Source organism: Mycobacterium sp. E3298 (assembly GCF_001666895.1).
Classification (GTDB): Bacteria; Actinomycetota; Actinomycetes; order Mycobacteriales; family Mycobacteriaceae; genus Mycobacterium.
This window is the reverse complement of the sequence record NZ_LZJB01000015.1, coordinates 1-54,924: the sequence shown is the minus strand read 5'-3', so window position 1 is coordinate 54,924 and position 54,924 is coordinate 1. Positions and strand designations below refer to the sequence as shown.

The following is a 54,924-nucleotide window of genomic DNA, read 5'->3' as shown; positions in this document are numbered from 1 at the left end:
GGTTCGGCGTTCTCGGCGCGGTCGGCTTCACGCCCGAGCAGCTGGAGATCGAACTCAACTGGATTGACGAGAACATCGGCGACCACCCCTACGGCGTCGACATCGTCATCCCGAACAAGTACGAGGGCATGGACTCGCACCTCTCGGCCGAAGAGCTCGCCGAGACGCTGCGCAAGATGGTGCCCCAGGAACACCTCGACTTCGGCAAGAAGATCCTCGCCGACCACGGCGTGCCGATCGAGGACAGCGACGGCGACAGCCTGCAGCTGCTCGGGTGGACCGAGGCGACCGCCACGCCCCAGGTCGAGGTGGCGCTGAAGCACCCGAAGGTGAAGATGATCGCCAACGCGCTCGGCACTCCCCCGCCCGACATGATCAAGCACATCCACGAGGCCGGGCTCAAAGTCGCCGCGCTGTGCGGCTCGCCGTCGCAGGCCCGCAAGCACGCGGACGCGGGCGTCGACATCATCATCGCCCAGGGCGGCGAGGCCGGCGGCCACTGCGGTGAGGTGGGCTCAATCGTGTTGTGGCCGCAGGTGGTCAAGGAAGTCGCCCCCGTGCCGGTGCTGGCGGCCGGCGGTATCGGCAGCGGCCAGCAGATCGCCGCGGCGTTGGCGCTGGGGGCCCAAGGCGCATGGACGGGCTCGCAGTGGCTGATGGTCGAGGAATCCTCGAACACGCCGGTTCAGCAGCAGGCGTACGTCAAGGCGGGCAGCCGGGACACCGTTCGCAGCCGGTCGTTCACCGGTAAGCCGGCCCGCATGTTGCGCAACGACTGGACCGAGGCGTGGGAGCAGCCGGACAACCCGAAGCCGCTCGGTATGCCGTTGCAGTACATGGTCTCCGGCATGGCGGTGCGGGCCACCAACCGGTACCCGAACGAGAGCGTGGACGTCGCGTTCAATCCGGTCGGTCAGGTCGTCGGTCAGTTCACCAAGGTGGAGAAGACGGCGACCGTCATCGAGCGCTGGGTGCAGGAATACCTGGAAGCGACCAACCGGCTTGACGAACTCAACGAGGCCGCGTCGGTCTGACGGCGGAACTAGACCTCGTCGTCGTCGAGCGCGTCGCGGCCGCTGAACATCTCCCTCGTCCTGTCGACCGCGTACGTGCCGATCTCGATCGAGTTCTGAACGATCCCGCTGGCGCCGCCGGAGATGTCACCGCGGATGATGTCGCTGGCGTGTTCGACGATGTCGGAGGCCTTTTCGACCGCGTTGGTCGCGATGTCCTTGGCCGCGTCGACCGCATCCTTCGGGTTGAAAGCCATCTCGAGTCTCCTCTGGTCGCAGGACAGTTGCTATGACTCTAGCCGGGGTGCGCCGGGCTAGTAGTTCACCAGGCTGCGCCAGTAGTCCTCGGGGATTTCGGCCCCGGACCGCAAGATTCGGGCCAGGCCGACGGCCATCGCGATCCCCAGCAGGCCGAGCCACAGCCCGGCCAGCCCGATGATTCCCCACAGCACGGCGGTGACCGCGGGCCACGGCGACAGCACTGCGAGGACCGGCGCGAAAAAGAATCCCGTCCCGATGTACCACGCCGAGCCGGCACGATCGGACGCGAGGACGAACCGAAGCCAGCGCGGGACGAGGGTCTCGCCGGGCCGGCCGTCGTTCATGACTCAGCCGCTCATCCGGCCGGAGGGAAGAATCCCGCCCCGGTGAACCAGCCCTCTTGCCAACCCTGCGCCCCCAGGCACAGCATCGGCAGCCCGCGATCCGACTGCGCCGCCGCCTGCGGTCCAGGGCACTTCGCGCCGGCCTGCTGCACCCCGTACAGGGGGTAGGAGATGACCCAATACCCGGTGGTGGCCGCGGGGAACTGGTTCGGCGGGGGGAAGTGGCACGCCTCGGCCTGGCCGCTGGGGCCCCGACCGAAGATGAAGCGCTCGTAGTTGTCGCACGGCGCGCCCAACGAGGCCTGATAGTTCATGCCTGGCACGTCGCCGTCGTACCCGGCTGCGGCGCTCGGCGCCATGCCGATCGCGATGCCCGCTATCGAAGCGGCGCTGAGCAGTTCCCGAATCATGTTCCACCCCGCCTGTCGTCGCCGGTGACCTGCACCAAAGCATATCCATCGAGACGCGGGCCACAAGACCGTATCGGCCAAGCGGCCCGAGAACGAGGAACACGTTTCAATTTGTGCCCGGCGATCTTGTGTCAACGCTTCCCAACCGTGGTGCGGCAATGGTTTATTTGCACAAAGACGACTAGACCACTTCGTCATCGAGGAGCGGGCAATGCCAACCGTCGAGCCAACCGCCAAGCCGGTCCCCAATCTTCCTCCCGGATTCGACTTCACCGACCCGGACATCCACGCCGAGCGGTTGCCGGTGGAGGAACTGGCCGAACTGCGGCGGACCGCGCCGATCTGGTGGAACGAACAACCGATCGGGGCCGGCGGATTCGACGACGGCGGCTTCTGGGTGGTGTCCAAGCACAAGGACGTCAAAGAGGTCTCGCTACGCAGCGACGTCTTCTCCAGCCTGAAAAACACCGCGCTGCCACGCTACAAGGACGGAACGGTCGGCGAACAAGTCGAACGCGGCAAGTTCGTCCTGCTCAACATGGATGCGCCGCAACACACTCGGCTGCGCAAGATCATCTCGCGGGCGTTCACCCCCCGGGCCATCGAGCGCCTGCGCGACGACCTCGCCGAGCGGGCGCGGCGCATCGTCGCGGAAGCGGCGGCGGAGGGGCGCGGTGACTTCGTCGAGCAGGTCTCGTGCGAGTTGCCGTTGCAGGCGATTGCCGGGTTGATGGGTGTGCCGCAGGAAGACCGCAAGAAGCTCTTCCACTGGTCCAACGAGATGGTCGGCGACCAGGATCCGGAGTTCGCCAGCAACGACGCCATCACCGCGTCCGTCGAACTCATCATGTACGGCATGCAGATGGCCGCCGACCGGACGGCGAATCCGGGCGAAGACCTCGTCACCAAGTTGGTCCAGGCGGACATCGACGGCCACAAGCTCTCCGACGACGAGTTCGGCTTCTTCGTCATCCTGCTGGCCGTGGCCGGCAACGAAACAACCCGCAACTCCATCACCCAGGGCATGATGGCCTTCACCGACTTCCCCGATCAGTGGGAGCTGTTCAAGAGGGAGCGCCCCGCCACCGCGGCCGACGAGATCGTCCGGTGGGCCACCCCGGTGACGTCATTCCAGCGCACCGCGCTCGAGGACTACGAACTGTCCGGCGTGCAGATCAAGAAGGGCCAGCGGGTGGTGATGGTCTACCGCTCAGCCAATTTCGACGAGGACGTCTTCGACGACCCGTTCACCTTCAACATCCTGCGCGACCCGAACCCGCACGTGGGTTTCGGCGGGACCGGCGCGCATTACTGCATCGGCGCGAACCTGGCGCGCATGACCATCGACCTGATGTTCAACGCCATCGCCGACGGCATCCCGAACCTGGAATCGATCGGGAAGCCCGAACGGCTCCGATCCGGCTGGCTCAACGGGATCAAGCACTGGCAGGTCGACTACCACACCGACGGCGCGAAATCCCCTGCCGCCCAGTAGCCTCAACTGCATGGCAACCCATCGAGCAGTTCACGTAGCGTCGGCCGGGGCACCGTTGGAACTGGTCGATGTCGAAACCAAGCCACCGGGACGCGGTGAGGCGCGGATAACCGTGACCGCGTGCGGAATCTGCGGCACGGACGCACACTTTGTCGCCGGTGGCTTCCCCGGCATGACGTGGCCGTTGACGCCCGGGCACGAAATCGCCGGGACGATAGCCGAACTCGGTGCGGGTGTGGACGGTTTCGCCGTCGGCGATCGTGTCGCGGTCGGGTGGTTCGGCGGGTGCTGCTACCACTGCGATGAATGCCGGAAAGGCCACTTCATCCATTGCGAGAACGGGAAGGTCCCCAGCTACCAATATCCAGGCGGGTACGCGGAATCGGTGACCGTCCCGGGGAGCGCGCTCGCTCGCATACCGGAAGGGCTTTCCGACGCGGAAGCCGCGCCGATGGGATGCGCCGGTGTGACCACCTATAACGCGCTGCGCCATACGAAGGCGGTGCCGGGCGACCGGGTCGCCATCCTCGGTGTCGGCGGGCTCGGGCACCTCGGGGTGCAGTTCGCCCGGGCGATGGGCTTCGAGACCATCGCCATCGCTCGCGGCACCGGCAAGGAGGGGGACGCCCGGAAGTTGGGCGCCCACCACTATATTGACTCCACCGCCACCGATCCCGCAGAGGCGCTGAAGGCCTTGGGTGGGGCCGCGGTCGTGCTGGCGACCGCGGGCAACTCGCCGGCGATGGCCGCGACCGTCGGCGGGATATCGCCGCAGGGCGAGCTCGTCACCATTGGCGTCACGCCGGAACCGTTGCCGATCAGTCCCGTCCAGCTCATCACACCCGGGATCAGCATCGTCGGGCATCCCTCGGGCACGGCGAAAGATGTTGAAGACACAATGCATTTCGCCGTGCTGTCCGGGGTGCGGGCTTGGGTCGAGGAACTGCCGCTGTCGCAGGCCGCCGAGGGCTACGCGGCGTTGGAGCAGGGACGCGCGCATTACCGCACGGTCCTGACGATGTGATCGCACATCGGCCCATGACCGACGAGTGGCGACTGGACGCGTCCGACGGCGAACTACTGCTTGCCACGGGAGTCCAGGGCCGCGCCGCCCGGATGGGGCACCGGCTCACGATCGCGATGACCCGCTGGCACGCCACCGTGAGCTGGGCCGGTTCCGAGCCGGCCGCGGTCGAGCTCGTGGTCGAAACCGACTCGCTTGAGGTGCTGCGCGGCGAGGGCGGTGTCAAGGGATTGTCCGCGCCCGAGAAGGCCTTGGTGCGGTCCAACGCCCTGAAGTCGTTGGATGCCAGCCGGTTTCCCGAGATCCGTTTCGTCGCACGGGCGGTCGACAAGACCGGCGATGGATACCGGCTCAGCGGCGAACTCACCGTGCGGGGGAAGACGCGGAACCACGTAATCGAGCTGCGGACAGAGGATCTCGGGGACGCGTGGCGCATGTCCACCGAGTCCACGGTCCGGCAGACGGACTACGGCGTCAAGCCGTACTCACTGCTGATGGGTTCGCTCCAGGTCGCCGACGACGTTGCGTTGTCCTTCACCGCGACGCACGCGAAGGACGCCTGAGCGGTTCGACGTCAGGGCTGCGGCAGCGCGGGCGCCTGTGGCGCCGAGTCGCCCGTCGGCTCACCGGCGTCGGCCGGTATGTGCTCGAGAACCCTTGTCAGGTAGGGCTGCCGGGTACCGGGTTCGGACTGCTGCACCTCTGGGGCGGCGGGTTCGGTAATCGGTTCACCGGCGGGCACCTTCGCCTGCGGGGTCAGCGGCGCGACGACCGGGGGCGGCGCCACGGCTTCGGCGATTTGTGGTGTGGGCGGCTGCACCGCGTGCCGTGGGCCAGGCTTGCTGGCCGGGGCCAACTGGATACCCACGGCGAGCGATAACGAGGAGACGAACGTGACCACACCGGCGGCCAGGGTGGTGACGGCGCCGGCGTATGAAAGCTTGCGCGGCGGTGCGGGCGGTGCGGCGGGCGCACTGTCCTGCATCTCCAACTGCTCGTCGGTGAACTCGGTGCTGCGGGCGGCGGTCAGCGCCGCGCCCCGTGCGATGGTCACCTGCGCCATCGTTTGCACGAAAACCGGTACCGGCAGCGTCTTTTCGAGTTGCCAGGAGAAACCGTCGACGTCGCTCTGCGCGCCGACGACGACGACCCCGCCCGGCTGCCAGCCATTGCGGTCGAACATGCCGCTCAGCCAGCGGGTCAGGCCGTCGAAGCCGCCGCCCACCTGCTTGGTGGCCGTCCGTGTCTCCCCGTCGTGAGTGTCGACCATGGCAACGGTCGTCCCCTCACGTTCGAGCAGGCAGACGGCGGTCTGCTGGTAGCCGATGACCGGCGCGATGGCCTGGGCCAGTGTTTCGACCGCGTCGAGCGCACGGACCGGCACGACGTTGTCGAGGCCGGCGTCGGTAAGCGCTTCCAGCAGCAGTGCCGCCTGGGCGGACGCTTCGTCGTTCCAGGTAACCCCGATGACGCGCAGCCGACGATCGCTGGCAGCCGCCTGCGCTTCCACCCGCAATACCTCGTCGGCTACTTGCTCTGCGGTACTGAGGGCGCGGACGCCGCGGCCTGGGACCAGGGCCATCTCCCGGTGGTCCAGGATGGTGCCGTCCGCGCCGTGTCCCTCAGCGAGGACCCACCCAATGGCGGTCGGCGTCACTGATAGCCCAAGTACCGTGTCCAAAACTTATGCCCCAATCGGTCCCGGACCTCCGACACCCTCACCGCACCGCGCGCACCAGTAATTCCCCTGGTGAGGTGGTTCGTGAGAGCCGGAACGGACCGAGAAAATGTGGTCTCCATCGGCTTGCTCCGTGAGAGCCTACGCGGTCGGCGCAAGTCCGGCTGCCCCGGTTCGGCTTCGCCCCCGGGCGACAACCGCCGCCCGCGGACGGGACGCGCCGGTGAGCGAGCGGCCCGCGGCGCCGCGAAACCGTCGCATGTTTCCGCCGTGATAAAGCTCTTGCGCACCGAATCGGCCTTTTCCGCGGCGGTTAGCCGTCGCGGGGCGGGCGCCCGTCACGGCGGGACCGAGAATGGGCCTTTGTGCCATTGAGTAAAACCCGGGCCCAGCCACCGCTGCCAGGCGTTTTGGACCGGTCCCCGGTGGTGCCGGGTGGCGAACCGGCCGGCCGGTAGGGCTGCCGTGCCCTAATCCGGGCCGCGAAATTGCCGGAAGAAAAGCGATACCAAATCGAGACGACACCGCGTCCCGATCGACATTCGGCCTATTCACCCGGTAAATTCCTGCTGAGACCGCCATCACATACGACAAGGGGCAGGTATGACAGAACTGAGCGAGAAGGTCCGGGCCTGGGGGCGCCGGCTATTAGTCGGTGCGGCAGCGGCAGCGGCCCTGCCGGGCCTGGTCGGTCTTGCCGGCGGCGCGCCGACCGCGGGCGCGTTTTCGCGCCCGGGTCTGCCCGTCGAGTATCTACAGGTGCCGTCCGCCTCGATGGGCCGCAACATCAAGGTCCAGTTCCAGAGCGGCGGAAGCGGCTCCCCGGCGGTGTACCTCCTCGACGGGTTACGCGCTCAGGACGACTACAACGGCTGGGACATCAACACGCCCGCGTTCGAGTGGTACTACAAGTCGGGTCTCTCGATCGTCATGCCGGTCGGCGGGCAATCCAGCTTCTACACCGACTGGTACCGCCCCGCGTGCGGAAAGGCCGGCTGCTCGACCTACAAGTGGGAAACGTTCCTGACCAGCGAACTGCCCGGGTACCTGTCGTCCGAGAAGGGTGTCAAGCCGAACGGCAGCGCCGCGGTCGGGATCTCGATGGCTGGTGCTTCCGCGATGAACCTGGCGAATTACCACCCGGCCCAGTTCGTCTATGCCGGGTCGCTGTCTGGCTACCTCAGCCCGTCCACGGGGCAGGGCTGGATAGGTTTGGCGATGGGCGACGCCGGCGGCTACAAGAAGGAAGACATGTGGGGGCCTGACAACGACCCCGCGTGGCAGCGTAACGACCCCTTGGTCAACGTCAACCTGCTTGTCGAACACAACACCCGGCTCTGGGTGTACTGCGGCAACGGGACTCCGAACGAACTGGGCGGTGCCAATTTGCCGGCCACGTTCCTCGAGAGCAACTTCATGATCGGCGTCAACAAGAAGTTCCAAGACGCCTACAACGCGGCCGGCGGCCACAACGCCGTGTTCAACTTCCCGCCCTATGGAACCCACAGCTGGGAGTACTGGGGCGCCCAGCTCAACGCCATGAAGGGCGACCTGCAGAGCAGCCTGGGCGCCACCCCCGGCGGCGGATAACCTCAGCTGTACCGAGCTCACCGCTGCGCCCGACGACGACGCCGTCGGGCGCAGCGGTGCGTTTCCCGCCCGATCAGCTCGGCCTGGCGAACTCGCCGGTGATATCGGTCCAGGCGGTCGCGTCCGCGCGGTGATCGGTCATGTTCCGGCATTCGCCGTAGACGCGCAGCACGCCCACATTGGGCTCGTCGTCGTGGCGGTAAACGATCACCGTGACGGCGTCCTTGGTAAACGTCGTGGCGAAGGCGTGATTGTTGGGCGGCAGGCCCTCGGTCCAGCCGTGGTCGGTCAGCGTTGCGGCGATTCGGGCGAAGTACATGTCGGCCCGCGGCGCGGCGGGCACCGAGAACGTCAGGTAGACCGCGCCTTGGTACGGCGGGTCGTCGCGGTTCTTGCACGACATCAGCGAGTAGCCGGCCGACGCCGTCCGCAAGGCCGCCGCGGCCACGACGTTCCGAGCCGATTGGACAACCTGAGTCCTCGACTGATCGTCACTCACCGGGCTGGCGGGATGGTCGAGGGCGTCGGCGGGCGTGGAATGCAGGCGGTCGATCATCAGGATCGCAGCGCCCAATAACAACGAAAGCGCCAGCGCAACCGCAATCAGCGCACGAATCTGCTTCGAACGCAACGACTTTCCGCGCTTCCCGCCAACGCGCTGCGGGCCGCGCCTGCCCATGATCGACGACATCAGCACTTCAGGCTAACTCCGAAGTGCCCCGCTGCCGCAGAATCATGGTCATGACCTGCCGCCGCATCAGCCTGACCGCGCGCTGCGGCGGCTTCGTCGGCGCGCTGGCCGTGTTCGTCGCATCGCCGGCGGCGGCGGACGACGCGGACGCGCTCACCGAGTTGGTCGACGCCGCCGCGCAGCGGTTGCAGATCGCCGAACCGGTGGCCGCGGTCAAGTGGCAAACCCACGGGCCTATCGAAGACCCCGACCGCATCCAGCAAGAACTCGCGAAATTGGCAACCCAGGCCTCGGCCCGGCAAGTCGACCCCGACTACGTCACCAAGGTCTTCGGCGACCAGATCAACGCCACCGAGGGGATCGAATACCGCCGGTTCGCGGACTGGAAGCTCGATCCCGCGGGCGCACCGACCCAGTCGGCGGACCTGGCGGCATCCCGGTCGGCGATCGACGACCTCAACCAAACCATGCTGAACCAGATAGTGGCCGACTGGGACCTCCTGCATTCGGCCGCCTGCCCCGCGCAGCTCGACCTCGCCAGGGACGGCGTCGTCCGCACGCGCCGGCTCGACGCCATCTACCAACGGGCGCTGGCGTTAGCAACCCGGTCATATTGCCAGCAATAATTTATTTTTTCCTCAACGGTTTCTAACACTTTCTTCCCGTGCCGCAATAAGGCCATTTCCGCAGCTGGAAGGCATATCTCGCACCATTTTCGAATAGGTAACGCTTTGGCCACAGAGGCCGAAATCCATCACATGAAAATTCTCTGCAAGCCTCTCGTCAAGTCCCTGGCGGTCGGCGGGTTCGTTGCAGCGTCGATAGCTTCGTCCACCGGTATCGCCACCTCCGCCCCCACCCCCAACTGGGACGCGGTCGCCCAGTGCGAGTCCGGCGGTAACTGGCACGCCAACACCGGCAACGGTGAGTACGGCGGACTTCAATTCAAGCCGGCCACCTGGGCCGCGTACGGCGGTGTCGGCAACCCGGCGGCCGCCACCAGGGAGCAGCAAATCGCCGTGGCCAACCGGGTTTTCGCCGACCAGGGCGTGGAAGCGTGGCCGAAGTGCGGCGCGCAATCGGGCCTGCCGATCGGTTGGTACTCGCACCCCGCGCAGGGCATCAAGGAGATCATCAACGGGCTGATCCAGGCGGCGGCTCCGCACTGACGATCAACCACCGTCGCGGTCTATGACCGAGCGGGAAGCTGTGTTTGGATCAGCGCATGGAAGGTTCGGCCACTGTTCATATGGCGGCGTCCGCGGACAAGATCTGGGATCTCATCGCGAACGTTCGCAATATCGGACGGTTCTCCCCGGAAGTGTTCGAAGCCGAGTGGCTGGGTGACGCAAGTGGCCCGGCCCTCGGCGCCAAATTCCGCGGCCACGTCAGGCGCAACGAGATCGGACCGGTGTATTGGACGACCTGCGAAGTCACCGCGTGCGAACCCGGCCGCGAATTCGGTTTCGCGGTGCTGCTCGGTGATCGGGCGGTCAACAACTGGCACTACCGGTTGGCGCCCAGCGGCGGCGGCACGGACGTGACCGAGTCGTTCCGGCTCAACCCCGCCCCCTGGCTCGGCCTCTACTGGCTGTTCGGTGGCTTTCTGCGCAAGCGCCGCAACGTCCGCGACATGACCAAGACGCTGAACCGCATCAAAGATGTGGTCGAGACGGGCTGACGCGCAGTGAAATCGGTCTTCATCACCGGCGCGGGCAGCGGCATGGGCCGCGAGGGCGCAAAGCTCTTCCACGCCAAGGGCTGGCGGGTCGGTGCCGTGGACCGCAACGAGGACGGCTTGGCCACGCTGCGCGACGAACTGGGCGGCGACCGGCTGTGGACGCGCCGCGTCGACGTCACGGACAAGGCGGCCCTGGAGGGTGCCCTAGCCGACTTCTGCGCCGGCAACACCGGCGGCGGGCTCGACATGATGTGGAACAACGCCGGCATCGGCGAATCCGGCTGGTTCGAGGACGTGCCCTACGAGGCCGCCATGCGCGTCGTCGACATCAACTACAAGGCCGTGCTGACCGGCGCCTACGCGTCGTTGCCATATTTGAAGGAGACGCCGGGCAGCCTGATGTTTTCGACGTCGTCCTCGTCCGCGACCTACGGGATGCCGCGCCTCGCGGTCTATTCGTCGACCAAGCACGCGGTCAAGGGCCTGACCGAGGCGCTCAGCGTCGAGTGGCAGCGACACGGCGTCCGCGTCGCCGACGTGCTGCCCGGTCTGATCGACACCGCCATCCTGACCACGACGACTAATCACTCCAACGACCGCCGCGCGCCGATGACGGCGGAGGAGCTGCGCGCCACCGCGCCCAAGAAGGGCATGCTCCGATTGATGCCGGCGAGCAGCGTCGCGGAAACCGCGTGGCAGGCTTACCACCACCCGAAGCGGTTGCATTGGTACGTGCCCAAGAGCATTCGGCTGATCGACTTCTTCAAGGGTCTGAGTCCGGAGTTTGTGCGACGCAGCATCGTCAAGTCCCTGCCCAGGATGATGCCGGATCGGCAGTGAAGGAGGTGAACCGGTGCGAAACCGGTTACTCGCGGTTGTCGTCCTCGTGATCGCCGGTTTCGGCCTCGCGGGGTGCGGTCAGGCCCAGACCACGCCGCGGAAAGCGGCCCGCCTGACCATCGACGGCGCCACGCACAGCACGCGGCCGCCGTCGTGCAGCCAGAACCAGCAGTACCGCACCATCGACATCAAGGACCGCGACGGCGCCGTCGAGGCCGTGGTGCTCACCAGTGGTTACCGGGTGATGCCCCAGTGGGTGAAGATCCGCAACGTCGACGGGTTCACCGGCAGCTTCTGGGAAGGCGGGGTGGGCGACGCGCACGCCGAGGTCACCAACGACGCGTACACGATCACCGGCAGCGCCTACGGCATCAACAGCAGCAACCCGAACAAGGTCATCACGACCGACTTCAAGATCATCGCCGAGTGCTGACCCGGTCAGGGATTCGGGCCTAGGCTCGGAAGACATCGATCGTTGGAGGGGGCGGTGAAGGAACGACTGCACTGGTTGGCGATGCACGGTTTCATCCGGGGCGTCGCGACGCTCGGGGTCCGGCGGGGAGACCTGCACGCCCGGCTGATCGCCGATCCGACGGTGGCCGCCAATCCGGTGGCCTATTACGACGAACTGCGGGCCGCGGGCCCATTGGTCAAGGGCCGCGTCAGCTACCTGACGGCCGATCATGCGCTCGCCCACGAGCTGCTGCGTTCCGACGACTTCCGCGTGGTGATGTTCGGCGCGAATCTGCCGGGGCCGTTGCGATGGTTGGAGGGCCGCACCCGCGACGACCTGCTGCATCCGCTTCGCGCGCCGTCGCTGCTCGCCGTCGAGCCGCCGGACCACACCCGGTATCGCAAGACGGTGTCGGCGGTGTTCACTCCCCGGGCGGTCGCCGCGCTGCGGGACCGCGTGGAGCAGACCGCCACCGAGCTGTTGAACCGGCTGGCCGCCGAGTCCGGCGCCTCCCAGGTCGTCGACATCGTGGGGCGGTTCTGTTCGCAGCTGCCGGTCGCGATCATCAGCGACATCCTCGGCGTACCCGAGCCGGACCGGCGGCGGGTGCTGGAGTTCGGTGAGCTCGCCGCGCCGAGTCTCGACATCGGGCTGACGTGGCAGCAGTACCGCAGTGTGCAGCGAGGGCTGGCCGGCTTCAGCTCCTGGCTCGACGAGCATCTGAGCCGGCTGCGGCGCGCCCCGAGTGACAATCTGATGAGCCAGCTGATTCAGATAGCCGAAAGCGGCTCTGCCGAGACATATTTGGACTCCAACGAGCTGCAGGCGATCGCCGGGCTGGTGTTGGCGGCCGGATTCGAGACCACGGTCAACCTGCTGGGCAACGGGATCCGCATGCTGCTGGACGCGCCCGACCGCCTCGACACCCTGCGGCGCCGCCCCGAGCTGTGGCCCAACGCCGTCGAGGAGATCCTGCGGCTGGAGTCGCCGGTGCAGCTGACCGCACGGGTGGCATTGGGCGACGTCGAGCTGGCGGGCCAGCGGCTCCGGCGCGGCGACCTGGTGCTCGTCTATCTGGCCGCCGCCAACCGCGACCCGTCCGTCTTCGCGGATCCGCACCGCTTCGACATCGAACGATCCAACGCCGGAAGGCATCTCGCGTTCTCCGGGGGCCGGCACTTCTGCCTGGGCGCCGCGCTGGCGCGCGCCGAAGGAGAAGTGGGGCTGCGCACGTTCTTCGACCGGTTCCCCGAGGCGCGCGGGGCGGGCGCGGGCAGCCGGCGCGACACGCGGGTACTGCGGGGCTGGTCGTCGCTGCCGGTGGCGCTGGGACCGGCGCGGTCCATGGCTCGCGTCGACGGCTAGGGATCCGCGCGCCAACGAAAAGTCAGGCGCGCCAAGATGACCGCCGCCGGCAGGGCGCCGGCACCGAAAATGGCCAATTGCCAGGCCCACCCGGTCGCCTTGCTGGCCAGCCCTTCGCTGTGCGTGACCTCGTCACCGGCCGGCGTTCTGGCCAGGCAGCCGCGGCTCTTCGCCCACCAGTCGTCGTGCACCAGCCGGTAGCCGTTGCCGGCTACCCACTCCCGGCAATCCTGGCTGACGGCCCAGAACCCGTACGCGATCGCTGCGCAGCTCCCGGCCAGCAGCGCGCCGACGGCTACCGCGATCAGGAGCTTCGCTCGCCCGCTCACGGATTCATCCTCTACGAACGGTGTTGACACTCGTCCGGCAACCGAGTTTATTGGCGCTATGACAGACGTATCTATGATCTCGGTCGAGGATGTCGTATTCGGGCTATGGCAGGCGCTCTCGCGGCGGGACTGGGAGGCGGTCAAGACGTTCCTGTCCGATGACTGCCTTTACGTCGACATGCCGGTGCCCGCGTTGTCGGCGCGCGGACCCGAAGACATCGTCAAGCGGCTGAAGATGGGCCTCGAGCCGCTGGCCGCTTACGAGAATCACGACGGCGTGCTGGTGTCCAACGGTTCCGACGTGCTGTACGAGCACTCCGAGACGTGGACGTTCACCACGGGTGAGCAAGGCGTGCTGAGATTCGTGACCGTGCACAAGGTCGCCGACGGCAAGATCACCGTGTGGAAAGACTATTGGGACATGAACTCCTTGGTGGCCTTCGCTCCCCCGAACCACTTCGAGAACCTCGCGACGGCCGACACCAGCTGGGTCTTCGACGCGACAAGCTTGGTCTAGCCGACTCGTCCACTCATTTCTCTCCTGGTGTGAGCGCACAAGCGCTCCCCCTCAACTGACCAAGCGGAATGTTCCGGGCTGGGTAGCCAGACTGAGAAACGCTTCGGCGCGCCCAACCACGTTGTCGCCGTGGCAGGTTGGGCAACCCGCGTTCGAGTACTCGAGACGAGTGACTGCGGCGCCGAACATCAGATTTTCGGGCGTGGTCCTCTGACGACTTCAGGGCTCGCGCGACAACCGACACTGGTTGCACTCGATCACGCGAATGCTTGCCAAATGGATAGGAAACCCTATCCCTAGGGGCAACCCAAATCTGGCTTCCCGGTCATTCCGCAAGCGGTGCTTCGTCGGTGACCATTTCCTTCATGACTCGAACGCAAGTCAACGAGGAGAGTGCCATGGCCGGCAGTGACATCCACCCGTCGCCTGCCGTCGACCAGCAGAAGCCTCTCCGGTCGGCGCTCTCCAAAAGCTTCCGGGCCGCCTTCATCGTGGCGGTGACTGGGGGCACCCTGGCGGGCACCGGATTGGTCCTGTGGCTGTTGAAAGCGCTCGCGACGAGCAGGTACGGCGTCTACTTCGGGGTCTAGCCCGAAGCGATCTCGGAACCTTGAGGAGGTCCCATGTTGAAGTCGGAGATCGCCGTCGTGCTCGCCCTGTGCGCCGCGCTGGCATCCGCGATCGGCGCGGTGAGCCGTCAACGGTCCGCGCACGAGGTCACCGACGGGCCAGTCGGCCACTGGGAGTTGTTCCGCATGTCGTTGCGCGACGCCCGGTGGTGGCTCGGCGGCGGTGGAGCCGTTGCCAACTACAGCCTGCAAGCCGCCGCGCTAGCTGTCGGGTCGGTGATGTTGGTGACGGCGCTACAGGTGACGGCGCTGCTATTTGCCCTGCCGGTCAATGCGCGGCTGACCCGTCAGCGGGTGACCCGCCGTCAGTGGATGTGGGCGATGGTGCTCGCCGTCGCTTTGGCGGTGGCCGTCACGGTTGGCGACCCGAAGGCCGGGCAGACGCAGGGGTCGCTGACAACCTGGACTGTGGTGGCCCTGGTGTTGGGTCCGCTACTGGTGCTCTGTGTCCTGGGTGCGCGCATTTGGCCCGGTCCCCGCGCGGCTGTACTGCTGGCGGTGGTGGCCGGTTCGTCGCTGGCCCTGTTCGCGGTGCTGACCAAAGCCGTCGTCGCGGCGGCCGGACACGGTTTCGGGGCGCTGCTGTGCGCGCCGGAATTCTATGTCTGGATACTGGCGGCGTTGGCAGGGATGATCTTTCAGCAGTCTTCGTTTCGCGCTGGTGCGCTGACCGCCTCGATGCCGTCGGTGACCGTGGCCAAACCAGCGGTGGCATCGGTTCTGGGCATCGTGGTGCTCGGCGAGACCCTCAACGCCGATGGCGTGGGCATGATCGTCCTGGCGGCGGCGGCGATAGCGGTGATTGTCGCGATAGTGGCTCTAGCCCGCGGCGAGGCCCATCCGGACGCGCTCAGTAACGTGCGAAACGCGGAGACCTCTGATCGGCCTACGGTGCCCGAGACGCTCACGCGGCCGCGCGTAGCGTCGGGTCCGCGGTGCCATCGACACCTATGCCCGGCCGGCTCGGCGATCTCGGTCGCCTAGCTAATTCCTCTGCACTGCAACGTGTTCGGCGATACCGGCCCGAACCGCCGGGATGGTCACCCCTCGTACGTCGACCATCCCGGCGCCGGACCGCTACAAGTACTGCTGTACTCCCCCGTGTCCGTGGCACGTGCCCCCCGAATGCGGATGCTGGCTGAACGACCAGCTGCCGTCCGCGCATTGCGCGGTGGCGCCAGGGGGCTGCGACGGGCCCTGCTGCGGATAGGGCACGCAGTCGCCGGAACTGGCGATATAACAACCGGGCGACGAGTTGGCCGGTGCTGCCATACCACCGGCGGCGGCCGCGATGGCCGCGGCGACAAGAGTTGCTCGGAGCAACATCCCCCCAAACCTTTCCCCTTCGATGCGTTTGGTGACGTTGCCCGATTCGTCGATCGGAGCGTATGCCGCGCGGCGATTGATTACATGCCAAATTGGAAAAATGGCTACGACTCGGCCAGCTTCCGCAGGCGTTTCAGCGTTTCGGCGAGATTGCGTCCCACCTGGCCGACGGCGATCCGGTCGGCGATGTAACCCACGATGCCCCCCGGCGCCTGATACGAGAGCCGGAACGTGACCTTCGTGCCGCCGTCGCCGCGGTCGCGCAGCCGGATCCGCCCGCGCAGCGTGACCCCGGTGATGCCCACCCAGGCCAGGTCCCGGCCCTCGTCGAATTCGACCACCTCGATGAGGCCGCCCACGGGTACGGAGCCGATCTTCCAGTGGACGGTGTAGCGGGCGCCGACGCCGGCCGGCTTGTCGTTGGACGACTCCCAGCGTTCCAGGCTCGTCATGAACGACGGGTAGCAATCCGGGTCGCTGACGATCTTCCAGACCGCGTCGCGGTCGGCATTGATGACGCAGCGGCGTTCGACGCGCATCAGCCGATCACCGGGAATCGCCGTTCGGCCGCCAGTCGGTCGACCCCGCCCTGCAGGCTGGCCATCACCTTGTCGTGCACCGCCTGGTCGTCCCCGTCGACCTCGATCGGGTCCTGGACCTCGATCACGATCTTGGTGGGCAACGGGATGTGGCCCGCCAGGTCGCTGATGTTCAGGCCCCAGGGCAGTGCCAGCGATATCGGGACGCTCTTGAGGCGGAGCAGCTTGTCGGCCATCAGCAACTTGGCCAGCCACTGCCCGCGGTTGAGGAACAACGCGCTCTCCTGCCCGCCGACGCTGGCGACGGGCACGATCGGCACCCCGGCCTCACGGGCCAGCCGCACGTAGCCCATGCGGCCGCCGAAGTCGACCTTGTGGCGCTCCCATGAGGGCCGGAACACCTCGTAGTCGCCGCCGGGGTAGACCAGCAGGGCGGCACCGGAATCCAGTGCGAGACGGGCGTTCTCGGGGTTCGCGGCCACGGTGCCGAACTTGCGCAACCAGCCCAGCGGCGGAGCGGAGACGACGAGGTTGTGGGCCAACTGGTAGAAGGGCCGCTCGACGCCGAAGTAGGAGCAGAACGCCAGCGTGAAGACGAAGGTGTCGGGTGGCACGTTGCCGCCGCTATGGTTGCCCACCAACAGCACCGGCCCCTCGGCCGGGATGCGATTCAGGCCCCGCACGTCCGCCCGGAAGTAGAACGACGCCAGCAGCCAGGTCCCCGGCAGCTGATCGCGGATGTAGTCGGGGTCCCGCTGGTCGAGGTCGGCCTTGGGCACCCACGACACGACCTTGTCCCGGGCCCACTCCAAGACGCCCCTCGCGGTCGCCATAATCGCCCGTATACCCCGGTGTCACCGGGGGTCAAACGCGGTAAAGCCCGGCGGCGTTGCCGTGGGCGATCAGGTCGACCACCCGGATGGCGTCGGCCTCGCTCCAGTCGTCGTCGACCACGAAACCGCGCAACACCCGATGAATTGCCCTGCGCCACAGGGCCGCACCGAGGAAATGGAGCTCGGCGGGGCCGAACCCGTCAGACGAGTAGAGGACCTTGCCGAAGGGGGCCAGCTCCAGCAGCCGCGCGATGAAGGCCGGCGCCCGCGCCCCGAGCTGGTTCACGCTCAACCCGCCGTCGACATATACGTTGTTGAAGGCCTGCGCCAGGTACCCGGCCTCGCGCTCGTAGGGATAGCAATGCAACAGCACGATCGGGGTGTTCGCTGACTGCCGCAGGAAGTCGAGCAGCAGCAACGGGTTGGTCTTGTGCAGATCGCAGTCCCGGTCGCCGAGGCCGACATGGAATTGCAGGGGCTTGCCCAGCCGCAGCGCCTGATGCAGCCCGAACCGCAGCAGCACCCGGTCCTGTACCCGGGTGCCGCCGCGGTCGCGCCACCGGTCGGCCGCCTCGGCCACCTGCGCGGGCTCCGGCTCGCTCAGGTCGCCGTCGAACCCGCCCCGGTAGGCCAGGATCGACTTGGTGCCGACGGCCGTCGTCGCGCGCCGGTGCAGGATGTCCTCGAAAGCCGACGCGTAGTCGCCGGGCGCCTGAGCGGCCTGCTCGGCGACCTGCTCGAGGCGGATCACCTCGTGCGCTCGGTTACCGGACAGCTCGGCCATGTCGGCGGGGCCGGCGGTGTCCGCGCCGATCCCGGTGTCCACCAGCCAGTCGCTCACCCCGGCGGCCGGCAGGAACATGCGGGCCAGCTCTGCCTCGCCGAACTCGTCGCGACGCTCCCAATACGATTGCGGGTCAGCGTGTTTCGGGATCCCGAGGAGAGGGCCGCAGTGGGCACGCACGGCGAAGCCGAGTTGGGTGTCGAATCCCGAGCCCACGAGCGGTTCGGTGTTGGCCTCGTTGAGCGCGTTTTCGAAGCGATGGCGATCCCCCGCGGTCGTCCAGCAACCGTGGACGTGCTGGTCGATGAGGGTCACTTCGTCGATGTGCTCGGCCAGCGCGTGCGGGTTGGAAGCCATGGAAGCCCGTCACAGGCTCCAGGCCATGCGGAACTTCTCCGCCAGTTGCTCGGGGTCCAGGTTGCCGTACCGCTCCTGCTCGAGCGTGCGGACGGCGACCACCATGTCGACCGCGGCATCGCCCAGGATCCCCCGTATCAGCTTCGAATCATCCAGTGCGGCAATCACTTCCGCCTGGTTACGGTCAAGGCTCACGATGCCGTCGCGCTCCCGCTCGGAAGCGGCGAGGTCCGCCGGGTCGATCGTGACCTCCGGGGGCAGCGGTGCTTGGCGTTCAATCCCGTCCAGCGCCAGCCCCAGGATCGCCGCCGACGCCAGGTACGGGTTCGCTGAGGGATCGACGATCTTCACTTCGACGTTCCCGCCGCGTGGATTGCCCGGCCCACCGGTGATGAATCGCACCGCGGCCTCGCGGTTTTCGGTTCCCCAACACGCGTACGCGCCGGCCCAGTTGCCGGGGTGCATGCGCAGGCCGGACACGATCGACCCGCACAGCAAGCCCTGCGTCTCCGGCAGCCCGCGGACCACCCCGGCCACCGCGTGCTCCCCGGCGGCCGTCATGCCCCGGGTGCCCGCGCCGTCCGAGAACAGCGGTCCGTCCGGCATTGTCAGCGAAAAGTGTTGGTGAGCACCGGAGCCCACACCGTTGGCGAAGGGCGCCGGCGACAGGCTGATGCGCAGCCCGTGACGGCGGGCCACCCGCCCGACGATGAGCCGCAGCAGCACCAGCTGGTCGGCGGCGGCCACCGGCGACTGCGGCGCCACCGACAGCTCGAATTGGTTGGCCCCGTATTCGGGGTGGAACTGCTCGATCGCGATGCCCGCCGCGCCGGCCGACCGGGTGACGTCGCGGACGAACGCCTCATGCTCCAGGACGCCCGCAAGACCGTACTGCGCCCACAGCGTCGACGGCAGGCGGTCACCGTCGGGCCCCACCAACAGGAATTCGACCTCGTGCCCGATCAGCGCCTCGACTCCGGCTTCGGCGAGCGCGGCTTCCACCCGGCTCAGCGTGCCGCGGGCGCAGGCGGGGACGGGTGTTCCGTCCTGGGAGAAGAATGCGGCGGGCGCCCACGCGAGGCCGTCGCCGACGATGCGCAGGGCGGACAGGTCGATGCGGAGTCGCTGGTCCCCGATCACGCCGACATCGGGGGTGAAGGCGATGCCGCTCTGATCGATCGCGAAAGCGTGCCACGAGGGGCTGGCCCCGAGGCCGGGATCGGCGAAGGTGTTGGTCCGCCGGATCGGGACGGTCTTGGCCAGGGTCAGCCCGGCGGGATTCACGACGGTCCCGATGACGGTGTCGACGCCCTCGGATTCCAGCTGGGCGATGGCCGCGGCGGCAAGCGGTGTGCCGGTCATGGCAGTCATTGTGCAGGGGGCGAGAGGCGGGGGCTCGCGAATTCAGTTCTGGCGGGCGGTCAGCTCCGTGACGAACCGGTCGAGGAACCCGTCCAGCGGCGCCCCGCCGGCGGGCCGGATAACGAATTTCGTCAGACCCGCGTCGATGTAAGCGTCCAGCTGCCGGTGCAGCCGATCCCATCCGACGGCGATCAAATCCGCGGGGTCGACGTCCGGGCGACGGCTGCGGGCCGCCGCGGCCAGCGTCGCGGGCAGCTCGCCGTCCACCCCGTCCACGATGGCCAGCGAGATCCCGAAGTGATCGGGCTCGATCTGCCTGCCCGCCTGCGCCGCGGCGTGTTGGATCGCCTCGCGGCCGGTCCGCGCCTCCGCCGGTGTCAGGAAACTGCCCAGCCAGCCGTCGGCAAGCGCGCCGATGCGCCGGTACGCCGCCGGCGCCGAGCCGCCGAGCCAGATGTCCAGCGGGGGCTGCGGTCTGGGCATGACGGCGGCCCCGCTGACGGTGAAGTACCGGCCGTCGTAGCTCGCCGAGTCCTCGGTCAGCGCCGAACGCAGCACCCTCAGCGACTCGTCGAACACCGCGGCGCGCTCGCCGTCGGGGACCACGAACACCTCCCGCTCGGCGGGAATCGCCGACCGCAGACCGAAGACGGGAAGGACCCGCTTCGGTGCGACGGCCGACAGCGACGCCAGCTGCTTGGCGACCAGCACCGGGTGCCGTCCGGGCAGGACGGCCACCGAGGTGCCGACCTTCAGCCGGGTCGTCCTGGCCAGTGCGTACGCCATCCCGACCACCGGGTCGACCGCCGGGGAGTACACCAGCTCGGAGAACCACAGGGAATCCACGCCGTTGGCCTCCAGGTGATCGACGATGGGGGCCAGCTGGTCCGGGGCGGTGTCCGAGCCCAACCCGACGCCGAAGCGAATCTTCACGGCTACGGCAACGCACCGGTGTCGCGGTTTGTGCCCGCGAGACATAAACCGTTGAGGCGTCTAGCGGCGTGTCCTCGCAGACGTTTATGTGTCGTGGTGGTCAGGCGCGGCTGGGGATCGTCAGCTTGCAGGCTTGGCCGATGTCGAGGGTCCGCAGGACGCGACCCATGCCGACCCACAGGGCGCACGAGAGCGCGAGATCGGCCAGCAATTCGTCGGAGAAGTGCTCGGAGCAACGGCTCCAGAAGTCCTCGTCGTCGCGCAGACCCGTGTGATCGCTGGCGAAGCGGTCCGCGAATTCGGCCGCCAGCCGTTCCTGCTCGCTATAGCCGGGCCAGGTGCGCCACTCCTGTGCGTGGTCGTACAGCTCCTCGTCGACGCCGGCGGCGGGCCCGTCCTCGTCGCGGGTGTTGACGCACACGACGCACTCGTTACGGTGCGCGATCACGGCGCGCGCCAATTCGCGGGTGCGCAGCGGCAACCGGTTCTTGGTGTAGACCGCGTTGCTGAAGCCGCCGAGGGCACCGCCGATGTCGGGGGACTTCACGAACCAGCCGGCCAGGTCGTCGTCAGCAAATGTTCCGATTCGGCTCATGGCGTGATGGTACGCCCGCACCGCCCGTTTCAGGGTGTGGTCGCCGGGATCTTCGTGGTGGGACGGTCGTCGCTCCAGTCCCGTTGCGCGAGAACGCGGCCCGCGACCCGGTTCAGCGCCGCCTCGACCACGCGACGATCCGGTCGCCCGTCGAATCCGGGTGACCGGGCGAGCTTGTCGACCAGCCAGGCCACGAGCAGGGAGTGCACGTAGTCCACCTGCTGGGCGCCCGCGGGTGTCAGCCACATCTGGTCGCCGTCGCCGCGGGCGTACCCCGTGGCGATCAGCCGCGAGAAGGTGGGCTCCAGAACCTCGAACGGTATCCGCAGGTAGTCGGCGATGTCGGTGAGCCGGGCCGTGCCATACATCTGTCCGTAGCGGTTGATGCGCAGGACGCCCCACAGCCCGGCCACGTCGAGCCGGCAGTCGGGTCGCATGGCGATGCTGCGCAATCGCATGCCGGGCACGCCGCGCAGCATGCGCTCGACCGCGCCCTCCAGCATCTGATCCGGGGTCTCGGTGCTGGGCATGCCGAACGCGTCGCCGAGATCGATTGTGCTGTCGTGCATTTCCCGCAGAGGCACCTGGCGCAGGAATAACGCCAGGACGAACCCCACCAGTGCGACCGGAACCGCCCATCCGAACACGTGGGTGAGCGACTCGGAGTAGGCGGCGACGATTGGAGCGGCCTCCTCTCGGGGCAGCCGGTGCAGCGCCTCCGGAGACGCGGCGGCCGCCGCCGGCGCGTGGCCGGCCGCGATAGCCGGGCCGATCCGGCTGTGCAGAAAGTTCGTGAACAGCGAACCGAAGATGGCCGCACCGAACGAGCTGCCGATCGTGCGGAAGAAGGTGACGCCGGAGGTCGCGACGCCCAGGTCGTCGAAGCTCACGGTGTTCTGCACGATCAGGACCAGAGTCTGCATACACATCCCGATCCCGGCGCCGAGGATGACGAGGAACAGCGATTGAACCAACACCGATGTCGACGGGTCCATCCGCGACATCAGGAAGAACGCCACCGCCATGACGGCGGTGCCGGCGACGGGAAAGACTTTGTACCGGCCCGTGCGGCCGACGATGACGCCACTGCCCATCGAGGTGGTCAGCATCCCGATCACCATCGGCAGCGTGCGCAGGCCCGACGTCGTGGCCGAGACGCCGTCGACGAACTGCATGTACGTCGGCAGGAACGTCAGGGCGCCCAGCATCGCGAAGCCGACCACGAAGGACAGGACGCAGCACACCGTGAACACCGGGCTGCCGAACAACCGGGTCGGCAGGATCGGCGCGGCCGCGCGGCTTTCCACCCAGGCGAAGAGGCACAACGCGACCACCGAGCCGGCGAACAGGCCGATGATCGTCGGCGATCCCCACGGGTACGTGGTCCCGCCCCAGCTGGTGGCCAGCGTCAGCCCGGCGGCGCCGAGCCCGACCAAGAGGATGCCGGTGTAGTCGATGACCGGTTTGGTGCGCTCGGACAGCGGCGGGATGGCGGCGGCCGCCACGAAGAAGACCACGACCGAGATCGGCACGTTGATCCAGAACGCCCAGCGCCAGGTGAAGTGGTCGGTGAAGTAGCCGCCGAGCAAGGGACCGATCACGGTGGTGACGCCGAACACGGCGCCCATCGCACCCTGGTAGCGGCCGCGGTCCCGCAGCGGGATCACCTCGCCGATCAGCGCCATGGCGGTCACCATCAGCCCTCCGCCGCCGATGCCCTGCAGCGCCCGCGACGCGACCAGCATGCCCATCGAGCTCGAGAGCCCACACAGCACCGACCCGGCGACGAAGAACACGACGGCCGCCTGGAACACCCGCTTGCGGCCGAACAGGTCACCGAACTTGCCGACGAGGGCGGTGATGATGGTCGAGGCGAGCAGGTAGCTGGTGACAACCCACGATTGATGGCCTGCGCCACCAAGATTGGCGACGATAGTGGGCAACGCGGTCGCCACGATCGTCTGGTCCAGCGCGGCCATCAGCATGCCGAGCAGGATCGCCACGAAGATGAAATTGCGCCGCTGCGGGTCGACCGCGACGTCCGCGGGGCCGGAGTCCGAAGCGCGGCCGGCCGGAGCCGCCGCTGGTGTCGCCCTCGTCATGCCCGCCTTCCCACGGATTTCGATGGTAGTGAGTGCCCACGGTCAACCCGTGGCAACCAAAACCCGCGAAGGCGTGGGCTGTGCTAGCTCGGCGGCCGCGAAACGCACTGCGCGGAGTAGAGCTCCACGCCGAGCTTGTCCATCAGCTCCAGCTGGGTTTCGAGGTAGTCGATGTGCTTTTCCTCGTCCGCGACGATCTCTTCCAGCAGGTTGGCGCTCGTGGTGTCCTGCTTCTCGCGGCACATGATGATGCCGGGCTTGAGCCGGTCCATCACCTCGTATTCGATGGCCAGGTCGGCCTCGAACTGCTCGCGCAGCGTCTGACCGATGCGCAGCGAGAACAGCCGCTGGTAATTGGGCAACCCGTCGAGCAGCAGGATGCGGTCGGTGATCGCCTCGGCGTGCCGCATCTCGTCGAAGGACTCGGCCCGGGTGTGCTCGGCGAGCTCGGTGAAGCCCCAGTTGTCCTGCATCTTGGAGTGCAGGAAGTATTGGTTGATCGCGGTGAGCTCGCCGGTCAACTGCTCGTTGAGCAAGCGCAAAACATCCGGATCCCCTTGCATGATCACTCCCCTACGGTGACGGTCGAAACGGTGGTCATTCCTGGCCTTGGCGGGGTGCGCTGGGCTGCGCGCACCATGCGGGGCCGTAGTCGCACTTTGCCATGCCGAAGTTCAATCTGCCAGCAAGGTATGGCTGTGCTCAGTGTGTGTCCTGCGCCGCCCCCGTGACCGACGTTGCTGGCGACTAAGGTTAGACTGCGCTAACGAACTTAGGTTAGACTCAACTAATATGGCTGTCGGTTCGGCATTTTCTTCGGGAATCCCGTTGACACGGGATGCCGAGAGGGAGGACGAATTGCGCACGCGTGGCCAGGCCGTCGGGCAAGAGAACGTCGCCCGCATGCAAGGGATGCGCTGATGTACGTATGCCTGTGTGTCGGCGTGACCAACCACACGGTGTCCGAGGTGGTCGCGCGCGGCGCCTCCACCTCGAAAGAGGTCATGGCCGCGTGCGGGGCCGGGGGCGACTGCGGCCGTTGCAGGCGAACGCTGCGGGCGATCATCGCCGCGTCGGCGAACCTCGAGGCCGCCCCGTCGCGTTAGCCGGCGTCAGCGTTTGTTGAAGTCCGCCAGCGCCGCGGCGTTGGCCTGGGCACCCATCAGCTCGGCGAAGTGAGCGTTTTCCCGCGCAGTGGCCGCCGCGATCTCGGGCCGGACCGGCTCCACGATCGTGTGCTTGACCGCCATCAGGCTCGAAATGGGGCGGCTGGCAAGGATTTCCGCGTGCCGACGGGCTTCGGGCAGCAGATCGTCGGGCTCGCAGACCCGCCATACCAGACCCATCCGCAACGCCTCGTCGGCATCCACCCACTCCGAAGACATCAGCAGCCATGCGGCGTTCTGCCGGCCCACCAGTTGCGGCAGCAGGTATGACGACGCCGCCTCCGGCGCCACCCCCAGGCTGGTGAAGGGGCACTTCAGCCGGGCGGTCGATGACATGAATGCCAGGTCGGCGTAGCCGAGGATGGTGGCGCCGATGCCCACCCCGACGCCGTTGACCGCGCAGATGAGCGGCTTGGGGAACGCACTGAGGGCATCGATCAGGCCGATGAAGCCGTGCTTGCCCGGCGTGAAGTCCGGATCGGTGATGCGGGCCTGCATCTCGGCGAGATCGGTTCCGGCGCTGAAGCCGCGGCCCGCGCCGGTCAACAGCACCACGGCGACCTCGGGATCCTCGGCCGCGGCCAACAGCGCCTCCGCGGTGGCGTCGTACAGTGCCTCGTTGAACGCGTTCAGCGCCTCGGGCCGGTTCAGCGTGAGGGTGCGCACCCGCTTGTCGTCATCGATCTGCAGCGTCACGGCTGCAGCCTAACCAGGTCAGCCGTTGCTGTAGACGCGGGTGGGCGCGATCAGCACAACCGCGCGCCGCTCCCGGGCCATGACGCGGTCGTACTCGTCCCAGTCGTCGTGCGTGCCGCCCGCGGCGGTGAAGACATCGCGGAGCAAGAGTCGCAGCTGGTCGTCCGTGGTCAGCCAGGGCTGGGCGTCCTCCGGGCCGGCCAGCTCCGCGCGGCCCTCGACGGTCGCCCATTGCCAGCCCTTGCGGAAGGTGACCGCCAGCTGGGGCCGCGCGCGCAGGTTGGCCAGCTTGACCTTGCCGTAGGTGGTGAAGCCCAACGCCTCCTGGCCGGTCGCGGGATGCGGCAACAGGCCGACGTTGACCAGCGACGCCTGCACCGTCGCGTCGGCGCGAACCGTGGAGACGACCGCCAGGCCACTTTCCGCCGCGGCCAGGGCCGTGGCGTCGCGCAGAGATGTCATGTGGGTTCCTCGATGAACGGTGTCTTGAAGACGTAGCGGCTGGTGGGGACGGTGTCGATGTTCTCGTTGGCGCCGAACGCCGTGGTGCTGGCGACCATTCGGCCCAAGCGGTCCTGCAGGTCCTTGTCGTCGGCGGCACCGAAGAACGCCTTGAGATCGGTGATCGCCTCCGCGGGGAACAACTCCTCGACGATGCCCGCGATTCCCGGCGCGCCCGGGGTGAGGGCACGCACCACCCAGTTCTGGGTGTAGCCGAAGGTCGACTGCGTCTCGATGGCCACCGAGGTGTGGTCGCGCTGCCACCGGTTCAGCCAGCTCACCTGGTCGAGGGCCTCGGGCCGGCGCAGCAACGCGATGTTGGCCAAACCCGTTGTGCGCGAACCCGGCTCGGTGCTGGGCCCTTTCAGCGGCACCGATTCGGTGACGAGGTACGCGGCGAGTTGGTCGCATTCGGCGGACAGCAGGTCGAGGGCCGCGGTCATCTGCTCGCCGTAGCACTGCTGCGTCCACATGCTCACCACCGCGCCGACGGGCGGGTCCAGCGTCGTCAGCGTCATCAGCGAATGGCGCACCGCGTCGTCGCGCACGTTGACCGACAGCCCGGGCAAACCCAGGTCCAATAGCGCGTCGGCGACCGGTCCCCGCTGGCGGGCACACCAATCGTCGCCGAAATCCGCCGTCCTGAGCACCGCGATCACCTTTTCCATAGGCAGAACCTACAGCCGCGCTCTGGGCGCAATGCAGTAGTCGTTCCCTAGTCGGGACGAAAAGTGCAGTAGTGCGTCCCGGACCGTTTTTCGTCGTTTCGGTCGACGATGGTCGGCGACCGCGCCGGCCGACGAGAGCAAGGATTCATGGACTTTTGGTCGTTGCCCCCGGAGGTCAACTCGGGGTTGATGTATGCGGGCCCGGGGTCGGGGCCGCTGTTGGCCGCGGCAACCGGCGCGCCGGGCCTCGCGGGAACCGCGGGCATCCAATCTCAGCTCAACGTCGACGCCCTGATGGACGCGCTGGCCACCGCCGCCGAGTGACGCTCTTTGACCAACCGCACCCGCTGTTCGCCGCCGATCGACTCTCCGATGATGGCGGCCAGCCGCCGATAGGATTCGTCGCGGCCGCTCGACGACCGGAACACCAGCCCGATGCGCCGGCCCGGGCGTGGATTCGCAAACTGCGCCAGCCCGAGCCGGCTGCGTGCCGCCTCGACGGGCGCGGCGCTCTGCGGAATCAGCGTCACCCCCAGCCCGCCCGTCACGCACTGCACCGCGGTGGCCAGCGATGCTGCCCGGGTGTCCGCGAGTTCGGCTCGCACACCGGCCTTTTGGCAGACATCCAGGGCTTGATCGCGCAGGCAGTGGCCCTCGTCCAGCAGTAGCAACGGCAAATCCGCCAGCGCCGACGCCGGCACCCGGCGCTTGCCGGACAGCGGGTGCCCCGGCGGCACCGCGAGCAGAAAGTCCTCGTCGTAGATCGGGACCTCGGTGAGTCCGGTTGCGTCGGCGGGCAGCGCGATCAGGGCGGCGTCCAGGGACCCCCCGCGCAATGCGGTGAGCAGGCGTTCGGTCTGGTCCTCGATCACCCGCAGGGTCAGCGCGGTTAGGCGATCGGCGACGCCGGCCAGCACGGTGGGCAGCACGTAGGGCGCTACCGTGGGGATCATGCCCAGCCGCAGGGTGCCCTGCAGTGGGTCCGACGTTCCCGTTGCGGCGGCCGCGAACGCCTCCGCCGCTTCGACCACGGCCTGGGCGCGCGGCAGCAGTTGCGTACCTTCGGGTGTCAACAGGACACGCCGCGTCGAGCGCTCGACGAGCTGGGTTCCCAGCCCGGTTTCCAGCGCCGCCAGCGCCTGTGACAGTGTGGACTGGCTGACGCCGAGAGATGTTGCGGCGCTGCTGAATTGGCGCCTTTCGGCGACCGCGACGAAGGCGCGCAGGCCGGCGATAGTCGGCTGATAACTCTTATCGGGCATGCCTATAAGTGTAGTGGGAAATATCACCTTTACTTCAGACAGGGTATGCGGGCAACATGACAGGGAAAGCTAATCTTGAGTAAATCCAAATTAGGAGAGCCATGCCTTTGCTGACCATCGGCGACCAATTCCCCGCCTACGAGCTCACCGCCCTGATCGCGGGCGATCTGTCCAAGGTCGACGCCAAGCAGCCCGAGGACTACTTCACCACCGTCACCAGCGAGGACCACGAAGGCAAGTGGCGCGTTGTGTTCTTCTGGCCCAAGGACTTCACCTTCGTGTGCCCGACCGAGATTGCCGCGTTCGGCAAGCTCAACGACGAGTTCGCCGACCGCGACGCGCAGGTGCTGGGCGTCTCGATCGACAGCGAGTTCGTGCACTTCAACTGGCGGGCCCAGCACGAGGACCTGAAGAAGCTGCCGTTCCCCATGCTGTCCGACATCAAGCGGGAGCTGAGCCTGGCCACCGGCGTTCTGAACGCCGATGGCGTCGCCGACCGGGCCACCTTCCTGGTGGACCCCAACAACGAGATCCAGTTCGTTTCGGTCACCGCCGGATCGGTGGGCCGCAACGTGGAGGAAGTGCTGCGGGTGCTCGACGCGCTGCAGTCCGACGAGCTGTGCGCCTGCAACTGGCGCAAGGGCGACCCGACGCTGAACGCCACCGAGCTGCTCAAGGCCTCGGCGTAATCACCTAGGGTCTGATCAGGGAGGCGAGATGAGCGTAGAAAACCTCAAGGAGGCGCTGCCCGAGTACGCCAAGGACCTCAAGCTGAACCTGGGCTCTATCACGCGCACCACGGAGCTCAACGAGGAACAGCTGTGGGGCACCCTGCTGGCGAGCGCCGCGGCGACTCGGAACACCCAGGTGATCAGCGAGATCGGCGCCGAGGCGGCCGACGTCCTGTCGGCCGAGGCGTACAACGCGGCGCTGGGGGCCGCGTCGATCATGGGCATGAACAACGTGTTCTACCGGGGCCGCGGCTTCCTCGACGGGAAGTACGACGATCTGCGCGCGGGATTGCGGATGAACATCATCGCCAATCCCGGTGTGGAGAAGGCAAACTTCGAGCTGTGGTGTTTCGCGGTGTCGTCGATCAACGGATGCCCGGACTGCGTGGCCGCCCACGAGCACACGCTGCGCGAGGCGGGCGTGAGTCGCGAGACCATCCAGGAGGCGCTGAAGGCCGCGGCCATCATCTCCGGCGTGGCGCAAGCGATCGTCGCCTCCCAAACGCTGGCCACCGTCGGCTGACGCGGTGACGGAACCAGCCTGGGTAGAACACGCGATCTGGTGGCAGGTCTATCCGCTGGGGTTCGTCGGCGCCTTTCCCGCGTCGTCGGAGCCGCCGCAACCGGGCGAACACCGGCTGCGGCGGCTCGTCGACTGGTTCGACCACGCCATCGCCCTGGGGGCGTCGGGCGTTGCGCTGGGGCCGATATTCGCCTCGCGCACACACGGTTACGACACCACCGACCATTACCGCATTGACCCGCGGCTGGGTGACGACGCCGATTTCGACCACCTCGTCGCCGAGGCCCGCCGCCGCGGCCTGCGCATCCTGCTCGACGGCGTGTTCAACCACGTCGGCGTGGATTTCCCGCGCTACCAGGAGGCTTCGCACGATGACGCGGCCGCGCGCTGGTTCCGCGGACGCCCCGGCGCCTTTCACACCTTCGAGGGCCACTCCGAGCTGATCACGCTCAACCACGACAACCCCGAGGTCGTCGACTACACCGCGGATGTGATGGCGCACTGGCTGGGGCGCGGCGCCGACGGCTGGCGCCTCGACGCGGCTTACACGGTGCCGGAACGCTTTTGGGCGGCCACGCTGCCGCGGGTTCGCGAGCGCTTCCCGGATTCCTGGTTCGTCGGTGAGCTCATCCACGGCGACTACGCCGCGGTGGTGCGCGCCGCCACGTTCGACTCGGCCACCCAATACGAGCTGTGGAAGGCGATCTGGAGCAGCCTCAACGACGGCAACTTCTTCGAGTTGGACTGGGCGTTGCAGCGGCACGCCGAGTTCCTGGCCGGCTTCGCACCGCTGACCTTCATCGGCAACCACGACGTCACCCGCATCGCCAGCCGCCTCGAACGTCCTGAGCACGTCGCGCACGCGCTGGTGATCCTGCTGACCGTCGGCGGCGTGCCCAGCGTGTACGCGGGCGACGAATTGGGCTTCCGCGGCGTCAAGGAAGAACGTTACGGCGGCGACGATGCCGTGCGACCCGAATTCGGCTCGCCCCCAATGCAACTGGATAGGTTCGGCACCGATATGTGGGCGTTGCACCAGTTCCTCGTAGGGTTGCGCCGCCGCCACCCGTGGCTGCACCGGGCGACGACGAGCGCGCTGCGGCTGGAAAACCGGCACTACATCTACGAGACCCGCAGCGGCGACGACGCGCTGCTGGTCGCGCTCAACATCGGCGACGAACCGATGCGGGTGGCGGCCTCGGAGCTGGGCACCGCCCACCGGCGGGTCATCGGCGGGTCCGCCGCGCCGCCCCAGGAGGTCCTCGACGCGGTGGTCGTCGAGCCGCACGGCTGGCGGATCCTAAGCTCGGGCTAGGCGCTCCAGCGTGAGACGGTCCTGCCGGCCGTCGTAGTACTTGTCGAGCAGCGCGACGAAATCCTCGTTTTCTTCCGTCGCGTGTGCGAACAGCGTCATCGACGAGCGAAGTTTGAGGTCGTCGGGCGAGCCGAAAATGTCGCCGACCGATCGGCCCTGCACCTCGTTGACCAGCCGCGCGCATTCGCGCAGTCGCGGCCCGAGCAGATCGTGGCGCAGGTACGCGCGGGCCTCGTCGAGCGACGAGATGCCGTAGTGCACCGCGGTGGGGCTGCCGCCCAGACCGCGCAACTGCGGGAAGACGAACCACATCCAGTGGCTGCGTTTCCGCCCGGACCGCAGCTCTTCGACCACGTTGCGGTACACCGGGGCCTGCGCGTCGATGAAGCGCTGGAGGTCGAAGGGGTCGCTCTCCGGTTCCATGTGACTACGGTTGCACACTGTGGAATTGAAAAGACGGAAGGCCGTCCGACGACGAGTGCCCAAGGTGCGCGACCTCGCGCCGCTGATCAAGTTCAAGCGTCCGCAGTTCGACGCGACCAAGCGCCGCCTCGACGCCGCGTACACCATTTACGATCTGCGACGCATCGCCAAACGGCGCACGCCCAAGGCGGCATTCGACTACACCGACGGGGCCGCCGACGACGAGCTGTCCATCGCGCGGGCCCGACAGGCTTTCCGCGACATCGAGTTTCACCCGACCATCCTGCGCGACGTCTCCAATGTGACCGCCGGATGGAACGTCCTCGGTCAACCGGTCGTGCTGCCGTTCGGCATCGCGCCCACCGGATTCACCCGGCTGATGCACACCGAGGGCGAGATCGCCGGCGCCCGGGCGGCCGCGCGGGCGGGGATCCCGTTCTCGCTCTCCACGCTGGGCACCACGGCGATCGAAGACCTGGTGACCGCTGTTCCCCAGGGGCGCAAGTGGTTTCAGCTTTACATGTGGCGCGACCGCGACCGCTCGATGGCGCTGGTGAAGCGCGCGGCCGACGCGGGGTTCGACACCCTGCTGGCCACCGTCGACGTCCCGGTCGCGGGCGCGCGGCTACGTGACAACCGCAACGGAATGACCATCCCGCCGACGCTGACGCTGCGCACCGTGCTGGACGCGGTGCCGCACCCGAAGTGGTGGTTCGACCTGCTGACCACCGAGCCGCTGTCCTTCGCATCGCTGGATCGCTGGTCGGGCACCGTCGGCGAGTACCTCAGCACGATGTTCGACCCCAGCCTGACCTTCGACGACCTCGAGTGGATCAAGGCTCAGTGGCCGGGCAAGTTGGTGGTCAAGGGCATCCAGACGCTCGAGGACGCCCGCGCCGTCGTCGATCGCGGCGTCGACGGCCTCGTCTTGTCGAATCATGGGGGGCGGCAACTGGATCGGGCCCCGGTACCCTTTCACCTGCTGCCCACCGTGGCCCGTGAGCTGGGCAAGCACACCGAGATCCTGGTCGACACCGGCATCATGTCGGGCGCCGACATCGTCGCGGCGATCGCGCTGGGTGCGCGGTGCACGCTGATCGGGCGCGCCTACCTGTACGGGCTGATGGCCGGTGGCGAGGCGGGGGTGACCCGCGCCATCGAGATCCTCCAGAGCGGGATCATCCGGACGATGGGGCTTCTCGGTGTCACCTGCCTCGAAGAGCTTTCGCCACAGCACGTGACCCAATTGCGGCGGTTCGGGCCCATTTCGCCGCCAGCGTAACGGCGGCGCACCCGCGTCCCGAACGTGCGGCTGGCCGCACGCTCGTGGCGAAACCACGCCCGGGAACAAACCGGCACCGGGCTGGGTTGAGCGCATCAGACTCAGATTTTGGAGGATTGATGGCTGAAGCCAAATCGGTGCCGGTGCTGTTCGTCACTGACACCATCGTGTTGCCCGGAATGGTCGTGCCGATCGCGCTCGACGACACCGCGCGCGCGGCGATCGACGCCGCTCAGGCGAGCGAATCGGGGCAGCTGCTGATCGCGCCCCGGCTCGACGACCGCTACCCGTCGCACGGTGTGATCGCGAAGATCCTGCAGGTCGGCCGCATCGCGGGCGGGGGCACCGCGGCCGTGGTCCGCGGCGAACGCAGGGCGCAGATCGGGACCGGAGCGTCCGGGCCCGGCGCGGCGCTGTGGGTCGAGGTGACCGAGGTCCCCGAGGCGGAGACGACGGACGAGATCAAGGCGCTGACAGCGGAGTACAAGAAGCTGCTGCTGGCCATGCTGCAGCGGCGCGAGGCCTGGGAGATCATCGACTACGTCAACCGGCTGACCGACCCGTCGGCCCTGGCGGACACCTCCGGGTACGCGTCCTACCTGTCCAGCGAGCAGAAGCGGCAGCTGGTCGAGACCGTCGACGTCGCCGAGCGGTTGCGGGTCCTGATCGACTGGACCAGCGCCCACCTGGCGGAGGTCGAGGTCAACGACAAGATCGCCGAGGACGTGCGCGAGGGCATGGAGAAAACGCAGAAGGAGTTCCTGCTGCGCCAGCAGCTGGCGGCCATCCGCAAGGAACTCGGGGAAGGCGAGCCCGACGGCTCCGATGACTACCGGGCGCGTGTCGAGGCCGCGGAGTTGCCCGAGAAGGTGCGGGAGGCCGCGCTGCGTGAGGTCGGCAAGCTGGAACGGTCAAGCGACCAGAGCCCGGAGAGCGGCTGGATCCGCACCTGGCTGGACACCGTGCTCGACCTGCCCTGGAACGTCAGGACCGAGGACTCGACGGATCTGAAGGCCGCGCGCGGCGTTCTGGACGCCGACCACCACGGGCTGGACGACGTCAAAGACCGCATCGTCGAGTACCTGGCCGTGCGGGCCCGCCGCGCTCAGCGCGGGCTGCAGGTGGTCGGCGGCCGCGGCTCCGGCGCGGTGATGGTGCTGGCCGGTCCCCCCGGCGTCGGCAAGACGTCGCTGGGCGAGAGCGTCGCCAGGGCGCTGGGCCGCAAGTTCGTGCGCGTCGCCCTGGGCGGTGTGCGCGACGAGGCCGAGATCCGCGGACACCGCCGCACCTATGTGGGCGCGCTGCCGGGCCGGATCGTGCGGGCGATCGGCGAGGCCGGGACCATGAATCCCGTTGTGCTGCTGGACGAAATCGACAAGGTCGGATCCGACTATCGGGGCGACCCGAGCGCTGCGCTGCTCGAGGTGCTCGACCCGGCGCAGAACCACACGTTCCGCGACCACTACCTGGATCTGGACCTGGACCTGTCCGATGTGGTGTTCCTGGCCACCGCCAACGTGATCGAGAACATCCCGTCGGCCCTGCTGGACCGCATGGAGCTGGTGGCTATCGACGGCTACACCGAGGACGACAAGGTCGCCATCGCGCGGGACTACCTGCTGCCACGGCAGCGGGAGCGGGCGGCGCTGACCGAGGACGAGGTGACGCTGACCGACGCCGCGTTGCGCAAGATCGCCGCCGATTACACGCGGGAGCCCGGCGTGCGGCAGTTCGAGCGGCTGCTGGCCAAGGCACTCCGCAAGGTGACCACCAAGCTGGCCGAGGCCCCCGAGCCGATCACGATCGACGAGCCGGATCTGGTCGACTACCTGGGTCGTCCGCGGTTCACCCCGGAATCGGCCGAACGCACGGCCGTGCCGGGCGTGGCCACCGGCCTGGCCGTCACGGGCCTGGGCGGCGACGTGCTCTACATCGAAGCCGGCGCAACGGACGGCGAGGCGGGCTTGCAGCTCACCGGTCAGTTGGGTGACGTGATGAAGGAGTCGGCGCAGATCGCGCTGTCCTACGTGCGCTCCCACGCCACCGAGCTGGGCGTCGACCCCAAGGCCCTGGACCGGCGCATTCACGTCCACGTGCCCGCCGGCGCGGTGCCCAAGGACGGCCCGTCGGCCGGCGTCACCATGGTGACCGCCCTGGTGTCGATGGCCACCGGACGGCAGGTCCGCTCAGATGTCGGCATGACCGGCGAGGTCACGCTGAACGGCCGGGTGTTGCCGATCGGCGGCGTGAAGCAGAAGTTGCTGGCGGCCCAGCGGGCCGGCCTCTCGACCGTCTTCATCCCGTCGCGCAACGAGCCGGATCTGGATGACGTGCCGGCCGAGGTGCTCGGCGCGCTCAACGTGCGGCCGATGACCGATGTCGCCGACATCGTTGCTCAGGCGCTGGAACCGGTCGCGCAGACCGCGACGGCCGCCGCTTGAGCTGAGCTTGGCCGGGATGCGCAGCAAACTCGCGCGCATCCCGGCCAACCGCGTTAAGGTCCGTGAATGGCTGTGATCTTGCGAAGGTTGCTACGCATTGGCAACCTTCCCGCCGACATGAGAGCAGAGGTCGAACCGGAGGGGATCCTCCTGCTGGCCGAATACGTCCCCGTCACCTTCCGGTTCGGCGGCTCGGTGCCGGGGCTCGTTTCCAAGGGCAGCGTCCGCAGTTACGTCGGCTCCCTCGTGCTCACCTCCCAGCGGGTGCTCGGCACGCTGTCCACGGTGCCCAAGCTCGCCGGGCGGGCCATCGACCAGCGCTGGGATGCTCCGCAGGAGGGCCCGGTTGGAGCCGAGATCTCGTCGACCGGAATAGCGGTCAACGTCGACGTCGGCCAGGTCGATCCCGCCTTCTCGGGTCCGCTGTCGCTGCACTACAAGACGGCGATTCCGGAGCCGGTGCTGACCACCCTCCCCCGTCGGTCGCTGAGTTTCTCGGTCCCGCGTGAATGGGTGTTGCGCGCCGTCGGCGTTCCCGCCCCCCGGCCTGCGTGAGGCCAGCAAATACGGCGAAGAGGTTTTCGACGTCCGACACCCGGGTATCTGCGGGGTTGGAGGTTCGACTGCCCGATGAGGGCGGTGGGGTGAGCGAATCACCAAGTCAATTGGTTCAGCTGCTGTTCAGGCAGCCAAACTGCTCGACAAGGGGGTTCACTGATGAATCTGAGCAAAATCACAGCCGGCACAATCATGGCCGGAACCATTACGTCCGCGGCGCTCGGCATCGGCGCCGGCATCGCACAAGCCGGCCCGGATGGCCCGAATGTGCCGAATCCGGGCATTCCGGGTCCGAACGTCCCGGGCGGCGACCGGGATGACCTGCCGGGCCAGCATGTGCCGGGACAGCCGATCTGTAACCCCGGCGCGCCGGGCGTCAACTGCAACGCGCCTGGCAGCCCGCTTCCCCCGGGACACGACAACTTCCCGCCGCCGGGGCACTACAACGACCCGGGCCGCTACGGCCTACCGGCCACCTGGGTCCCGCCAGTGGGTGACCCGGACGGAGCCCAGCTTCCGGTCGTGTTCAACCCTGACCTCGGTCAGTGGGGCGTCCAGACGTCTACCGGGTTCCAGGCGTACACACCCGTCGGCGGTGCCAACGCCGGCGGCAGCGTCGGCGGAAACGTCGGCTCTCCGCGTTAAAATCCGGTAGCTAACGACGTGCAGCCGCCCCCGAAAGGGGGCGGCTGTTTCGTTGCACGGTGACAGCGGCGGCACGCTCGGCGTTGAATGGACCCGTGAGTCTCAAACGCCAAGTGGTCCACCGCGTGCAGCGGTTGCTCGTCAACCCGGTGGGCCGGCAAATGCCCGGAATCAGCTTGGAAACCACCGGCCGCAAGAGCGGCAGGCCGCGGCGCACCGCCGTCGGCGGGCGCCTGGTCGGCAATCAGTTCTGGATGGTCTCCGAACACGGCGAACACTCCGACTACGTCCGCAACATCAAGGCCAATCCCGCCGTTCGGGTGCGCATCGGCGGCCAATGGCGCAGCGGCACCGCGCATCTACTGCCCGACGACGACCCCCTGCGCCGGCTGGGTGACCTGCCGCGGCTCAACAGCGCGGTGGTGCGCCTGATGGGCAGCGACTTGCTGACCATTCGGGTGGATCTGGACTGACGCGCCGCATGGCCTACGACGAAGACCTGGCGAACGAAATCCGCGAGCTCGTGGCCTCCGAGCACGGCATCGAGGAGAAGCGCATGTTCGGCGGCCTTGCGTTCCTGGTCAACGGCAACATGTCCGTGGCGGTCAGCGGCCAGGGCGGTCTGCTGGTCAGGGTCCCGAAGGACGACCTCGACAAAGTGCTGCAGCGAGACCACGTCAGCCCCATGGTGATGGCAGGCCGCGACGTCCGCGGCTGGGTGCGGGTGGGCGCCGCAGGCGTGCGCACCAAACGCCAGCTGCAGAGCTGGGTGACGCGCGGCGTCGGCTACGCGCGCAGCCTGCCCGCCAAGTGACCGGCGCGGTTTGCTGACACCCGGTGCGGGTACGTGGTCGGGTATGCCGAACCGCGAGCGACTGGTGCGACGACTGCTCGACGTCGCCGGCACCACCTACGCGGCCGAGGCGCGAATCAAGCTCGGCGACAAGCCGATGCCGTTATTTCAGCTGCTGGTGGTGTGCATGCTGGCCAGCAAGCCGATCGATGCCGCCATCGCCATGGCGGCCGGGCGGGAGCTGTTCGAGACGGGTCTGCGCACCCCCGCGGCCGTGCTGGACGCCGACCGGCAGACCATGATCGACGCCTTCGGCCGGGCCCACTACGTGCGCTACGACGAAAGTTCGGCCACCCGGCTCACCGACATGGCCCAGCGCGTGCGCGACGAATATTCCGGCGATCTGCGCGCGCTGGCCGAACGCAGCCAACACGACGCTCCCTCGGCGAAACGATTGCTCAAGCAGTTCAAGGGAATTGGGGACACCGGCGCCGACATCTTCTTGCGCGAGGTGCAGGACGTCTGGACCTGGCTGCGGCCGTATTTCGACGACCGCGCCACCGCCGCGGCCAAGCAACTGGGTCTGCCCGCACAACCGGCAAGGCTGGGAGCCCTTGCGCCGCAGGCCAATGCGAGGCTCGCCGCCGCGCTCATCAGGGTGTCGCTGGACGACGGCGTGCGTCGGCAGGTGACCGGTTGACCGTCCGCATCGGTACCTCCGGGTGGTCGTACAACCATTGGGCGGACGTGCTGTACCCGCCGGGCCTGCCCGCCGCGCGCCGGCTGGCGCGCTACGTCGAGGTGTTCGACACCGTCGAGCTGAACGCGAGCTTCTATCGGTGGCCGAAGGATACGACCTTCGCGGGATGGCGCGACAAGCTGCCGGACGGCTTCAAGATGTCCGTCAAGGCGCATCGAGGACTGACGCACTACCGTCGCCTGGCGTCGTTCGGCACGTGGATCGAGCGCTTCGAGCGTTGTTGGGAACTGCTCGGTGATCGCCGCGGGGTGCTACTCGTGCAGCTGCACCCCGAGCAGCAGCGCGACGACGCGCGCCTGGACGCCTTTCTGGAGGCCGTGCCGGAGTCGATCCGGGTGGCCGTCGAGCTGCGCCACCCGTCCTGGAACCACGAGGGCGTCTACGAGTTGCTGGAACGGCGCCGCGCCGCCTACGTGGTGATGAGCGGCGCCGGACTGGCGTGCGTGCCGCGCGCCACCACCGATCTGGTGTACGTGCGCATGCACGGTCCGGATCAGGACGCGATCTATGCCGGCTCCTACTCCAACGACCAGCTGCGGGAGTGGGCGGAGCGAATCATCGCGTGGAGCGACGACGGCAAAGACGTGTGGATGTATTTCAACAACGACCTGGGCGGCCACGCGGTGCGCAACGCGCTGTACCTGCGCGAACTGCTGGGTTAATCGGAGATCTGGTCGACGGGGGCCCACGCCCCGTCGATGACCTCGGGCGGGCGCTGCGCCTGCAACCGGTCCCGCTCGGCGCGGCGACGTTTGATCCGCAACCGGGCGTCGCCGGGCATGCTGACCAGCTCGTCACAGGTCAGGTAGTACACGTCCTCGGCTACGTCGAAAAGGTCCGCGGCGGCTCGGCGAGAACCCAACTCCCGCAACGTGATTCGAAGCTGATGGGTGAAGCGCAGGGTGGCGTCATGAGCGAGCTCGCGGGAGTCGCGGGCGTTGGTGGTGAGCCGCTGGGCCAGCGTCGGCGACGCCGGCTCGGTCGACGCGGCGGCGGCCACGGCGACTTCCCCGGCGGCCGTCAGCAGCATCGTCGGGTCGTCGGCGTACGTTCGGCTGGCCAGCTCCGCCTCACCGGGCCCGCGATGCGCGATGCGGGCGACGGTCGCGTCCACGGCGGCCGCGGTCGTGGGAGACAACGCGCGGATGCTGGCGAGGTTGCCCTCCTGGGCCAGCGCACACAGCGGCGGGTCGGCCCGCAGCACGGCGGCCAGCTGGGCCGTTTCGGACGCCACGATGCTGCTTTCCATGATCATGCCCACCCCGGGCACACCGCGCGCCGCGTTGCTCCGCTCCAGCGCTGCCGCGGTGACACCGCTGTCGATCAGCCATAACGCGGTCAGGATCCAGCCCTGATGAATGCGGTCACGAAGCAAGCCGATCCGAACCTCCAGGCCGGCATCGGGCAGCGACGCCAGCTGCGCCGCGTCGAGGTGTTCGGTTTCGGCGGCCGCGCAGTAAGCGCGGGTGTCGGACTTGAGATGGCGCAGGAGCGCCAGCGACCGGCCCGCGACGACGGCTTTGGCGATCGACCCCAGGGCCCCGCCGGCCAGCGCGGGCTCCCCGAACGGCAGGGGGTCCCCCACATGCGGCCGGCCCACCAGCGCGTCCCGGGCGACGGCGTCCTGGTCCCAGCCGGGCAGCTGCGCGGCGGCGACCATGTTGACCGACACCCCGACGTAGGGCCGGTGACCGAACACGGCGATGGCCCGGTTTGCCCACTCGTCGCCGACCACGCCGCCGAGCGCCAGAACGTGGCCCAGCATCCGATTCGCCGTGCGCAGTCCGTTCAGCTGGACGTCCAGCGTGATGGGGGTGAGCGGCCCGGGCAGCGCCTCGGCGAGGTTGCCCGCACTGAAGATCGGGAAGCGGGGGTCGATCCGGTCGTCGAATTCGCCCTCGACGCCCTCGGGCGCCGCGCTGCGCTCGTCGCCAGAGGGGCCGGGGCGCGGGACCACCTCGACCGGAAGGGCCACCTGGCGACCGTGCCCGGTGGCGCCCGCGGCGGCGATCTGGCGGCCGACGAGGCCGCGGGCGGTGTCGGCGACCGCTTCGAGCGCCTGCCAGCCGAACTCGAACGACCAATCCTCTCGCACCCCGGCGATGTCCATGTCCGGGATGAGCTGCGGCCAGCTGCGCACCCGGTTCAACCGCGATCGCGGGTCGGCGGACCGCAGCAAGCGCCACGCGGTGACGACGTTGACGGTGTCGGGCGAGGCGAGGTCCACCACACCCGTGCGGTCGGTGTTCAGCGACGCCACCAGAAAGCGAACCAGGTCCTCGACGTGCAACACCCGCATCGGCTCCGCCGAGACTTTGGTGCGCAGGAGCGTGGCCACGGTGCGGCACACCATCCAGTCGAGCTGGCGGCCGACCGGCGGGGCGATCCGGACCACCAGGCTGGGGCCCCAACTGGTGGCGACCAGGTCCTCGGCCGGCCGGTACAGCTCGGGCCGGCCCGCGGCCTGGGACACGAACAGCAGCCGGGCGCCTGCGCGGGCGGCGACGTCGGTCACGTGCGCGAGGCCCTCGAGATCGGAGCTGCCGGGCGCGGTCGTATCGACCGGGGCCAGGTGAACCACCGCGTCGGCGTCGTCGGCGAGCTCACGCAGGACGGGGTCGCTCAGCGATGCGCAAACCAATTCGACGCTGGGATCCAGGCAGGGATGCGGGCGCTCGGCAATGCCGCTGACCGTGTGCCCGGCAGCGATCAGCTGCCGTGCAACCAGCCGCCCGAGTGCGCCGGTGGCGTCGGTAACCAGGATCTGCACCTGGGCTCACCTCCCCCGACCTCAAAACTAAACAATAGGCAGCCGGCATGACCTACGCGACCGTTACTGAGCAAACGCCAGTAGACCCGGCGAGGGCGGTTATTGCAGCGCGGCGCTGCCGTCTGCGGCGACGGAAACCTTGGCGCCGCCGATGTCTTCCCGCACCGTGGCCTGCGCCGCGGCACTATCGGTAATCACCGCCAGAGTCCGCGAGCCGTCGGGCGTGCGCACGGCCAGGAAGGCCTTCTCCGGTCGTCCCTCGCGGTCGAACGGCGTCGTCCACGCCTCCACCTTGCCGACGCCTTCCCATTCCATCAGGCCGGCACAAGTCGGCTCGCGGTCGACCGCCGGTTGCGCGTCTTCCCAACGGAATTCGGTGGGCGGCTCGGTGCCGTACACGCCGAAGCTGTGCTTGGTCAGGTAGCCGCCGTTGGCGGTGATCAGTCCGCGTCGCCCGGGGTTGGCCACCAGCAACTCCGCCATGGTGGCGATGGAGTGCATCACGTAGTTGCTCCACGGGCCGCCGGCAAACGTCAGCCCCCCGGTGACCGTGAGCGGGCGGGCGGGGTCGTCGACGGCAAGCCCGAGTTCGGCCGCCGCGACCTGGACGGCCGAGGGAAAGCAGGAGTACAGGTCGACATAGTCGATGTCGTCGATGCCCAGGCCCGCCAGCTCCAGCGCGCGGCCGCCGGCGATCCGGATGGCCGGAGAACGATGCAGCTCGTCGCGCTCGGCGATGGCCGAGGTGTCGTGCGCGTCGGTGCCCGCCTGCGGGTAGATCCAGCGGTCCGCGGGGACCTGCAGTCGCCGGGCCTGCTCCACCGAGGTCAAGACGAGCGCGGCGCCCTGATCGACCATGTTGTTGGAGTTCATCAGCTTGGTGTAGGGCCAGCTGATCATCCTGTTCTGCGGGCCGGGCTCACAGATCTCCTCGGCGGTCACCGGCTTGCGGATCCACGCGTGTGGATTGTCGACCGCGACGGCGTTGAAGCGGGCCCACAGCTCGCCGATGCGCCTGCGGTGCCGCTCGACGGGCTCGCCGTTGGCGATCCGCAGCGCCTGCTCGAACAGTGGGTAGACATAGGCCGGACGGTCCAGCCGGATCCTGATCTCCGCGTCGCCGGCCATCGGGACGTCGTCGCCGCTGACCTCGGCCATCGGCACCGAGTCGTCCTGGATCGTCCACTCGAGCTTGCCGCCTTGGGCCCGCAGCCCCCGGCGGGTGCGCCAGGTCTCGGCGCCGGCGAGCAGCACCACCTGGGCACGGCCCCGCTGGATGTCCAGGCATGCCTGGTTGACCAGGGACTGCGGCACGTTGCCGCCGACGGGGCTGTAGAGGGTGGTGAAGTCGCTCGCGCCGATCCGCTGTCCGAGCAGCAGCCCAGGGTCCCGGTACTGCGCCGAGAGGATGTTCACCACGCGGATGGAATCCACGGCCTCGATCACCCGCGAATCGGCGGCCTGCCGGGCCGCGGCCGCCATCAGGTCCATCGGCTCCACGGACCGCTTGTCCGGGTCGATCTCGTCGCGGTGGTTGACCTGGCCGTAGCCGATCAGCACCGGTGTCCTGGGGTCGACGGTCATGGGTCGAACTTAGCGTGGCTATCGATCCGGCGGGTCGCGCGGGGCGCGTTCGCCGCGCGTCACGGCGGCCCGAACAGCACGCCCTCGGCGGCGAGCCGGTCGATCTCCGGAGGGCTCATGCCGAGCACCCGTCGGCAGACGTCGACGGTGTCCTGGCCCGGCACGGGGGCCGGGCGCTGCGGGGCCGGCGGGATGTGGTGGAACGGCGCCGGGCCCGTCTCCGCGGGCAGCGGGCGTTCGACGAGGGGATGCAGCATCTCGGCATACAGTTTTCGCTCGACCAGCTGCGGGTCCTCCAGCACGTCGGGCGGCCGGTTCATCGGTCCGGCCGCGACCCCCGAGGACTGCAGTAGTTGGGCTGCGCGCACCGGCGTGCGCGTCCGGGTCCACGCCGACACCAAACCGACCAACTCGCGCCGGTTCGCCAGCCGCGCCTCGCCGGTGGCGAAGCGCGGATCGTCGGCCCATTCGGGGTGATGGAAAACGCCTGCGGCGCAACGCCATTCCTCATCGGAGCCGATCGAGATCACGCACCATTCGTCGTCCCCGGCGCACGGATAGACGGCGTGCAAGCTGGTGTCATCGGAGATTCGCGGCACGCCCGCGGCCAGCGCGGCCTGGGTGACGTACAGGGTGTCGAGTTGATTGACGACGGCTTCGGCCTGCGAGATGTGCACGTGCGACCCGCCGCCCGAGCGATGGCGGTGGATCAGCGCGGCCAGCGCCGCGATCGCGGTGATCCGTCCCACCACGTGGTCCGGGAAGATCGTGGTCGCGTCGTAGAAGTGGTGCCGGGCGCCACTGTCGTGCGCCTCCGGATCGTCGCCCGTCCACAGCCGGGTCACGCCGGTGGCCGCGCGAACCAGGGGGCCGTAGCCCATGCGCGTGCTCCACGGACCCCGATCGCCGTATGCGCTGCTCTCGGCGAGCACGATGCGCGGATTCACCGCGCGCAGGTTGTCGTAGGAAAAGCCAAGCGCGGTAAGCGTTCCCGGCTTGAAGTTGGCGAAGACGGCGTCGGATTCCGCGACGAGCCGGGTGAAGATCTCCTTGCCGGCGGGACTGCGCAGATCCAGGCCCATCGCCAGGTGATTGCGGTGCGTCCAGGCGAACGACTCGCTCATGGCGTCGCCGGCGCGGGCCTGCCGCAGCCCGTCCGGGTATTCGGGGCTTTCAATCTTGATGACCTCGGCGCCCAGGTCGCCGAACAGGCGGCTCAGCTCTCCACCCGCCACGATGATGCCGAGATCCAGGATGCGCACGCCGGCAAACGGATAGTCGCCGATGCGGCCCGACGGTGACTGCACCACCGCGGGGTTTCCGCGCCAGCCCGGCCCGTCCTGCCCCGCCGCCGGGGCCGGACTGCGGAAACCCGCGTGGTGGCCGTCGACGAGGAAGTAGCCGGTCGGCACGCGGGTGCGCACCCCCGGGACCAGCTCCGCATCAGTGACCGCATCCACCGCCTGGAAATGCTCGGAATCCATCACCCACGACGGCGTCAGCACGGCGGCGATCGGCACGCCGTGGGCCTGCCCCTCGGTCACCAGCTCCTTCATGGTCTGTCCGGCGAACAGCGCCTGGACCAACTCGCTGATCTGCGGCCACGCGGCGAAGCGCGCGCCGATCACGTCGTACTTCGGGTCTTGGAAATCGGCCGGCTCACCCAGCCAGCGCCGCAAGCCCCGCCACTGGCGCGGCGCCATCACGCACAGCCGGACGTACCCGTCCTGGCACGGGTAGATCGGGTAGGCGTCCTGGTTCTTCGGGCGGCCCCGCCACTGTCCCGTGCGGCGGATGCCGGCGGCGACCTGGCCGTGCGCGCCGAACGCCGGATCGAGCGACATGACGACGGCGTCGAACCGCGAAAAATCGATGAATTCACCTGTGCCGCAACGCAATCGGTTGTAGTAGGCAACCAGAGTTGCCCACGCCGCCTGGACGGCGGCGGTGGACGACGCGATTCCGTCGGGCGGCAACACCGGGGTCCCGGTGGTGGGACCGGATCGCGACAGCGAACCGGACATCGCGTACAGCACCGGATCGGTGGCCCGCCACAACGACCGCGGGCCCGTCGCCCCGAAGTCGGTGATCGACAGCACCACCAGATGCGGATGCTGGGCGGCCAGCTCCTCGACCGACGTCCCGAATGTGGGGGCCTCCCCGTAGAAGCCGTCGTCCACGACGACGTCGGCCTGCGCGGCGAGGTCGAGGAAGACACCGCAGTCGTCCTCGTCGAACGGGTCCAGCACCACGCTGCGCTTGTTGGCGTTGTGCACGGCGAAGGGAATGCTCGCACCGGCGAGCGTCGGCGGCGCATCGCGCGCCGGGCTTCCGGTCGGCGGTTCGACCTTGAGCACATCGGCGCCCAGGTCGGCGAACAGGCGCGTCACCGCGTCACCATTGCCGCTCGACAAGTCGAGGACGCGCACGGCGTCGAGCAACCCCTCGGACATCAGCACACCGTACCCGCAGGTGCCTGATCCGGCCCGGCCCCGTGTTGTCCCCCCAAAAGGCCAACTGGGCAAGCTGATTGGGTGGGCCAACCCGCCGTCGGCTATCGTCACAGGCCGATCGGCGAGGCCATGGGCGAAACGATCCGACGGAGGCATCCACTATGAGCGCGCACCTGACCTACATCGAGGCCGTGGTGGTTGGGGCGTTCCAGGGCGTCACCGAGCTGTTCCCGGTCTCCAGCCTCGGGCACGCCGTGTTGGTGCCGGCGGTGGTCGGCGGTCGATGGGCCCGGGACCTGAGCGTCTCCGCCCCCGAATCGCCCTACCTCGCATTCATCGTCGGCCTGCACGTGGCCACCGCGGCCGCGTTGCTGGTCTTCTTCTGGCGGGACTGGCTCCGCATCGTGGCCGGATTCGTGTCGTCGTTGCGGTATCGACGCATCCAGACCGCAGACGAGCGGCTCGCCTGGCTGATCGTGGGCGCCACGATCCCGGTCGGGCTGGCGGGGCTGGCGCTGGAGCGGACGTTCCGCACCACGCTCGGCAAGCCCGTCCCCGCGGCGATCTTCCTTTTGCTCAACGGCATCGCCCTCTACGCGGGCGAGGTGCTGCGCCGGCGCGTCTCCCCCACGCCCGACCACGACCAAACCGCCGGGGAAGAGCCCGCGCACAGCGGCGAGGCCGTCGACAACCGCCTGGCCCAACTCCCCCTGCGCCGCGGCGTCCTGATCGGTGCCGCGCAAATCCTGGCCCTGCTCCCCGGCATCAGCCGCTCGGGCATCACCATGGTGGCCGGCCTGTGGCGCGGCTTGTCACACGAGGACGCCGCGCGGTTCTCCTTCTTGCTGGCGACGCCCATCATCCTGGCCGCCGGCGTGTACAAGATCCCGGAACTGTTCGGGCCCCGCGCGGCCGGGATCGGCGGCCAGGTGCTCGCCGGGAGCATCGCCTCTTTCGTGTGCGCTTACCTCGCCGTGCGGTTCCTGACGCGGTACTTCCAGACCCGAACCCTGACGCCGTTCGCCGTTTACTGCGCGCTGGCCGGCGGCGCCAGCCTGGTGTGGCTCGCCATCAGCTGAACGCCGTACACGATTTCGGTGACAAGGCTTCACCGACTCGGTCACCAAACGGCAACCGCTGGGTATCGATTCGCGCAAGAACATAGGCGCGCGGCGTGGCGTAGCTCACCATCGACGGAGCAAATGCGCGGCGTCCCAATCACAGAGGTGAAGCCTGAATGTTCTGTCGCCTTGGTCGTGTGGCCGGCGCTGCCGCCGGGACCGCCCTGCTTGCGCTTTCGACGTTGACGGCCCCCAAGGTGGGCGCCCTGGTCCCGATGAGTCCGAACCTGTTGGTCAACCCGGGCGCCGAACTCGGTGACCCGTCATTGTCGGGATACAGCGGGGTGACCATGCCCGGCTGGACCGTGACGGGAACGCCGACGGTCATCAAATACAACACCCTGGTCCGCCTGCCCTCGCCGCTCGGGTCGCCCGGGCCGACCATGCCGAAGTTCCTGGCGTTTCCGTCCGCCCAGCACGGGCCTCCCGACGGCGGCGCCCAGTACTTCGGCGGCGGGAACGTGGCGTCGTCCACCATCACCCAGGTCGTCGACCTCAGTGGTGCCGCGGCGGCCATCGACACCGGCACCGTGCCGTACACGTTCAGCGGCTGGCTCGGCGGCAACAGGCTGGAGCTGTCCGAGGCGTCGGCCACCGTGGATTTCCTGGCCGCCAGCCAATTACCGCTGGGCACAGGGAAAATCGGGCCGGTCTCCGTGTTCCAGCGGGAATTCCAGAATGAGCTGTTCGAGCGCAGCACCACCGGGACAATCCCGGCCGGCACGCGCAGCGCGCGGGTGACCGTCCTCTTCAAGGACACCCACTGGGCGGGCGGCGCGTACAACCACTCGTATCCCGACAACCTCTCGTTCACCGTCGGCGCCCCGCTGCCCGCCCCGCCGCTGCCCACGCCGCCCAACTCGACGGTCAAGCCACTGGACCACGTGTTCCTGGTGTACATGGAAAACCATGGCGTGAAAGACGTTGTGGGCAGCCCCAATGCGCCGTACATCAACAGCCTCATCAGCTCGTACGGCTACGGGGCCAACTACTTCGCCCTGACGCACCCGAGCCTGCCCAATTACTACCCGATCCTCGGCGGATCCGACTTCGGCGCCAACTACAACTGCGAACTGAACTGCTTCGACGCGCCCAACCTGGCCGACTCCGTCGAGGCGAACAACAAGACGTGGGCCAGCTATGAGCAGTCCATGCCCACCCCGTGCGCCAAGACGTCGAGCGGCCCATACACCCCGGGCGAACTACCGTTCCTCGCGTTCCACGACATCGTGTCCAACACCCCGCGGTGTGAGGCGCATGTGCTGCCGTTGACGCGGCTGGCCACGGATCTCGCCTCGGCCAACACCACCCCGAACTTCGTGTGGTTCGCCGCCGACGAAAACAACAACATGGAAGGACCGGTCAACCTGCGCTTCGTTGGCAGCCAGCTGACATCGCATCAGTACAACATCAAGGCCGGCGACCAGTTTCTGCGGCAGGTACTGCCGACGATCGTCAATTCGCCCGCCTTCCAGACGCAACGCAGCGCCATCTTCATCACGTGGGACGAGGATTACAACAACCTGTCGCTGACCAACGGCAACGAAGGCAACCACATCCCGATGATCGTCATCCCGTCCCCGAATTCGGGTATGCGCCAAGGTCATTTGGTGTCCACCAGCCACAACAACCACTACAGCCTGCTGCGCACCATCGAAGATTCCCTCCAGCTTCCCCGCCTCACCAACAACGACAAATTCGCCCAGCCGATGAACGAATACTGGCCCTAGATTGGTCGTAGCCTGGCCGGAGGTACGAAGTGACCGACGAGTCGAGGCAACCCACATGAGCCGTTTTGAATCCGGACGTTCCGCACCCGGCCAGGAGTCGGTGTGGGACTACCCACGCCCGCCCAGAGTCGAGCCGTTCACCGGTCCCATCACCGTCGAGTTGGGTGGGGAAGTCGTCGCTTCCACCCGGCGGGCCTGGCGGGTGCTCGAGACGAGTCATCCACCGACCTATTACCTCCCGCGCGAGGCTTTCGCCGACGGCGCGCTGCGCCGGGCGTCCGGGAGCTCGTGGTGTGAATGGAAAGGCAGGGCAACCTATTACGACCTGCTCGCCGGCGGGGTCGTGGCCCCGAAATCCGCGTGGAGTTATTTGAGTCCGGCGCCGGGATTCGAAGCTATCGCCGGGGCGGTCGCGGTGATGGCCGCCAACGTCGACCGCTGCACGGTCAATGGAGAGGTCGTCCTGCCCCAACCAGGCGGTTTCTACGGCGGCTGGATCACCAGCTGGGTGACCGGGCCGTTCAAAGGGGTTCCGGGCTCGACGGGTTGGTGATGCGCCGCTACACCGGCTCGAGTCGATAACGCACCAGTCGCGCCGGTTCATCACCGAAATGCTCTGTGCGGCAAGCCCCATCGAGCCGCCAGCCGCCTCGTTGGTAGAACCGGCGGGCGCGGGCGTTGGCGTCCAGCACCCATAACACGGCCCCGGTCACGCCGATCGCCCGCAGCCGGTACCGGGCCGCCCCCAGCAACAGGGTGCCCACCCCCGCACCCGCGTGCGCCGGGTCGACGTAAAGAGCCATCAGCTCACCGAAGTTCGGCAACGCCGCGTCGCGACACAGGCCCGCGGTGGCGAAGCCGCGAATCGCGGGGCCGTCGACGGCGACCAAGGTGGAGGGCATTCGCAACCCCACGCGGCCGAAGGCGTACCGATCGACCACCGCCTCCGGGGTCAGACTGTCCAGGTACTCGTCGGCGACGAGACCGCGGTACGCCGACCGCCACGACCGCACGTGCAGGCGGGCCACCTCGTCGGCATCGGCGGGGACCGCCGCGCGCACCTCGATCACCGGTGCAGTATCCACGGTTGTTGCGCAGCCCGACGCCGAGTGCTGTGCTTACCGGGTCGCCTGTTGACACCCGTCAAGAATTCGGAGGGTAGGGAAATGGCAGACACGGCATCGGTCGGGTTGAAGGTTCGCGGCAAGGTCATCGTCATCACCGGCGGCGCCCGGGGCATCGGGCTGGCCACCGCCACCGCGTTGCACAATCTGGGTGCCAAGGTGGCGATCGGCGACGTCGACGAGGTCCGGGTGAAGGAATCCGGCGCCGCGCTCGGCCTGGACGTGTACGGCAAACTCGACGTCACCGACCCGCACTCGTTCTCCGATTTCCTGGACGAGGTCGAGCGCCAGCTCGGCCCGGTCGACGTGCTGGTCAACAACGCCGGCATCATGCCGCTCGGCCGGATCGTGGACGAGCCGGACGCCGTCACCCGGCGCGTCCTCGACATCAACGTCTACGGCGTGATCCTGGGCAGCAAACTGGCAGCCCAGCGCATGGTGCCCCGCGGATCCGGCCACGTCATCAACATCGCCTCGCTCGCCGGCGAGACCTACATCGCCGGGGCGGCCACCTACTGCGCAAGCAAGCACGCGGTGATCGGGTTCACCGACGCCGCGCGGATCGAATACCGCAGCACGGGCGTGAAATTCTCGGTCGTCATGCCGACGTTCGTGAACACCGAGCTGATCGCCGGCACGTCGGGGGCCAAGGGCATCAAGAACGCCGAGCCGGCCGACATCGCCGAGGCGATCGTCAACCTGGTGGCGCATCCCAGGCCGCGTGTGCGGGTCACCAAGACGGCCGGCGCGCTGATCGCCTCGCAGAAGTTCATGCCGCGCGCGCTGTCCGAGGGGCTCAACCGCGCGCTCGGCGGCGAGCACGTCTTCACCGACCACGTCGACGCCGAGCAGCGCAGGGCCTACGAGTCGCGCGCCCGCGGCGAAGAGTAGTCGGCGATCGCGACCGCGTCGGGCGCCGTTCACCGCAAGCGCGGACAATCGGCTGAGTGAGCCTAGAAACCCAGACAACCGCTCCCCTTGCCGACGACGAACTCGACCTGATCAACGCGTATTGGCGCGCCGCCAATTACGTGTCCGTCGGGCAGATCTACCTGCTGGACAATCCCCTGCTGACCGAACCGCTCTCGCCCGAGCACGTCAAACCGCGGCTGCTGGGGCACTGGGGCACCACCCCGGGCCTGAACCTGATCTACGCGCACCTCAACCGGATCATCCGCGACCGCGACGCCAGCATCATCTACGTCACCGGGCCCGGCCACGGCGGCCCGGCGCTGGTCGCCAACGCCTACCTCGAGGGCACCTACAGCGAGGTGTACACCGGCATCGAGCAGGACGCCGAAGGGCTGCGAAAGCTCTTCCGGCAGTTCTCTTTTCCCGGCGGCATCCCCAGCCATGTCGCCGCCCAGACGCCCGGCTCCATCCACGAGGGCGGTGAACTCGGCTACGCGCTGGTGCATGCCTACGGCGCGGCCTTCGACAACCCGGATCTGGTCGTGGCCTGCGTGGTCGGGGACGGCGAGGCCGAAACCGGGCCACTGGCGGCCAGCTGGCATTCCAACAAGTTCCTCAACCCGGTCACCGACGGCGCGGTGTTGCCCATCCTGGCTCTCAACGGCTACAAGATCGCCAACCCGACGGTGCTGGCGCGCATCCCGCACGACGAACTCGAGGCGCTGCTACGTGGCTACGGCTACCGGCCCATCACGGTCGCCGGTGACGATCCGGCGAACGTCCATCAGCAGCTGGCCGCCGCCCTCGACGACGCCTTCGACGACATCGCGGCCATCCAGCGCGCGGCCCGCGCCGGCAACGGGACCGAGCGGCCCGTGTGGCCGATGATCGTGCTGCGCACCCCCAAGGGCTGGACGGGCCCGAAGGTGGTGGACGGCAAGAAGGTCGAGGGCACCTGGCGAGCGCACCAGGTCCCGCTGGCCGAGACGCACGACAACCCTCAGCACCGCGCCCAGCTCGAGGAGTGGCTGCGCAGCTACCGGCCCGGGGAGCTATTCGACGACGACGGCAGGCTGCGCGCCGAGCTGCGCGCGCTGGCGCCCAGCGGTGACCGCCGGATGAGCGCCAACCCGCACGCCAACGGCGGACTGTTGCTGCACGACCTCGACCTGCCGGACTTCCGCGACTACGCCGTCGCGGTGCCGCGGCCCGCCGCCACGACGCACGAGGCGACCCGGGTGCTCGGCACCTTCCTGCGGGACGTGATCGCCCGCAACTCCGACCGGTTCCGGCTGATGGGTCCCGACGAGACCGCGTCGAACCGGTTGGACGCCGTCTACGGGTCGACCGACAAGGTGTGGCTCTCGGAAATCGGGCCCGACGACGAGCACCTCGCGCCCGACGGCCGCGTGATGGAGGTGCTCTCCGAGCACCTGTGCCAGGGCTGGCTGGAGGGCTACCTGCTGACCGGCCGGCACGGCCTGTTCAACTGCTACGAGGCGTTCGTCCACATCGTCGACTCGATGCTGAACCAGCACGCGAAGTGGCTTGCCACCAGCCTGGAGCTGCCGTGGCGGCGGCCGATCGCGTCGCTGAACTACCTGCTCTCCTCGCACGTCTGGCGCCAGGACCACAACGGCGCGTCGCACCAGGACCCCGGCTTCATCGACCTGGTCGCCAACAAGCGGGCCGAACTGACCCGGGTGTACCTGCCGCCGGACGGCAACACGCTGCTGTCGGTGACCGACCACTGCCTGCGCAGCCGCGACTACATCAACGTCATCGTCGCCGGCAAGCAGCCGGCGCTGGCCTACCTGGACATGGACCAGGCCATCGCGCACTGCGCGCGCGGCGTGGGCATCTGGCCGTGGGCAAGCACCGCCACCGCCGAACCCGACGTCGTGCTGGCCTGCGCCGGCGACATCCCGACGCTGGAAACCCTGGCCGCGGCCGACATCCTGCGTCGCGAACTGCCCGAGCTCGCGGTCCGGGTGGTCAACGTCGTCGACCTGATGCGGCTGCAGCCGGATTCCGAGCACCCGCACGGCTTGCCGGACCGGGAGTTCGACGCGCTGTTCACGCGCGACAAGCCGGTGATCTTCGCCTACCACGGCTACCCGTGGCTAATCCACCGGCTCACCTACCGGCGCACCAACCACCCGCGCATCCACGTGCGTGGGTTCAAGGAGCGGGGCACCACGACGACACCCTTCGACATGGTGATGCTCAACGATCTGGACCGCTTCCACTTGGTTATCGACGTCATCGACCGGGTGGACGGGCTGGCCAGCAAGGCCGCGGTGCTGCGCCAGCGCATGGTCGACGCCCGGCTCGCGGCGCGCATCTACACCCGGGAGCACGGCGAGGACGACCCGCAGATCGCCAACTGGACCTGGGAGGCGAGCGAGCAGAACGAACGTAGTGAGTGATGGGAGCGAGACGACCGATCAGGCTGGGAGGCGAGCGAGCAGTGATGGGAGCGAGACGTACATGCGCGCCGAGATTGCCGTCACGGTCGCGCCCCGGGCGCCGACCACAACCGTGACGGCCATCTCGTTGGAGTCACGCCGCCGCGGCTCACCGGTAAACTGGCCAAATGCCCGAGGCGCCCGCCATCGCTGACACCCACCCGGTGCTCGCGCAGCTGTCGGCGCTGCACAGGGTCCGGATCCACCTCGACATCGCCGTCGTCGTGCTCGTGCTGGTGCTGACCAACCTGGTCGCCCACTTCACCACCCCCTGGGCCGGCATCTGCGTCGTTCCCGCCGCCGCCGTCGGCCTGGTGTTCCTGATGCGCGCCAACGGTCTGGAGTGGGCCGATTTGGGTCTGGGGCGCGAACACTGGAAATCGGGGTTGGGCTATGCCGTGGCCGCGGTGCTGGTCGTGGCGTCGGTGATAGCTGTCGGGGTGCTGCTGCCGATGACCCGGCCGATGTTCCTCAACCACCGCTACGCAACGGTCTCCGGCGCGCTGATCGCATCGATGGTGATCATCCCGCTGCAAACCGTGATCCCGGAGGAGCTGGCATTTCGGGGCGTGCTGCACGGCGCGCTGCACCGGGCCTGGGGCTTCCGCGGGGTCGCGTTGGCGGGTTCGCTGCTGTTCGGCCTGTGGCACGTCGCGACGTCGCTGGGGCTGACCAGCAGCAACGTCGGCTTCACCCGGCTGTTCGGCGGCGGCGTCGTGGGGATGCTGGCGGGTGTCACCGGCGCGGTGCTGGCCACCGGTGCGGCCGGCTTCGTCTTCAGCTGGCTCCGCCGGCGCAGTGGCAGCCTGATCGCGCCGATCGCGTTGCACTGGTCGCTGAACGGGCTTGGGGCGCTGGCCGCCGCCCTGGTGTGGCATCTGACCAGCTGAGGGCGCTCACACCAGCAGCACCGCCGCGCCGGCGATGCGGCCCGCGCTGAGGTCGGCCAGCGCCCGATCCGCCTGGTCCAGCGGGTATTCCGGTGTGGTCACCTCGATGTGATGCTCGCCCGCGAAGTCGAGGAACGCCCGCGCGTCGGCCCGGGTGTTCGACGTGACCGAGCGGACCTGGCGCTCCTGAAACAGGTGTCGCTGGTAATTCAGGACCGGGATGTCGGACAGGTGGATGCCGGCGATCGCGAGGGTGCCGCCGCGGTCCAGGGCCTCCAGCGCGGGCAGCACCAGCTCCCCGACCGGCGCGAACAGGATCGCCGCGTCGAGTGGCACCGGTGGCGGGTCGGCCGCTCCCTGCGCCGACGCCGCCCCGAGCTGCATGGCGAGCTCACGCGCCTCGGCTCCGCGGGTCATCACGTGCACCTCGGCGCCCTGCGCCAACGCGACCTGCGCGGTGATGTGGGCACTGCCGCCAAAGCCGTACAGCCCGAGCCGTCCGCCTGGCGGCAGGTCGGCACGAAGCAGGGAGCGGTAGCCGATGATGCCGGCGCACAGCAGCGGCGCGAGCTCGCTGTCGCTGTAACCGGCGGGCAGCGGATGCGCGAAAGCGGCGGGAACCGTGGCGAATTCGGCGTAACCACCATCGGCGTCCCAGCCGGTGTAGCGGGACTGCGGGCACAGGTTCTCGTCGCCGCGGCGGCAGTACTTGCACACCCCGCAGGTGTGGCGTAGCCAGGCGATGCCGACCCGGTCTCCCACTCGAAACTCGTCGCCCGCTTGCGCGCCCATTTCCACGACCTCCCCGACCACCTCGTGGCCGGGCGTCACGTGGTCGCGATGCACGGGCAGGTCGCCCTCGGTGACGTGCAGGTCGGTGCGGCAGACGCCGCAGGCCCGGACGGCGACCAGCAAATCCGATGGCCCGGGGCGCGGCACCTCCGAGGCGACTTGCTCGAGCGGGGCGGTGTCCATGGGGCCGGGTTGACGCACCCGCCATGCGCGCATGGCCGCGGTGGACAGCGGTGCAATCATCCGTCAATCATGCCGCCAACCGCCACGGCCGCAACGGGTTGACTGGGGTCTACGTCCTGCGCACCATCCCGACGATCCAGAGCAGGATCAGCGACCCTAGCAGCGCGGTGAAGAAGGTGAAGATCAGGCCCCCGCCCGCGGTGTTGACGAAGAAGCTCAAAATGAAGCCGCCGATCAACGCGCCGATGATTCCGATCACGATGTCCATCAGGATCCCGGCGCCGCTGCCCCGGATGATCTTGCTGGCGAGCGCGCCGGCCAGACCGCCGATGATGATGTATCCGATGATGCCGACGCTCGTGAACGTGGTTGAGCGGGCCAGATATTCGGTAGCTGCCATGACGTCCATGCGGGTCTCCTTGCATTCGCTGGCAAAGCCCAGCGAATTGCTGGGCCGTCACTTCGGTATACCCGCTCCGCGTAACGAAAAAGGTCCGGATTCGGCGACGGTTCGCCCATCATCCCGGCGCCCCGATCAGGGTGTCAGGTGGACTGCGTCCGCTGTGGTGCCGGCGCCGGGGTGGGGCTTACCTCCCCGGCCGGAGCCGGAGCGGGAGCCGGCGATGGCGCTCCCGGGGCCGCCGGGGCGGCGGGCGCAGGTTGGCCTCCGGGCGGAGGTGCCGCCGGTGCCGGCTGTGCGCCCGGAGCCGCCGGGGCTCCAGCGGCCGGCGCGGGCGGGCCCGCCCAGGGCTGGATCGACTCGGCCAGCGCCTTGGCCGCACCCTTGTCCACCGGGTCGTTGGCCGTGCCGAGCCAGACCACGAACCAGCGTTGCGGCGGTCCGCCCGCGTTCGTCGCGGGCAGCCCGACCACGCCCGTCCAGATCTGGCCGTTGGGCTTGGAGGCGTCGCTGAACTTGACCTCGTAGTACGACGCGCTGCCCGTGATGCCGTTGGCGCCGGTGAGCGTGGTGGCTTCCTGGTTGATCCGGGTGCCCGGATACGGCAGGAAGAACTCACCCATGTCCGAGCCGAGCCGCACGGCAGCCCGCGCAACACGGTCGAGGTGACGGTGGCGGAGCTGGACATCCGCGGGGCGGCGGTGCTGGTGCGCGGCGAGCAGCAACCCGACGGTGCGCCCGGCCTGGCCGCGGAGATCACGGTCGACGCCGCATCGGAGCTGCGGCTGGCGCCCGGGGAAAGGGTGTGGTTCTCGGTCAAAGCGCACGAGGTCGAGTTGTATCCGGCGGCGCACTGAGGGTGCAATCGGGCGCCCGGTCGCGCATCGGCAACATCGGAAAAACGACGCTGCAATTGTCCGCAAGGCTCCTTGCGTCACAGCGGTAACACGGTAGGTTCGTCGCCATGGAGCAGGTGGATCCCAACTCGACACGTCGCAAAGGCCTGTGGGCGACGCTGGCGATAGCCACAGTGACCAGTGCCAGCGCCGTCACGATCGCATTGCCGGGGGCCGCGAACGCCGATCCGGAGGTTCCGACTCCGGTCCCGCCGACGACAACGACGGCGCCTCCTGCAGCCGGCCCCGCGGCTCCCGCGACCACACCGCCGCCGGCCGCCCCGGCGCCCGGCGCGTCCCCGGCACCGGTCGACCCGAACGCGCCGCCGCCGCCGCCCGTCGACCCGAACGCACCGCCGCCGCCCCCCGTCGACCCGAACGCCGGGCGGGTCGCCAACGCCGTGGGCGGTTTCAGCTACGTCCTTCCGCCCGGCTGGGTGGAATCGGACGCTTCCCACCTCGACTACGGCTCGGCGCTGTTGAGCAAGACGACGGGGCCGCCGCCGCTGCCCGACCAGCCGCCACCGGTCGCCAATGACACCCGCATCGTGATGGGCCGCCTGGACCAGAAGCTTTACGCCAGTGCGGAAGCCAACAACGCCAAGGCCGCCGTGCGGCTCGGCTCGGACATGGGTGAGTTCTTCCTGCCGTATCCGGGCACCCGGATCAACCAGGAAGCCACCAC

The 54,924-nt window shown here is 68.4% G+C and carries 59 protein-coding genes and 3 pseudogenes (1 of these 62 only partly in view); 35 read left to right on the top strand and 27 right to left on the bottom strand.

The window, feature by feature from the left end:
* Positions 1-1,034 carry the 3' portion of a nitronate monooxygenase gene (locus A9X05_RS00625; RefSeq protein WP_067750060.1) on the top strand. 97 nt of this gene lie to the left of the window's left edge, so only the last 1,034 of its 1,131 coding nucleotides appear in the window; its start codon lies off the left edge, out of view; it ends in the stop codon at positions 1,032-1,034.
* An 8-nt stretch (positions 1,035-1,042) separates the two neighbouring features.
* Here the strand turns inward: A9X05_RS00625 and A9X05_RS00620 are convergent, their stop codons facing one another.
* The 3 genes from A9X05_RS00620 to A9X05_RS00610 are packed head-to-tail and all read right to left on the bottom strand — an operon-like array spanning position 1,043 to position 2,028.
* Positions 1,043-1,270 carry a hypothetical protein gene (locus A9X05_RS00620; RefSeq protein ID WP_067750059.1) on the bottom strand — a complete coding sequence of 76 codons (228 nt, stop codon included), beginning with the start codon at positions 1,268-1,270 and terminating at the stop codon, positions 1,043-1,045.
* A gap of 57 nt (positions 1,271-1,327) precedes the next feature.
* Positions 1,328-1,618, bottom strand: a complete 291-nt coding sequence (locus tag A9X05_RS00615; RefSeq protein WP_067750058.1) for a hypothetical protein — start codon at positions 1,616-1,618, stop codon at positions 1,328-1,330.
* Positions 1,619-1,629: 11 nt separating this feature from the next.
* A complete protein-coding gene (locus tag A9X05_RS00610) occupies positions 1,630-2,028 on the bottom strand; it encodes a hypothetical protein (protein WP_067750056.1) in 399 nt (132 codons plus the stop codon).
* Positions 2,029-2,239: 211 nt separating this feature from the next.
* Here A9X05_RS00610 and A9X05_RS00605 point away from each other — a divergent pair, with 211 nt between their 5' ends.
* Genes A9X05_RS00605 through A9X05_RS00595 form a run of 3 tightly spaced genes read left to right on the top strand, consistent with a single transcriptional unit; the run spans position 2,240 to position 5,110 of the window.
* Positions 2,240-3,523: a cytochrome P450 gene (locus A9X05_RS00605; protein ID WP_067750054.1), complete on the top strand. Its 1,284-nt coding sequence runs from the start codon at positions 2,240-2,242 to the stop codon at positions 3,521-3,523.
* A gap of 10 nt (positions 3,524-3,533) precedes the next feature.
* A complete protein-coding gene (locus A9X05_RS00600; RefSeq protein ID WP_067750052.1) occupies positions 3,534-4,547 on the top strand; it encodes an alcohol dehydrogenase catalytic domain-containing protein in 1,014 nt (337 codons plus the stop codon).
* A 14-nt stretch (positions 4,548-4,561) separates the two neighbouring features.
* Positions 4,562-5,110 (top strand): YceI family protein, encoded by a 549-nt coding sequence (locus A9X05_RS00595; RefSeq protein WP_067750050.1) that lies wholly within the window; start codon positions 4,562-4,564, stop codon positions 5,108-5,110.
* Between the two features lie 11 nt (positions 5,111-5,121).
* Here the strand turns inward: A9X05_RS00595 and A9X05_RS00590 are convergent, their stop codons facing one another.
* Positions 5,122-6,228, bottom strand: coding sequence for a hypothetical protein (locus tag A9X05_RS00590; protein ID WP_067778425.1), 1,107 nt, complete (start codon positions 6,226-6,228; stop codon positions 5,122-5,124).
* A gap of 600 nt (positions 6,229-6,828) precedes the next feature.
* On the opposite strand from A9X05_RS00590, the gene A9X05_RS00585 reads away from it, so the two are divergent.
* Positions 6,829-7,815 (top strand): esterase family protein, encoded by a 987-nt coding sequence (locus tag A9X05_RS00585; protein WP_067750046.1) that lies wholly within the window; start codon positions 6,829-6,831, stop codon positions 7,813-7,815.
* 73 nt (positions 7,816-7,888) lie between these two features.
* Here the strand turns inward: A9X05_RS00585 and A9X05_RS00580 are convergent, their stop codons facing one another.
* Positions 7,889-8,506: a hypothetical protein gene (locus A9X05_RS00580; protein WP_197498852.1), complete on the bottom strand. Its 618-nt coding sequence runs from the start codon at positions 8,504-8,506 to the stop codon at positions 7,889-7,891.
* A 50-nt stretch (positions 8,507-8,556) separates the two neighbouring features.
* On the opposite strand from A9X05_RS00580, the gene A9X05_RS00575 reads away from it, so the two are divergent.
* The 6 genes from A9X05_RS00575 (at position 8,557) to A9X05_RS00550 (ending at position 12,846) form a co-directional block, all read left to right on the top strand.
* Positions 8,557-9,132, top strand: a complete 576-nt coding sequence (locus tag A9X05_RS00575) for a chorismate mutase (RefSeq protein WP_156675526.1) — start codon at positions 8,557-8,559, stop codon at positions 9,130-9,132.
* A 132-nt stretch (positions 9,133-9,264) separates the two neighbouring features.
* On the top strand, positions 9,265-9,675 hold the full coding sequence (rpfC, locus tag A9X05_RS00570; protein WP_197498608.1) for a resuscitation-promoting factor RpfC: 411 nt from the start codon (positions 9,265-9,267) through the stop codon (positions 9,673-9,675).
* 38 nt (positions 9,676-9,713) lie between these two features.
* On the top strand, positions 9,714-10,187 hold the full coding sequence (locus A9X05_RS00565; protein WP_197498853.1) for an SRPBCC family protein: 474 nt from the start codon (positions 9,714-9,716) through the stop codon (positions 10,185-10,187).
* Between the two features lie 6 nt (positions 10,188-10,193).
* Positions 10,194-11,027, top strand: coding sequence for an SDR family oxidoreductase (locus A9X05_RS00560; RefSeq protein WP_067778412.1), 834 nt, complete (start codon positions 10,194-10,196; stop codon positions 11,025-11,027).
* A gap of 13 nt (positions 11,028-11,040) precedes the next feature.
* Positions 11,041-11,460 carry a lipoprotein LpqH gene (locus tag A9X05_RS00555; RefSeq protein ID WP_067750038.1) on the top strand — a complete coding sequence of 140 codons (420 nt, stop codon included), beginning with the start codon at positions 11,041-11,043 and terminating at the stop codon, positions 11,458-11,460.
* Between the two features lie 54 nt (positions 11,461-11,514).
* Positions 11,515-12,846, top strand: a complete 1,332-nt coding sequence (locus A9X05_RS00550) for a cytochrome P450 (protein ID WP_067750036.1) — start codon at positions 11,515-11,517, stop codon at positions 12,844-12,846.
* Here the strand turns inward: A9X05_RS00550 and A9X05_RS00545 are convergent.
* A complete protein-coding gene (locus A9X05_RS00545; protein WP_067750035.1) occupies positions 12,843-13,175 on the bottom strand; it encodes a hypothetical protein in 333 nt (110 codons plus the stop codon). The two genes, A9X05_RS00550 and A9X05_RS00545, sit on opposite strands and share 4 nt — an antisense overlap.
* Before the next feature lie 73 nt (positions 13,176-13,248).
* On the opposite strand from A9X05_RS00545, the gene A9X05_RS00540 reads away from it, so the two are divergent.
* The 3 genes from A9X05_RS00540 (at position 13,249) to A9X05_RS00530 (ending at position 15,305) form a co-directional block, all read left to right on the top strand.
* Complete coding sequence (locus A9X05_RS00540) at positions 13,249-13,692, top strand: nuclear transport factor 2 family protein (RefSeq protein WP_067750034.1); 444 nt, start codon at positions 13,249-13,251, stop codon at positions 13,690-13,692.
* A 365-nt stretch (positions 13,693-14,057) separates the two neighbouring features.
* Positions 14,058-14,282: a hypothetical protein gene (locus tag A9X05_RS00535; protein ID WP_156669957.1), complete on the top strand. Its 225-nt coding sequence runs from the start codon at positions 14,058-14,060 to the stop codon at positions 14,280-14,282.
* A 33-nt stretch (positions 14,283-14,315) separates the two neighbouring features.
* Positions 14,316-15,305 (top strand): DMT family transporter, encoded by a 990-nt coding sequence (locus A9X05_RS00530; protein WP_067778409.1) that lies wholly within the window; start codon positions 14,316-14,318, stop codon positions 15,303-15,305.
* 93 nt (positions 15,306-15,398) lie between these two features.
* On the opposite strand, the gene A9X05_RS29095 is transcribed toward A9X05_RS00530, so the two are convergent.
* The 9 genes from A9X05_RS29095 to bfr all read right to left on the bottom strand — a co-directional run bounded on the left by A9X05_RS29095 (position 15,399) and on the right by bfr (position 23,715).
* Entirely contained in the window at positions 15,399-15,647 is a 249-nt protein-coding gene (locus A9X05_RS29095; protein ID WP_082950430.1) for a DUF3761 domain-containing protein, read from the bottom strand.
* Between the two features lie 104 nt (positions 15,648-15,751).
* Complete coding sequence (locus tag A9X05_RS00525; RefSeq protein ID WP_067750030.1) at positions 15,752-16,186, bottom strand: SRPBCC family protein; 435 nt, start codon at positions 16,184-16,186, stop codon at positions 15,752-15,754.
* Positions 16,186-17,019 (bottom strand): lysophospholipid acyltransferase family protein, encoded by an 834-nt coding sequence (locus A9X05_RS00520; protein WP_067778406.1) that lies wholly within the window; start codon positions 17,017-17,019, stop codon positions 16,186-16,188. Before A9X05_RS00520 ends, A9X05_RS00525 begins: the two co-directional genes overlap by 1 nt.
* Before the next feature lie 31 nt (positions 17,020-17,050).
* Positions 17,051-18,160: an amidohydrolase family protein gene (locus A9X05_RS00515; protein WP_067778404.1), complete on the bottom strand. Its 1,110-nt coding sequence runs from the start codon at positions 18,158-18,160 to the stop codon at positions 17,051-17,053.
* A 9-nt stretch (positions 18,161-18,169) separates the two neighbouring features.
* Positions 18,170-19,522, bottom strand: coding sequence for a glutamine synthetase family protein (locus tag A9X05_RS00510; protein WP_067778402.1), 1,353 nt, complete (start codon positions 19,520-19,522; stop codon positions 18,170-18,172).
* Between the two features lie 42 nt (positions 19,523-19,564).
* A complete protein-coding gene (locus A9X05_RS00505) occupies positions 19,565-20,455 on the bottom strand; it encodes a TIGR03854 family LLM class F420-dependent oxidoreductase (RefSeq protein WP_067750024.1) in 891 nt (296 codons plus the stop codon).
* Between the two features lie 100 nt (positions 20,456-20,555).
* Positions 20,556-21,050 (bottom strand): carboxymuconolactone decarboxylase family protein, encoded by a 495-nt coding sequence (locus A9X05_RS00500; protein ID WP_067750023.1) that lies wholly within the window; start codon positions 21,048-21,050, stop codon positions 20,556-20,558.
* A gap of 29 nt (positions 21,051-21,079) precedes the next feature.
* On the bottom strand, positions 21,080-23,152 hold the full coding sequence (locus A9X05_RS00495; RefSeq protein ID WP_067778400.1) for an MDR family MFS transporter: 2,073 nt from the start codon (positions 23,150-23,152) through the stop codon (positions 21,080-21,082).
* A gap of 83 nt (positions 23,153-23,235) precedes the next feature.
* Positions 23,236-23,715, bottom strand: a complete 480-nt coding sequence (gene bfr / locus A9X05_RS00490; RefSeq protein ID WP_055405255.1) for a bacterioferritin — start codon at positions 23,713-23,715, stop codon at positions 23,236-23,238.
* Between the two features lie 357 nt (positions 23,716-24,072).
* Here bfr and A9X05_RS00485 point away from each other — a divergent pair, with 357 nt between their 5' ends.
* Entirely contained in the window at positions 24,073-24,258 is a 186-nt protein-coding gene (locus A9X05_RS00485; protein WP_055405246.1) for a bacterioferritin-associated ferredoxin, read from the top strand.
* A gap of 6 nt (positions 24,259-24,264) precedes the next feature.
* Here A9X05_RS00485 and A9X05_RS00480 read toward each other — a convergent pair whose 3' ends face one another.
* The 3 genes from A9X05_RS00480 to A9X05_RS00470 are packed head-to-tail and all read right to left on the bottom strand — an operon-like array spanning position 24,265 to position 26,183.
* Entirely contained in the window at positions 24,265-25,014 is a 750-nt protein-coding gene (locus A9X05_RS00480; protein ID WP_067750020.1) for an enoyl-CoA hydratase/isomerase family protein, read from the bottom strand.
* Between the two features lie 18 nt (positions 25,015-25,032).
* Complete coding sequence (locus A9X05_RS00475; RefSeq protein WP_067750019.1) at positions 25,033-25,476, bottom strand: TIGR03618 family F420-dependent PPOX class oxidoreductase; 444 nt, start codon at positions 25,474-25,476, stop codon at positions 25,033-25,035.
* The gene (locus A9X05_RS00470; protein WP_067750018.1) at positions 25,473-26,183 is read right to left on the bottom strand and encodes a hypothetical protein; all 711 of its coding nucleotides are present in this window, start codon (positions 26,181-26,183) and stop codon (positions 25,473-25,475) included. Before A9X05_RS00470 ends, A9X05_RS00475 begins: the two co-directional genes overlap by 4 nt.
* 147 nt (positions 26,184-26,330) lie before the next feature.
* On the opposite strand from A9X05_RS00470, the pseudogene A9X05_RS32570 reads away from it, so the two are divergent.
* Positions 26,331-26,492 (top strand): annotated as a pseudogene (locus tag A9X05_RS32570) (PPE domain-containing protein); the annotation flags it as partial.
* Here A9X05_RS32570 and A9X05_RS00460 read toward each other — a convergent pair.
* Positions 26,456-27,445, bottom strand: coding sequence for a hydrogen peroxide-inducible genes activator (locus A9X05_RS00460; protein WP_067750015.1), 990 nt, complete (start codon positions 27,443-27,445; stop codon positions 26,456-26,458). The pseudogene A9X05_RS32570 and the gene A9X05_RS00460 overlap by 37 nt on opposite strands.
* Positions 27,446-27,546: 101 nt before the next feature.
* On the opposite strand from A9X05_RS00460, the gene A9X05_RS00455 reads away from it, so the two are divergent.
* Genes A9X05_RS00455 through A9X05_RS00445 form a run of 3 tightly spaced genes read left to right on the top strand, consistent with a single transcriptional unit; the run spans position 27,547 to position 30,014 of the window.
* On the top strand, positions 27,547-28,134 hold the full coding sequence (locus A9X05_RS00455; RefSeq protein ID WP_067750011.1) for a peroxiredoxin: 588 nt from the start codon (positions 27,547-27,549) through the stop codon (positions 28,132-28,134).
* A gap of 28 nt (positions 28,135-28,162) precedes the next feature.
* A complete protein-coding gene (locus tag A9X05_RS00450) occupies positions 28,163-28,699 on the top strand; it encodes an alkyl hydroperoxide reductase (RefSeq protein ID WP_067750009.1) in 537 nt (178 codons plus the stop codon).
* A 4-nt stretch (positions 28,700-28,703) separates the two neighbouring features.
* Positions 28,704-30,014 (top strand): alpha-amylase family protein, encoded by a 1,311-nt coding sequence (locus A9X05_RS00445; RefSeq protein WP_067750007.1) that lies wholly within the window; start codon positions 28,704-28,706, stop codon positions 30,012-30,014.
* On the opposite strand, the gene A9X05_RS00440 is transcribed toward A9X05_RS00445, so the two are convergent.
* Positions 30,000-30,437 carry a DUF1810 domain-containing protein gene (locus A9X05_RS00440; protein ID WP_067750005.1) on the bottom strand — a complete coding sequence of 146 codons (438 nt, stop codon included), beginning with the start codon at positions 30,435-30,437 and terminating at the stop codon, positions 30,000-30,002. The two genes, A9X05_RS00445 and A9X05_RS00440, sit on opposite strands and share 15 nt — an antisense overlap.
* Before the next feature lie 25 nt (positions 30,438-30,462).
* Between A9X05_RS00440 and A9X05_RS00435 the strand changes: the two genes are divergently transcribed.
* From A9X05_RS00435 to A9X05_RS00400, 8 genes are all read left to right on the top strand, one after another.
* Complete coding sequence (locus A9X05_RS00435; RefSeq protein WP_197498851.1) at positions 30,463-31,719, top strand: alpha-hydroxy acid oxidase; 1,257 nt, start codon at positions 30,463-30,465, stop codon at positions 31,717-31,719.
* 119 nt (positions 31,720-31,838) lie between these two features.
* Positions 31,839-34,160, top strand: a complete 2,322-nt coding sequence (lon, locus tag A9X05_RS00430; RefSeq protein ID WP_067760799.1) for an endopeptidase La — start codon at positions 31,839-31,841, stop codon at positions 34,158-34,160.
* A gap of 66 nt (positions 34,161-34,226) precedes the next feature.
* Positions 34,227-34,715, top strand: coding sequence for a hypothetical protein (locus A9X05_RS00425; RefSeq protein WP_067778398.1), 489 nt, complete (start codon positions 34,227-34,229; stop codon positions 34,713-34,715).
* Between the two features lie 162 nt (positions 34,716-34,877).
* Entirely contained in the window at positions 34,878-35,363 is a 486-nt protein-coding gene (locus tag A9X05_RS31865; RefSeq protein ID WP_067760795.1) for a hypothetical protein, read from the top strand.
* Between the two features lie 83 nt (positions 35,364-35,446).
* Positions 35,447-35,836 carry a nitroreductase family deazaflavin-dependent oxidoreductase gene (locus A9X05_RS00415; protein WP_156670265.1) on the top strand — a complete coding sequence of 130 codons (390 nt, stop codon included), beginning with the start codon at positions 35,447-35,449 and terminating at the stop codon, positions 35,834-35,836.
* An 8-nt stretch (positions 35,837-35,844) separates the two neighbouring features.
* Entirely contained in the window at positions 35,845-36,177 is a 333-nt protein-coding gene (locus tag A9X05_RS00410) for a TfoX/Sxy family protein (RefSeq protein WP_067760787.1), read from the top strand.
* Between the two features lie 43 nt (positions 36,178-36,220).
* A complete protein-coding gene (locus tag A9X05_RS00405; RefSeq protein ID WP_067760785.1) occupies positions 36,221-36,856 on the top strand; it encodes an endonuclease in 636 nt (211 codons plus the stop codon).
* A complete protein-coding gene (locus A9X05_RS00400; RefSeq protein WP_067760783.1) occupies positions 36,853-37,578 on the top strand; it encodes a DUF72 domain-containing protein in 726 nt (241 codons plus the stop codon). The genes A9X05_RS00405 and A9X05_RS00400 overlap by 4 nt, the downstream gene beginning before the upstream one ends.
* Here the strand turns inward: A9X05_RS00400 and A9X05_RS00395 are convergent.
* The 3 genes from A9X05_RS00395 to A9X05_RS00385 form a co-directional block, all read right to left on the bottom strand.
* Positions 37,575-39,686, bottom strand: a complete 2,112-nt coding sequence (locus A9X05_RS00395) for an NAD(P)H-binding protein (protein ID WP_067778397.1) — start codon at positions 39,684-39,686, stop codon at positions 37,575-37,577. The two genes, A9X05_RS00400 and A9X05_RS00395, sit on opposite strands and share 4 nt — an antisense overlap.
* A gap of 99 nt (positions 39,687-39,785) precedes the next feature.
* The gene (locus tag A9X05_RS00390; protein WP_067778395.1) at positions 39,786-41,270 is read right to left on the bottom strand and encodes an acetyl-CoA acetyltransferase; all 1,485 of its coding nucleotides are present in this window, start codon (positions 41,268-41,270) and stop codon (positions 39,786-39,788) included.
* Between the two features lie 59 nt (positions 41,271-41,329).
* A complete protein-coding gene (locus A9X05_RS00385) occupies positions 41,330-43,729 on the bottom strand; it encodes a CaiB/BaiF CoA-transferase family protein (protein ID WP_067778393.1) in 2,400 nt (799 codons plus the stop codon).
* Positions 43,730-43,884: 155 nt separating this feature from the next.
* Between A9X05_RS00385 and A9X05_RS00380 the strand changes: the two genes are divergently transcribed.
* The 3 genes from A9X05_RS00380 (at position 43,885) to A9X05_RS00370 (ending at position 47,127) form a co-directional block, all read left to right on the top strand.
* Positions 43,885-44,802, top strand: a complete 918-nt coding sequence (locus A9X05_RS00380; protein WP_067760775.1) for an undecaprenyl-diphosphate phosphatase — start codon at positions 43,885-43,887, stop codon at positions 44,800-44,802.
* A gap of 179 nt (positions 44,803-44,981) precedes the next feature.
* Positions 44,982-46,574 carry an alkaline phosphatase family protein gene (locus A9X05_RS00375; protein WP_231978198.1) on the top strand — a complete coding sequence of 531 codons (1,593 nt, stop codon included), beginning with the start codon at positions 44,982-44,984 and terminating at the stop codon, positions 46,572-46,574.
* Positions 46,575-46,629: 55 nt separating this feature from the next.
* Entirely contained in the window at positions 46,630-47,127 is a 498-nt protein-coding gene (locus A9X05_RS00370) for a DUF427 domain-containing protein (RefSeq protein WP_067760771.1), read from the top strand.
* A 7-nt stretch (positions 47,128-47,134) separates the two neighbouring features.
* On the opposite strand, the gene A9X05_RS00365 is transcribed toward A9X05_RS00370, so the two are convergent.
* A complete protein-coding gene (locus A9X05_RS00365; RefSeq protein ID WP_067778389.1) occupies positions 47,135-47,644 on the bottom strand; it encodes a GNAT family N-acetyltransferase in 510 nt (169 codons plus the stop codon).
* A gap of 96 nt (positions 47,645-47,740) precedes the next feature.
* Between A9X05_RS00365 and A9X05_RS00360 the strand changes: the two genes are divergently transcribed.
* The 3 genes from A9X05_RS00360 to A9X05_RS00350 all read left to right on the top strand — a co-directional run bounded on the left by A9X05_RS00360 (position 47,741) and on the right by A9X05_RS00350 (position 51,968).
* Positions 47,741-48,589 carry an SDR family oxidoreductase gene (locus tag A9X05_RS00360; protein ID WP_067760766.1) on the top strand — a complete coding sequence of 283 codons (849 nt, stop codon included), beginning with the start codon at positions 47,741-47,743 and terminating at the stop codon, positions 48,587-48,589.
* Positions 48,590-48,645: 56 nt separating this feature from the next.
* A complete protein-coding gene (locus A9X05_RS00355; RefSeq protein ID WP_067760764.1) occupies positions 48,646-51,039 on the top strand; it encodes a phosphoketolase in 2,394 nt (797 codons plus the stop codon).
* A gap of 167 nt (positions 51,040-51,206) precedes the next feature.
* Complete coding sequence (locus A9X05_RS00350; protein WP_067760762.1) at positions 51,207-51,968, top strand: CPBP family intramembrane glutamic endopeptidase; 762 nt, start codon at positions 51,207-51,209, stop codon at positions 51,966-51,968.
* A gap of 6 nt (positions 51,969-51,974) precedes the next feature.
* Here the strand turns inward: A9X05_RS00350 and A9X05_RS00345 are convergent, their stop codons facing one another.
* From A9X05_RS00345 to A9X05_RS00335, 3 genes and pseudogenes are all read right to left on the bottom strand, one after another.
* Positions 51,975-53,003, bottom strand: coding sequence for a zinc-binding alcohol dehydrogenase family protein (locus A9X05_RS00345; RefSeq protein ID WP_067760760.1), 1,029 nt, complete (start codon positions 53,001-53,003; stop codon positions 51,975-51,977).
* 49 nt (positions 53,004-53,052) lie between these two features.
* Positions 53,053-53,352 (bottom strand): GlsB/YeaQ/YmgE family stress response membrane protein, encoded by a 300-nt coding sequence (locus A9X05_RS00340; RefSeq protein ID WP_067760758.1) that lies wholly within the window; start codon positions 53,350-53,352, stop codon positions 53,053-53,055.
* Positions 53,353-53,486: 134 nt separating this feature from the next.
* Positions 53,487-53,996 (bottom strand): annotated as a pseudogene (locus A9X05_RS00335) (APA family fibronectin-binding glycoprotein); the annotation flags it as partial.
* Between A9X05_RS00335 and A9X05_RS29080 the strand changes: the two are divergent.
* Both A9X05_RS29080 and A9X05_RS00330 read left to right on the top strand, forming a co-directional pair.
* A pseudogene (locus A9X05_RS29080) lies at positions 53,979-54,200 on the top strand (TOBE domain-containing protein); the annotation flags it as partial. The pseudogenes A9X05_RS00335 and A9X05_RS29080 sit on opposite strands and share 18 nt — an antisense overlap.
* 107 nt (positions 54,201-54,307) lie before the next feature.
* Positions 54,308-54,924: alanine and proline-rich secreted protein Apa (locus A9X05_RS00330; RefSeq protein ID WP_231978196.1), on the top strand; the 617-nt coding region annotated here is incomplete at its 3' end.

Bases quoted from the DNA above. Each gene is read 5' to 3' on its own strand.
- A9X05_RS00620 (WP_067750059.1), bottom strand. From the start codon at position 1,270: ATGGCTTTCAACCCGAAGGATGCGGTCGACGCGGCCAAGGACATCGCG.
- A9X05_RS00615 (WP_067750058.1), bottom strand. From the start codon at position 1,618: ATGAACGACGGCCGGCCCGGCGAGACCCTCGTCCCGCGCTGGCTTCGG.
- A9X05_RS00610 (WP_067750056.1), bottom strand. From the start codon at position 2,028: ATGATTCGGGAACTGCTCAGCGCCGCTTCGATAGCGGGCATCGCGATC.
- A9X05_RS00605 (WP_067750054.1), top strand. From the start codon at position 2,240: ATGCCAACCGTCGAGCCAACCGCCAAGCCGGTCCCCAATCTTCCTCCC.
- A9X05_RS00600 (WP_067750052.1), top strand. From the start codon at position 3,534: ATGGCAACCCATCGAGCAGTTCACGTAGCGTCGGCCGGGGCACCGTTG.
- A9X05_RS00595 (WP_067750050.1), top strand. From the start codon at position 4,562: ATGACCGACGAGTGGCGACTGGACGCGTCCGACGGCGAACTACTGCTT.
- A9X05_RS00585 (WP_067750046.1), top strand. From the start codon at position 6,829: ATGACAGAACTGAGCGAGAAGGTCCGGGCCTGGGGGCGCCGGCTATTA.
- A9X05_RS00580 (WP_197498852.1), bottom strand. From the start codon at position 8,506: ATGTCGTCGATCATGGGCAGGCGCGGCCCGCAGCGCGTTGGCGGGAAG.
- A9X05_RS00575 (WP_156675526.1), top strand. From the start codon at position 8,557: ATGACCTGCCGCCGCATCAGCCTGACCGCGCGCTGCGGCGGCTTCGTC.
- rpfC (WP_197498608.1), top strand. From the start codon at position 9,265: ATGAAAATTCTCTGCAAGCCTCTCGTCAAGTCCCTGGCGGTCGGCGGG.
- A9X05_RS00540 (WP_067750034.1), top strand. From the start codon at position 13,249: ATGATCTCGGTCGAGGATGTCGTATTCGGGCTATGGCAGGCGCTCTCG.
- A9X05_RS00535 (WP_156669957.1), top strand. From the start codon at position 14,058: ATGACTCGAACGCAAGTCAACGAGGAGAGTGCCATGGCCGGCAGTGAC.
- A9X05_RS00530 (WP_067778409.1), top strand. From the start codon at position 14,316: ATGTTGAAGTCGGAGATCGCCGTCGTGCTCGCCCTGTGCGCCGCGCTG.
- A9X05_RS29095 (WP_082950430.1), bottom strand. From the start codon at position 15,647: ATGTTGCTCCGAGCAACTCTTGTCGCCGCGGCCATCGCGGCCGCCGCC.
- A9X05_RS00525 (WP_067750030.1), bottom strand. From the start codon at position 16,186: ATGCGCGTCGAACGCCGCTGCGTCATCAATGCCGACCGCGACGCGGTC.
- A9X05_RS00520 (WP_067778406.1), bottom strand. From the start codon at position 17,019: ATGGCGACCGCGAGGGGCGTCTTGGAGTGGGCCCGGGACAAGGTCGTG.
- A9X05_RS00515 (WP_067778404.1), bottom strand. From the start codon at position 18,160: ATGGCTTCCAACCCGCACGCGCTGGCCGAGCACATCGACGAAGTGACC.
- A9X05_RS00510 (WP_067778402.1), bottom strand. From the start codon at position 19,522: ATGACCGGCACACCGCTTGCCGCCGCGGCCATCGCCCAGCTGGAATCC.
- A9X05_RS00500 (WP_067750023.1), bottom strand. From the start codon at position 21,050: ATGAGCCGAATCGGAACATTTGCTGACGACGACCTGGCCGGCTGGTTC.
- A9X05_RS00495 (WP_067778400.1), bottom strand. From the start codon at position 23,152: ATGACGAGGGCGACACCAGCGGCGGCTCCGGCCGGCCGCGCTTCGGAC.
- bfr (WP_055405255.1), bottom strand. From the start codon at position 23,715: ATGCAAGGGGATCCGGATGTTTTGCGCTTGCTCAACGAGCAGTTGACC.
- A9X05_RS00485 (WP_055405246.1), top strand. From the start codon at position 24,073: ATGTACGTATGCCTGTGTGTCGGCGTGACCAACCACACGGTGTCCGAG.
- A9X05_RS00475 (WP_067750019.1), bottom strand. From the start codon at position 25,476: ATGACATCTCTGCGCGACGCCACGGCCCTGGCCGCGGCGGAAAGTGGC.
- A9X05_RS00470 (WP_067750018.1), bottom strand. From the start codon at position 26,183: ATGGAAAAGGTGATCGCGGTGCTCAGGACGGCGGATTTCGGCGACGAT.
- A9X05_RS00460 (WP_067750015.1), bottom strand. From the start codon at position 27,445: ATGCCCGATAAGAGTTATCAGCCGACTATCGCCGGCCTGCGCGCCTTC.
- A9X05_RS00455 (WP_067750011.1), top strand. From the start codon at position 27,547: ATGCCTTTGCTGACCATCGGCGACCAATTCCCCGCCTACGAGCTCACC.
- A9X05_RS00450 (WP_067750009.1), top strand. From the start codon at position 28,163: ATGAGCGTAGAAAACCTCAAGGAGGCGCTGCCCGAGTACGCCAAGGAC.
- A9X05_RS00440 (WP_067750005.1), bottom strand. From the start codon at position 30,437: ATGGAACCGGAGAGCGACCCCTTCGACCTCCAGCGCTTCATCGACGCG.
- lon (WP_067760799.1), top strand. From the start codon at position 31,839: ATGGCTGAAGCCAAATCGGTGCCGGTGCTGTTCGTCACTGACACCATC.
- A9X05_RS00425 (WP_067778398.1), top strand. From the start codon at position 34,227: ATGGCTGTGATCTTGCGAAGGTTGCTACGCATTGGCAACCTTCCCGCC.
- A9X05_RS31865 (WP_067760795.1), top strand. From the start codon at position 34,878: ATGAATCTGAGCAAAATCACAGCCGGCACAATCATGGCCGGAACCATT.
- A9X05_RS00410 (WP_067760787.1), top strand. From the start codon at position 35,845: ATGGCCTACGACGAAGACCTGGCGAACGAAATCCGCGAGCTCGTGGCC.
- A9X05_RS00405 (WP_067760785.1), top strand. From the start codon at position 36,221: ATGCCGAACCGCGAGCGACTGGTGCGACGACTGCTCGACGTCGCCGGC.
- A9X05_RS00390 (WP_067778395.1), bottom strand. From the start codon at position 41,270: ATGACCGTCGACCCCAGGACACCGGTGCTGATCGGCTACGGCCAGGTC.
- A9X05_RS00380 (WP_067760775.1), top strand. From the start codon at position 43,885: ATGAGCGCGCACCTGACCTACATCGAGGCCGTGGTGGTTGGGGCGTTC.
- A9X05_RS00370 (WP_067760771.1), top strand. From the start codon at position 46,630: ATGAGCCGTTTTGAATCCGGACGTTCCGCACCCGGCCAGGAGTCGGTG.
- A9X05_RS00360 (WP_067760766.1), top strand. From the start codon at position 47,741: ATGGCAGACACGGCATCGGTCGGGTTGAAGGTTCGCGGCAAGGTCATC.
- A9X05_RS00350 (WP_067760762.1), top strand. From the start codon at position 51,207: ATGCCCGAGGCGCCCGCCATCGCTGACACCCACCCGGTGCTCGCGCAG.
- A9X05_RS00345 (WP_067760760.1), bottom strand. From the start codon at position 53,003: ATGATTGCACCGCTGTCCACCGCGGCCATGCGCGCATGGCGGGTGCGT.
- A9X05_RS00340 (WP_067760758.1), bottom strand. From the start codon at position 53,352: ATGGACGTCATGGCAGCTACCGAATATCTGGCCCGCTCAACCACGTTC.